Here is a 57,671-nt window from a genome sequence, read left to right on the forward strand (position 1 = left end):
CAATGAAGATTATTCTCAATAGACCAATGCTGCCTGATGGCAGACGCAATCTCCTCCGGTTTGGTATTATCAAGTGAAGTTACATAGTATCTGACCTCTTGAGTATATTCTCCTGTTGCTACTATTGTCCTCTCCGACTTTATCCCTACAATAGACTTCAACCCTACAAGTTTCTTCTTAAACATTTTCTCCATAATAGATCCATAACTGACTACAGTACAGGTTCTTGTCTCAATCCTTCCATGTCCGGTGTTTTCCGACACATGCCTGGTGACTCTATTGATTATTTCATCTTTATCCTGATAATCGTCAATGATTTGTTTAGCCAGTTGATAATTTTTTTTCTTATTCTCCTTTATAGCTATAATATAATTTGCATCATGCTCAATAATGGTCTGGGGTATATCTTTCTGGCACCCCATCGCGTCAATTGTAACAATACAGCCACTTAGTTCCAAAGAGTTAATTAACAATGGAATAGCTGTAATCTCATTGCTTTTATCATCTACTTTTACCTGACCTAAAGAAAGTCCATTAGCGGCAGACCAGGCGGAAACCATCCATAATTTGAATCCTTCTTTTCCCGTAGTATGTTCTCCATCACATTGGCTTGGACCACGCATGAGCTTGCCATCTATAGCTACAACGCCTTTCACCTCCTGGCAGACTTGTTTTACCCAATTACGAAAGATCAACTCAAAATACTCAGGCTTTATTATACTGAAGAATCTATTAAAAGTATCATGACTGGGGATGGACTCCAGGTCAGGTATGCGACTTTTGAAAAAAGTAATTTTCGCATTGCCAAATTCCTCAATCTCATTCCAGGATTGGGCGCCACAGATTACAGCAGCAATGGATATATAGATAATGGTTTCCATTTTATGTACTTTTTTACGGTTCATCCTAGGATCTTCTATTGGTTTACAAAGGTCAATTATGCCAATTTTCATGTTAGTTTATGTTTTAATATATCTTATAAAGATAAGAAAAACAATCGACATAAACAAATGGTAATATACTAATAAACAATAATATAACAAAGGAATAACAAAGGAGAATATAGTAAAAAATATAATGCGTCTGCCCTGTAGCACTCCGGTGAACAAGTCTGTTCACTGGAGTGGAAAGAACCGTTCACTAGAGTGCTACGATCTGTTCACTCTGGTGCAACAACGCAGATAGTAACAGGAAGGAATGGCTATGAGTAAGGGAAAACAATAAGATATAAGGTGAATGATACACAGGAAAGCTGTAAACAATAGGAAGTTAATTGATAATAGAAATGGGACAGAACTCACATCTTGCCAAAACCATCCTCATTACAACTACCTGTAGCGAGGGTGATTTTTAGTTTATAAAAGTTTTGACGCACTCCCACCTATTTTCAGACTCATCAAATCCGTTCAATATTTAGATAGAATATAGACCCTAAAGTAACTATTATTTGATCTTCAGTGCAAAACCACCTCCGGGTGCCAAATGAATCTTCAACTTACCGTCATTCTTTATCCGTATGGATTCACATTTATAATCACGCCCGATCCGGTGAGCATTTGCTCCGTCTTTAAACAATGTAGCGTCATACGTCCTATCACCCAGGAAAGAGCAATCCACTTCGACGTCACGTGCCGTCCAATTGGTGATTCCACCTACATACCAGACATTTCCACTTCGGCGTGCTGTTACGATATACTCTCCCATCTTACCATCAAGCACGATACTTTCATCCCACACTGTCGGAACATCAGCAATAAATTCTGTTGATTCCGGTTCGCGCATATAGTTGCTCGGCGTATCACACAACATATTGAAAGGAGATTCAAATACAACATACAGAGCAAGTTGACGGCTACGAGTTCCCTGACTCATCGGTTCTGAATTGCAAGGGTAATAGTTACCTTTCGAAGCATTGCGCATCGCCCCTTGAGTGTAGTCCATCGGACCGGATACTTGACGAGTGAAAGGAATCATCACGTCATACTTCACCTGATCCACCGAAGCCGGGCTCCATTTCATCTGTTCCAAACCATTGACACCTTCAAAGTTCAACACATTCGGATAGGTGCGATTCAAACCGGCCGGTTTGTGCGTTCCGTGCAAGTCGAGGATCAGTTTGTATTTAGCACACATCGCGGCAGCCCGATAATTGAACGCAGTCATAAGCTGATCGTCACGATCCATAAAATCGACCTTAAAACCTTTTACTCCCATGTCGGCATAATGACGGCAAACGTTCTCCATATCACGCTCGAAAGCATAATAACCGGCCCAAAGAATGATACCCACATTTTTGGAGGCTGCATAATCTACCAATTCTTTCAGATTAATCTCTTTCACCACTTGCATCAAATCCGCTTGCAGATTTACCGCCCAGCCTTCGTCAAGTATCACATATTCAATACCGTTTGCAGAAGCAAAATCAATGTAGGCTTTATAAGTCAGATTATTTACTCCGGTCACAAAATCAACGCCATCCAAATTCCAGGCATTCCACCAGTCCCATGCTACTTTGCCGGGTTTGATCCATGAAAGATCCGTCAGACGGGAAGGGGCAGCCAATAAATAGCTCAAGTTGCTTGCAGCCAAATCCTTATCGGAAGTGGTAACAATGCTCATACGCCACGGGAAATTCCGGGGTTTATCTACTTTGGCAATGTAAGCTTCATGTTCTTTCACCAACATTTGAAGTTGATTGTGTCCGCCCTGCACCATCTTTTTGGGATATGGAGCAAAACATCCTGTCAACCGCTTTTCTCCTTCAGCAGCAGACAAATAAAGGCCGGGATAATTCTCCAAATCGGATTCTGTGATACCAACCTTAACGCCTTCACCGGCATCCACGACTAATGGCAAAAACATCAAACGTTTTTTATTCAGCTTCGATAATGGATCGGTAGTATAAGTATTTTCGAATGAATTGAAATATTGAGAGTTATAATCACCGTCCTTTCCTGTTTTTACATAAGGTACAGAAGCTACCATATCGGATGGAAAATGATAATCTACCGTTTCATCTACCACGTTGAAAGGTTTCTTCGCACGGCTGACAAAGCGGTAAGCAATACCATCATTGTACGCACGGAACTCTACATTCCAGTCTTTTTTAAACCGAAGAGTCAGTTCATTATAGTGGTCTCTTAATTCACTGGCACGATAAAAAGGAGAAGGAATCATCTGATCTACTTTTTTCCTGGAAGTGCCGGACAACTTTGCTTTCTCTCCCCAGACTTCTCCGTTATCCAATGTCATCGAAATCGGAGAAGGAGCAAGGATCTGCCGTCCGTTACAGCGGATGTCATAAGTCAGCTTGTCACTTACAGTAATCGTTGTTTGAAGCTTTCCATTCGGAGAGTTCAAAGTAAATTGTTTTTGCGCCTGTACCGTAAGCGTACATACGACAACACACAAGAATAATAAAATCTTCAGTTTTTTCATGGTTTTAATTATAGTAGTTATCAAATTATAAGAAGAATGATGCAAAAATAAAATAAACAAATTATTTAATTAAAACTTGAATAACTCGTTTTAAAAGAGATGTATTTTGCAAGCTTTACATTATCTCTTTTGATTACTTCATCTTATAAACCAGCGTTCCTCCTTTTACAATATCTTCATGCGAAATCATTTTCTTTGTATATGGTTCGCCATTCAATGTAATACTATCTACATATTTATGTTCTTTCGACAAATTCTCCGCAATAATCGTGAAAGTCTTTCCATCGGCCAGATGCAAGGTCATCTTCGGCAACTGTGGGGCACCGAATACATATTCCGCACTTACCGGATCTACCGGATAGAATCCCATCGCACTAAGCATATACCAGGCAGACATCTGTCCGCAATCATCGTTTCCACAAAGTCCATCAGGTTTATTCTTGTATTGAGTATCGAATATTTCACGAACCAATTCTTGTGTACGTTCCGGACGACCTGCCAGTGCATATAAATAAGTTACATGATGACTAGGCTCATTACCATGAGCATACTGACCGATCAGTCCGGTTACATCTGACAGACTTTCGCCCTCCAACTTAACGGTAAACAATGAATCTAACTTATTCAGGAAAGGCACTTCACCACCAAACAAACTGATCAATCCCGGTACATCATGTTGTACATGCCAAGTATATTGCCATGCATTTCCTTCTGTATAATCTCCACCGATACTTTCAGAATGTCCTAACGCACTTGGATTAAATGGAGCCTTCCAGGTTCCGTCAGCCTTACGCGGACGCATGAACTTCGTCTGCGAATCGAACAGATTTTTATAATAATCAGCACGCTTTGCAAAATATGCCGCATCTTCCTCTTTACCCATACGATGTGCCATATCGGCAGCTGCATAATCATCATATACCGACTCTAAAGTAGAAGATACAGATTCAGCTTTTATCAGGTCTGTCGGGAAATAGCCATATTTTGTATAAACTTCCCAATTGGATTTCAACGGATGAGACACCGTCTGCGTCTTCTTTATTATATTAAAAGCACGTTCAGCATCAAAGCCACGGAATCCTTTACGATAGGCTTCGGCAATGACTGATACACCGTGATTACCAATCATACAGAAATTCTCTTTACCCCATAATCCCCAAATAGGCAAGAAACCCTGCACTTCACCTTGTTCGATCAACGAATTGACAAAACCATCTACACGTTCGGGGATCACTAATGTATAGAACGGATGGGCAGCACGATAGGTATCCCACAAAGAGAAGGTAGAATAGAAAGCACCCGTTCCCGCTTTTACTATTGAATCGGCGGCGTTGCGATACATACCGTCTACATCCGAAATCTGGTTAGGCTGAATCAATGCATGATAGAAACAGGTGTAGAAATTTGTCTTTTCATCATCCGTACCGTCTATGTCAATACGACTCAAATAATTATTCCATTCATCATGAGCGGCAGTTTTCACTCCCTCAAAATCCCAAGCGGGAATTTCCGTCTCCAAATTTTTTCTGGCACCTTCTATACCGGTAGTGGAAAGGGCTACTTTCATCATCAACTCATCTCCCGGTTGCATATCGAAAGTCGCAATGATGCGTTTTCCTTTTTCAGTCTTGCCCATCGGCAGGTAAAGCGAATCGACTACCGGACGATTAAATTTCATGATAAAGAAATAATCCTGATCCACCCATACTGTGTTATTGACGTGCCCGGTCAGTGTCTGCGCATCTTCCCAGTTTACTTCACAACTGTTGACCTGTGAATGATATTGTTCTTCCCTCCATGCAGGACCATGCTGCAAGTCTATCAGAACAGAAGCGGAATCGGCTTTATGATAAGTATAACGGTGAAGGGCTGCATGGATAGAAGCGGTCAGTTCCGCTTTCACTTGAGGATCGGAAAGTTCAACTGTATAATAACCCGGAGTAGCAGCTTCCTTATCTTTAGAGAAGCGGCTACGATAAGCATTCCATGCACGAGTACGTGTACCCGTTACCGGCATGACGAGAATGTCTCCCAAGTCCATACATCCGGTTCCATTCAGATGTGTCTGTGTAAATCCCCATGCCAGAGAATCTTCATAAACATATTCCGAACAGTACCGCCAACCGACTGCTCCCGTCACGGGGCTAGTCTGTATCATTCCGAAAGGGCAACAGGCTCCGGGGAAGGTATGCCCATTATCAGCGGCACCAATAAAAGTATTAACATACTGAGTATAATCCTTGACTTCCTGTTTTTCTGTTGGTGTACAAGAATACAAAAACAAGCTTGTTAAAGCTATAGCCATAAAGGGGGCTTTTCTTTTCATGGTAAATATGATATTAAAGTTGATGTCGCATTAAAAGTTACGTTGCAAAAATAAAGAATTCTTTCTATTTAGGAAGGCCGGACACAGACAAATATACTTAAATCTCAAACGATAAAAACCCAATTTATACAGATTCATTGTGATAAAACAAAAATTCGCACGACTTATTGAATAAATATCAACTCAATTATTTATCTTTGTTAGCTTAATAACTAGCTGATAAAAAATTATTAGTATAATGAAAGATTTCTTGAAATTTACACTTGCCACAGTGACAGGTATCATTTTGTCAAGTATTGTATTATTTATAATCGGCATGGTAACGCTGTTTGGTATCATGGCTGCTTCGGATACGGAAACGATAGTCAAAAAGAACTCCGTTATGATACTTGATCTGAACGGAACGTTGGTGGAACGCACGCAAGAAGATCCACTAGGCATTTTATCACAGTTGTTCAACGACGATTCCAACACGTATGGGCTGGACGACATTCTTTCGTCTATCAAGAAAGCTAAAGAAAATGAGGATATCAAAGGGATTTATCTGCAGGCAAATTCGTTGGGGACATCATACGCTTCTTTACAAGAGATTCGTAATGCACTGCTCGACTTCAAGGAAAGTGGCAAATTTGTCATCGCTTATGCCGACTCTTACACTCAAGGGCTTTATTATCTTTCCAGTGCAGCCGACAAGGTTCTGCTAAATCCTAAAGGAATGATTGAATGGCGGGGTATTGCCTCCACCCCTTTGTTCTACAAAGACTTATTGCAGAAAATTGGAGTAGAAATGCAAATATTCAAGGTAGGGACATACAAATCCGCCGTAGAGCCGTTCATCGCTACAGAGATGAGTCCGGCTAACCGTGAACAGGTCACGACATTTATCAGTTCTATCTGGAGCCAGGTTACCGAAGGCGTTTCCGCTTCCCGAAATATTCCCGTAGATTCATTAAAAGCCTATGCCGACCGTATGTTAATGTTCTATCCGGCAGAAGAGAGCGTCAGATGTGGATTGGCCGATACGTTGGTTTATCGCAATGATGTACGCGATTACCTTAAAAGGTTGGTAGATATAGACGAAGACGACAATCTTTCTTTGTTAGGATTGGGTGACATGATAAACGTAAGGAAAAATGTGCCGAAAGATAAAAGCGGGAATATTATAGCTGTTTATTATGCCAGTGGTGAAATTACAGATTATCCGGGCTCTGCAACTTCAGAAGAGGGTATTGTCGGCTCCAAAGTCATTCGCGACCTTCGCAAGCTGAAAGATAATGATGATGTGAAAGCCGTTGTTCTCCGCGTCAATTCACCGGGTGGCAGTGCTTTTGCCTCCGAGCAAATCTGGTATGCGGTGAAAGAACTGAAAACAAAGAAACCGGTAATTGTTTCCATGGGTGACTATGCCGCATCAGGAGGCTATTACATTTCTTGTGGTGCTGACACAATCGTAGCAGAGCCAACAACGCTGACCGGTTCCATCGGAATCTTCGGTATGGTTCCCAATGTAAAAGAATTGACCGATAAAATCGGTTTAAGCTATGATGTAGTAAAAACGAATAAATATGCGGATTTCGGCAATATCATGCGTCCGTTCAGTGAAGGTGAAAAAGCATTGCTCCAAATGATGGTAGCCGAAGGATACGACACTTTCATAACCCGGTGTGCCGAAGGACGCCATACAACCAAAGAGGCAATAGAAAAGATCGCCGAAGGTCGTGTATGGACAGGTGAGGCCGCCAAAGAACTGGGATTAGTAGATGAATTGGGGGGAATCGATAAAGCATTGGATATTGCTGTTGCCAAAGCCAGAGTCGGAGGATACACCATTGTGTCTTATCCGGAGAAAAAAGACGTATTGTCTTCTCTGCTTGATACGAAGCCGACTAATTACGTAGAATCACAATTACTGAAAAGTAAGTTAGGCGAATATTACCGGCAATTCGGTCTGCTAACGAACCTGAAAGAACAATCTATGATTCAGGCACGTGTTCCGTTTGAACTGAATATTAAATAAAACGCAAACATGGACGATCACTTTATCAAGATACACAAATGGCTTTATCCTGCCTCCTGGCTCTATGGAATGGCGGTAAGGGTGAGAAACAAGCTTTTTGACTGGAATTTTTTCCAATCAAAGAATTTCGATATACCTGTCATCAGTGTAGGTAATCTAGCCGTAGGAGGAACAGGAAAAACTCCCCACACCGAATATCTGATAAAGCTTCTTTGTAATCAATATAATGTAGCTGTATTGAGTCGGGGATATAAACGACACACGAAAGGTTATGTGCTTGCCATTCCGGAAAGTACAGCAGAAAGTATCGGTGATGAGCCTTACCAGATACATCAGAAGTTTCCATCCGTCACAGTAGCGGTCGATGAAAAACGTTGTCATGGCATAGAGGAGTTGCTTGCATTGGAAAAGCCTTCAATAGATATCATTCTGCTGGATGATGCTTTCCAGCACCGTTATGTCAAGCCGGGACTGAGCATTCTATTAACAGATTATCATCGCTTATTTTGTGATGACACATTACTTCCCGCAGGTAGGTTACGTGAGCCTGTCGGCGGCAAAAACCGGGCACAAATCGTCATTGTGACCAAATGTCCGCAGGATATCAAGCCCATTGATTACAATATTATCGCAAAACGTCTGAACCTTTATCCCTACCAGCAGTTATTCTTTTCTTCGTTCCTATATGCTAATTTGCAACCGGTATTTCCAGCCCAGTCATCGGATGCAGAGATGGCTTCGGTGAACAAAGAGATTCCATTATCCGCATTAACGGATACGAATGTATTACTGATGACCGGTATCGCTTCACCTATCTCTATCCTCGAAAAGCTGAAAGACAGTGCAAAGCAGATAGATTTATTGGAGTTCAATGATCATCACGATTTCAGTAGCCGGGATATGCAGCGTATCAAAGAACGGTTCAATGAGCTGAAAGGGGAGCATCGGTTGATTATCACTACCGAGAAGGATGCAACACGCCTGATTAATCATCCGGCTTTGGACGAAGCTTTAAAACCATATATCTATGCCTTGCCTATTGAAATAGAGATTTTACAGAATCAACAAGATAAATTTAACCAACATATTATCGATTATGTTAGAGAAAATACAAGAAACCGCAGCTTATCTGAAAGGTAAGATGCATACCAGTCCCGAAACCGCCATCATACTTGGCACCGGGCTTGGCAGTCTGGCCAATGAAATTACCGAGAAGTATGAAATCAGTTATTCGGATATCCCGAACTTTCCGGTATCTACGGTCGAAGGGCACAGCGGCAAACTGATCTTCGGCAAACTTGGCAATAAAGATATTATAGCCATGCAAGGTCGTTTCCACTATTATGAAGGTTATTCTATGAAGGAAGTAACTTTCCCTGTACGTGTAATGCGTGAATTGGGTATCAAAACCTTGTTTGTATCTAATGCGAGTGGTGGTACCAATGCAGATTTCGAAATCGGTGACTTGATGATTATTACTGACCATATCAATTATTTCCCCGAACATCCGCTTCGCGGAAAGAATATCCCTTATGGTCCCCGTTTCCCGGATATGAGTGAAGCATACAGTAAAGAGCTGATTCGTAAAGCGGACGAGATTGCCAAAGAAAAAGGAATCAAAGTTCAGCATGGAGTGTATATCGGTACACAAGGTCCCACTTTTGAGACTCCTGCCGAATATAAGCTATTCCACATTCTCGGTGCTGACGCTGTAGGCATGTCCACCGTTCCGGAAGTGATTGTAGCCAATCATTGTGGTATCAAAGTATTCGGTATTTCTGTCATTACCGATTTGGGAGTAGAAGGAAAAATCGTTGAAGTAACGCACGAAGAAGTTCAGAAAGCTGCCGACGCCGCTCAACCGAAAATGACTACAATCATGCGTGAACTTATTAACCGTGCCTAAACAACTATCCCGAATTATATGAGAACTGAAATAGCATCTCTCGGTGAGTTCGGTCTGATAGACCGTCTCACCGGAGGAATCGAACTGAAAAATGAATCTAGCAAATATGGAGTGGGCGACGATGCTGCCGTTCTCTCCTACCCTTCCGAAAAGCAGATGTTGATAACCACAGACCTGCTTCTGGAAGGCGTACATTTTGACTTGACATACGTCCCTTTGAAACATTTAGGATATAAGGCTGCCATAGTCAATTTTTCCGATATCTATGCCATGAATGGCACTCCCCGACAGATAACAGTATCACTCGGTCTCTCTAAACGTTTCAGCGTAGAAGATATGGATGAACTTTATTCGGGTATCCGACTTGCGTGTCAGCAATACAATGTCGACATTGTCGGAGGGGATACGACTTCTTCCCTCACCGGACTTACCATCAGCATAACCTGTATTGGTGATGCAGACAAAGATAAAGTTGTATACCGCAACGGGGCTAAAGAAACAGATTTGATTTGTGTCAGTGGAGATTTGGGAGCCGCCTACATGGGATTACAACTATTGGAACGGGAAAAAAATGTTTTGAAAGGTGAAAAGGACATACAACCTGATTTCTCCGGCAAAGAATATTTATTGGAGCGTCAGTTAAAACCGGAAGCCCGCAAAGACATCATTGAGAAACTTGCTTCTGCAAATATTGTCCCGACCTCCATGATGGACATCTCTGACGGTCTATCTTCGGAGCTTATGCATATATGCAAACAAAGTAATGTCGGCTGCCGTGTTTACGAAGAACACATCCCTATCGATTATCAAACAGCTGTGATGGCTGAAGAATTCAATATGAATCTGACTACATGTGCTATGAATGGAGGTGAAGATTATGAACTTCTCTTTACCGTACCTATCGCCGACCACGAGAAGGTTTCGCAAATGGAAGGTGTCCGTCTCATAGGTCATATCACCAAACCGGAACTAGGTTGTGCATTGATTACCCGCGATGGACAAGAATTTGAATTAAAAGCACAAGGATGGAATCCATTAAAGGAGGAGAAATAAGAAACCTCTGTATATAACAAAATTATTTTCATTCCATATAACACTGATAATAAGGTAACTAACTTTTTATCAGTGTTTTTTATTTCCAGAAGATTTGTGTATTCCAAAAGTTTCACTACCTTTGCAACCGCAAAAGAGAAATAACTGAATCAAGTTAACTATCTTGGTGTCATAGCTCAGTTGGTAGAGCAAAGGACTGAAAATCCTTGTGTCCCCGGTTCGATTCCTGGTGACACCACTTTTTAAAGAGTTCAAAGTTGATAAATCCCTGAAAATTAAACATTTCAGGGATTTTCTTTTTTCCTCAAGCTTCCACATTTTCAGCAAAACAGGAATCAAATATTAAGAAAAAATAAAGAGCAAGTTCCTCTTGCAAAGGAAAGCTTGCTCTCTTGTAGGTCACCCCCAAATGGTGTTTATCGAATATTCCTAATTACAAGTCGGGAAAGATAAAGTTTTACTGCTTTTCCAAGCAAATATTAACTGCATTCATCCCTTTCACCCCACGTTCCAAATCGAATGTCACAATATCATTTTCGGCAATACCTGGTGCAGCATTGTTCACGTGAAAAAAGTACTTATCAACTCCTGAAAGGTCCTTTATAAAGCCAAAGCCTCTCGATTCATTAAAGAATTCAACTCGACCTTTCAAAATTACCGGTTCTGTTTCCTCTTTCTTTGGAGTTGCTATGATTATTTCATCCGGATTAATCTCCTCCTTTTTAATATCATCAGTGGGCGGAATTGAAGTTATCATTCCATTCTCGTCTACATAAGCAATCATATCATCGAAACTACTGGTACCTGATAATTTTCTGCTTTCTTTCTTCTTGAGTTTTTCTTCCCGTTTAGCGAGTCTTTTCTTTTCATTTTCACGTTTACCAACTGTCATGGATTTTGCCATAGAATCTATATTTAATTTAATATTTATATTTTAAAGGATTATAATTCGCTGATTTCAAATAGCAAAATCAGCTTTATTCAGTTTCTTTCCTGTCAATTTTTGAATGTCATTAACCAATTTCCGTTCTTCCTGCGAGCAAAACGTAAGTGCTGTACCTTCATTTCCAGCTCTTCCCGTACGACCAATACGATGTACATAAGTTTCGGGAACATCAGGAAGATCATAATTAATAACCAACGGCAATTCATTAATATCAATTCCTCTGGAAGCAATATCGGTAGCCACCATTACTTTCGTCTTCCCCGATTTAAAGTTCCCCAATGCAGACTGTCTCGCTGCTTGGCTTTTGTTTCCGTGAATAGCCTGACTTCCAATCCCTGCCTTACCTAATATTCTAACAATTTTATCAGCATTATGCTTTGTTCGTGAAAAGATGAGCACTGACCGGTCTTCCGCCTTTTGCAGAATCGAAATTAATAGCTGGCTTTTTTCCTTCTTCTCCACAAAATAAATAATTTGCTTGATTGAATCTACTGTTGATGACTTCGGTGTTATATAAATCTTCACCGGATTTTTCAATAACGACTTTGTCAAAGCAATAATACTATCCGGCATTGTTGCTGAAAAAAACAGCGTTTGCTTTTCTTTCGGAAGTTTCGGCAATATTCGCTTGATATCATGTATAAAACCCATATCGAGCATACGATCTGCCTCATCAAGCACAAAATATTCTATATTAGTCAGATGGATATGCCCTTGATTTATCAAATCAAGCAAGCGGCCCGGAGTTGCCACTAAAATATCAATTCCTTTGCGCAACATATCAACCTGCGGACGTTGATTCACACCACCAAAAATAACTCCGTGACGCACACGGGTATATTTTGAATAATCATCAATGCACTCACTGATTTGCATAGCAAGCTCACGGGTAGGCGTTAATATCAGTGCTTTGATACCCTGACGTTTATCTGTCTCTTTATTTGCCTGCAAATGCTGAATAATAGGAATTGCAAACGAAGCGGTCTTTCCTGTTCCTGTTTGTGCACAACCTAATATATCTCTTTTCGCCAATGCGGCAGGAATTGCTTTTTCCTGAATAGATGTTGGAGCAATATATCCTTTTTCTTCAATTGCTTTTAAAATCGGTTCGATTATATTTAAATCTCTAAATGTCATAAATAGAATTTTTTAAAATTTGTAGTAAAGCCTAATAATTCTTCTTTAGACATGAAAAGATCAGGATTTAGGATATCCTTATTGCACTACACGGAGGAGTGAGAATTAGCAGAACTTAATTGTTAGATGATTTTCTTTTCCGGCTATCCGTTTTTATAAAAGCCTCCGCAGATAAATCATAAAGGCGGATACAAAGACTTTATAGAAAGCAGAAGAAATATAAATTCTTCCGCTTTCCTAAAGTCCGGATATTAATATCTTCTGGAGTTACTATAACCTCCATGGCTTCCACCGTATGACGGTTTTTCAGCGCGAGGACGTGCAACGCTTACCGAAATAACCTTTTGGTCGTATTCAACGCCGTTTAATTCGTCTATTGCTTTTTGCCCTTCTTCATCACTTGTCATTTCCACGAAAGCGAATCCTCTGGAGTTACCAGTTTCTCTATCCATAATAACTTTAGCTGAAGAAACTTCTCCAAACTCTGCAAATAAATTTGTCAAGTCCGCATCATTTGTGCGATAACTTAAACCTGCAATGTAAATGTTCATCTAAAAACTTTTATTAAAATAAATACTAAATTGGAGTGAGGAGGATAATTAAAGAAGAGGACTACTTACTAACATTATATTAAAAGAAGAACTATACGATAACAATTCGTAACTCAAACTCTGCGTACAAAGGTAATGCAATAAATTAAATAAGTACGTTTACATCCATTCTTTTTTATAAGAAAGACGTTTATTATCATTTATTAGCACGCAATTGGTGTCAAATGGAGAAATGCCATAACCTTATTCTTGATATTTTATCACAATATGCCTACCTTTGTCATTGTACAATTTTTCAGTGACCAATGAATGTCAAAATAGAAGAAAGTTGGAGACAACAATTACAGGAAGAATTCAACAAACCATACTTTGAAAAGCTGGTTGCATTCGTCAAAAGTGAATATGAACGGGCACATATCCTTCCTCTCGGACATCAAATATTCCATGTATTCAATTCCTGCCCTTTCGAGAAAGTCAAAGTCGTTATTCTTGGACAAGATCCATACCCCAATCCGGGACAATATTATGGAATCTGCTTTTCCGTTCCGGATGGAGTAACCATTCCCGGATCATTAGCCAATATTTTTAAAGAAATAAATCAAGACTTGGGAAAGCCAATCCCTACCTCCGGCAATTTGGACCGTTGGGTAACACAAGGGGTATTTCCCATGAATTCCGTTCTTACCGTACGTGCACACGAAACAGGTTCACACCGAAATATGGGATGGGAAATATTCACAGACGCAGTTATCAGAAAGTTAAGTGATAAACGAGAAAATCTAGTTTTCATGCTTTGGGGAAGTTACGCAAAAGAGAAACGATCCTTGATAGATACCAACAAGCATCTAGTATTGACAACTGTTCATCCATCTCCCCGTTCAGCGGAATATGGTTTCTTTGGCTGCAAACATTTTAGCAAAGCGAACGCTTTCTTACAGAGCAAGGGAATAAAGGAGATAAATTGGTAAATATATGATCCCCTAAACTACAATTTACAGAATGAAAAGTAAGATAATACTTAAAATATTGATAATTTTCTCTTTTACAGGATGCTATAACAGAGAGCAAAATTCCCTCCTTAATGAAGCGGAAGCTTTGTTGCAAAATAAGCCGGACAGTGCTTTGAGTATATTACAGCAATTTACACCGGGAAGCCAACAAGCGGAACAGGCCAAATACGCTTTACTTTATTCTGCCGCTTTGGATCAGAACCATATCAAAATAACAAGTGACTCCCTTATCCGAAAAGCTTGGAATTACTATAAGCATCATCCGAAAGATTTGCGTAACCAATGCACAACTCTCTATTATTGGGGACGTATCAAATTACGTGCAAATGATAAAGCTGGAGCACTACGCCTTTTTCTAGAGATTGAGAAAAAGTTGAAAGATACTAATGAGCCCTATTATAAAGGACTCTTATATAGCCAGATCGGTGAAGTATATTATGCACAGATGAACTATAACCGGGCTTATCATTATTTCCGGGAATCTCGGAATAACTTCCGTCAATCCGAAAATCTACGTGAAGAAACAGAAGCTACACTTGATATGGCTGCTGCTACTTACCACTCAAAGGATGTTGAGAAAGCAACACGACTCTACTCCTCCGCACTTGATTTGGCTGATGAGCAAAAAAGTGATAAACTGGCCAAATCCAGTCTGACCAACCTAGCTTCTCTCTATGTAATATCCGGAAAGAAACAAATACCTCATGACCTATTGCTACGAATTGAACTTTCCGCACGAAAAGATACATTATACGGTTATCATACACTGGTTGATGTGCAACTCCTAAAGAATCACATGGACAGTGCACGTCATTATCTAAAACTGGCAGAAACACATACAACCGACATTCGTGACATGGCAAATTTATACTATACTGCTTATCGGATCGAAGCTCAATCCAAAAACTTTGAAAAAGCAACAGAAAATATACACCGCTACATATATCTGACTGATTCCCTGACGCGCTCGAATATGCAATTTTCTGCCGGTATGGTCGAACGAGAGTATTTCCAGGAACAATCGGCTTTCGCGGAATATCGCATGAAAAATCGTACTATTCTAGAGATTTCATCCATAATTATAGTCATTCTGTTGTCAGGTATAGCTTGGTACATAATCCGACAACGTATGCGTCTACAACGTGAACGCACAGATCGCTATCTACTATTGGTAGAAGAAGCTAATTCCGAATATAAAGCTTTGACAGAACGCATGGAGGGACAGCGCAATACCGAAAATCACTTGAAAGGATTGATCGCCTCCCGTTTCAACATCATCGATAAACTAGGCAAGACCTACTATGAGCGGGAGAACACTTCGTCACAGCAAGCTGCCATGTTCCAAGAAGTAAAACAAATCATCACTGACTTTTCAGAAAACGGAGAAATGTTGCAAGAACTAGAACTAATTGTTAATACCTGCCATGATAATGCCATGCAAAAACTACGGAATGATTTTCCTGCAATGAAGGAAACAGACATACGGTTACTTTGTTACATCTTTGTCGGCTTCTCACCACAAGTTATCAGTCTGTTTATGAAAGATACAGTAGCCAATGTCTACGCCCGCAAATCACGTCTAAAGTCACGCATAAAATCTGCGGAAACAGCCAACAAAGACCTGTTTCTATCACTTTTTGAATAGTCGTTAGGCTAGTGTTAGAAAATTCAAGCATCCATTCCTACAAACGACTGAATATCAGAGTTTACCAATCAAGAGTGTTAGAAATGCGAGACTGCATTGTAACTCTGAAAAGGTAAAATCTCGCTACTTTTGCAAGCGGAAAACTTGTAAAAGAAAAAAATTATGAAAAAGATTGTTATGTTATTAAATCTCATGCTTTTTATGGTAGCATGCGGAAAAGAAAGTGATGAATATAAAAACAATTCACCATCCATTGGGCAATCATCCGATATATCGGAGGCTTTGCTCGAAAGTTTCTCAATAGAACAGCTTCCCGAAAAAACGATCTATACGCTAGGTGAAAAGATTGATTTAACCGGAATTAAAGTGATAGGCAATTACGATGACGGTCAACGACGACCTGTAAATGTAACTTTGGAACAAATCAGCGGCTTTTCCTCTTCAACTCCCGTTGAAAAACAAGAGGTTACAGTTACCATAGAGGGGAAGCAAAAGACATTTACTGTGCAAATAGCCCCTATACGTATAGAAAATGGTGTATTAACGGAAGTAGTGAACGGTTATGAAACAATCACGTTGCCCAATCATGTAAAATCAATTGCGAAAAAAGTGTTTTATGGTAGAAAAATAAGTAAAGTAATACTCAATGAAGGACTTGTGGCTATCGGAGAAGAAGCTTTCTTCAATTCAAGCATTCAAGAAATCGTTTTTCCTTCAACTTTAGAAAAACTTGAAGCAGACATATTTTACTATTGTAAGAACTTGAAGAGTGTAGACCTAAGTCAGACAAAGATCACCACACTTCCTGCCAGCACATTCTTTTTCTCTGGTATTGAAGAAATTAAACTGCCTCTAACACTAAAGGAAATCGGAGCACAAGCGTTTCTTGGAACTTCAAAGCTGAGAACAATTGAAATCCCTGAAAATGTAAAGATAATCGGGATAGAAGCTTTTCGTGAGAGTGGTATTACAATAGCAAAATTACCAAACGGAATTATAACTTTAGAAGGCAGAGCTTTCTACCATTGCCCGGAATTAACAGAAGTACTAACTTACGGATCTGTTGTCAGTGACACCCCTGACGCCATAATCAAAGCATGCTGTTTTGAAGGATGTCCACAATTAACTCGCTTTGAAATTCCACAAAGCATCCGGATATTAGGCCAAGGGCTACTCGGTGGCAACCAAAAAGTGACTCATCTGACCATTCCTTCGAATGTCATCCAAATCGATTTCTCAGCATTCGATAATACAGGTATTCAGGAAGTGAAAGTAGAAGCAACAACTCCACCACAAGTATTTGAAAAGGTATGGTACGGATTTCCTAAAAACATAGCAACCATTCGTGTTCCTTCCGGAACAGCGGAAAAATATAAATCGGCAAATGGATGGGAAGAATTTAAAGACAAAATAAGAACGTTCTAATATTTCTTTCTTCGATTATAACTGAAAGGTAAGTACCTAAACCCTTACTTTTTCTGTTATAATCGATTTTTACATTACCGACTGATTTATATTTCCCCATTTACTCCTAACCCAAACAATGCAAAATCCCCCAAACAAGGATCATCAGGAAATACCTCTGCCAAAGCAACAGTAATCTGACGGGCATTCTTCAAAGAGAAAGTTTCCGAATCCGTCAAATTTAAATAATGAGCTACCCGGCAAACATGTGTATCTAAAGGAACGATCAGATCTTTCTGGTCGAAACTATCCCAGATCCCAAAATCAACTTCCGAATCCCGACGAATCATCCAACGCAAAAACATATTCAGTTTTTTCTGTGGACTTTTTGCAGAAACCTCAAGAAAAGCACATAACTTTTCCATCGGTATTCCGGTATACACATTTAAAGCTTCCTCTAAACTGTCAAAGCAGGAGTAAGCTGTATACAAACGCTGAAAATATCCATAAAAATCATCATATGACAGCATTCGATAAAAACTATTCTTCGCTCCCGCAGGGAAATCGTCCTTCCAACGGCATGATAATACATATCGGTAAGGCGAATCTCCCATTAATCCATGTAACTCCTCTGCTTTCTTCCGTATCTGCTTACGATTACCAAAACTCATTATTGCCGTCAGCAGACCGCTAATTTCAATGTCCTGTTTCAGTGTGTAACGATGAGGGAACTGCACCGGATCACTTTCTATAAAACCGGCACAATGATAAATTTCCGCACACATCAATAGCTTGTTCTTTATATCTTCAGTCATTTCAAAAAAAGGTATCAATCATTAAAGATGCAAAAATACATATTCTAATTCTATTTTCACTCCAAATATAAAACTGACATATCTTTTAGATTATGGTATAATATTGGCATATTAACCATAGGAAGAAACAACTTTCCCAATAACGAGATCGTGATTAACAATCTTATTTTTAAATATTTGCAATATTCAAAGTAACTAAAAAGCTCAATAGAAGCTTTCTATTTTGAAAAAAGCATTCCATTTTGTAAAAAAGATTAGCAACCAATAAAATACCAGATAACGATGAAAGTTTGTAAATTTGAAAAAATAAAGAACGAGGAAGAGATAATACGGATTATTGATTGTATCCGAAACGAACATCCTCATGTAGTAGTAATTCCAACAGCAATACCTCTACAGAAATGGCTGCAAAAAATTTCTGCCAGCTGGTTTCACCATGAAGACGAAACTTCACATTCTATTATCAATACAATAGAAGAATATTACTATACATTAGCAGATCATCTTATCACAAGTAATAAACTTAACAAAGACATAAATGTACTTATCCAAAAATACTGTAATAATATCCACAACTTAGTGGAAGAAAAAGCCGATTTACTTATAGATAAAATAATAAAAGCTGAAATATACCGACTATTTAGCCATTTATTTACTTATTGCCTACGTGAGCAAGGTATAAATGCCAAGTTACTCGACACCAGCATATTTATGCAACTCAATCTTGAACGAAAGCCTGACATTCCCTATATCCAGGAAAATATCCGACCATATATAGAGCAAAATCAGGATACAGAAATATTCATAGCTCCTCTCTCCTTATGCCAGAACGTATATGGTGAAATAGATTTTGTTAACAAAAAATACAATGATTATTACACTATCATATTGGCTACGGTCTTTAATGCAAATGAAGTCCTCTTATCAACAGAAATCAATCATATCTGTGCAAATCTAAATAACCAGCGCGAACAACACTCTCTGACTTATGCAGAAGCCGAACAACTGATAAATAATGGTGCATATTTACTTTATGCAGATTGTATCACTCTTGCAGCACATTCAGATATAGCCATCCGCCTGATAGATACCAATGATACGGCAACCGAAAAGCTATATATTTCTTCCCATGATACGAAAAACAATATAAAAGCGATACTTGTACAAGATTCGGTCACCCTCGTTCGTTTTACCTCATTGAATGTGCTCCCCGACTATTTACTGATGGGTAAACTACTGGAAGTTATAGGCAAATATAAAATCAAAATTATTTCTATGGCCTCATCCAATGTATCCGTTTCCATGATCCTAGCCGCCAGCCGTGACACATTGCGCATCATTCAGAGAGAACTACACAAATATGTAAAAATGACCACCGATGAGAATATGTCCGTAATACATGTTATAGGCTCCCTTCATTGGAAACACAAACAGATAGAAAGCAGTATTATAGAAACAATCAAAGATATTCCCATATCCCTAATCGCTTATGGCAGTAATGACCACTGTTTGACTATATCAGTCCATACTACCGACAAAAACAAAGTCATCCGTTTATTATCACAACAATTTTTCAGGCAACTTTCCGCTTAGCAGGAAACAGGGTAAGCAACATATACCGTATTCCTACCGTAATCCATACGGAAAAAACAAACGGAGCAGTCAGTGTAGTAATTCCGACATCCATTCCCAAAAGTTGAAGAAAAACAGATAATAACACGGAGAATACGGCATATACTCCCCCGCTCCATGTCTTGTCTCCCAAAGCGATAGCGCATAACACACCATTATATCCCATTAGCCCTGCATTCAATACCGCAGATTCGACTCCTGCCAACAGAGCTACAGGAATAGGCAACAATGCTCCCAACACCGTATAGACAGCATTCACACGAGAATTAACCAAAATACCTAAAAGAAAAAACAGACCTGTCAATACAGCGCCACCTTGGAACATCACTTGTCCAATATTCAGGCTAAACGACTGTAAGAAAGCGAATGCTTGCGTTCCCGCAGTATTTTCGGATTTCAATAGTAAAGAAGGAAACCAGCAAGAACAGACAAACAGTAATATCCATACAGACAGAATAAAAGGAGCCGTAAATCCGGAGATAAAACGTTGCAAACTAAAAAGCCGTACAATCCACGTGGATAGGCAAGAAACAACAATCAATAATAGCAAGGAAGGCAAAGTTATCGACATAAATGCCCCTATCGCAATCCCCACCAGCGTCCCATTGAACCCATACAAACCATTTTCAATATCTTCGCGACTATAACCGAACAAGTAAGCTGTCAATGTACCTACTATATTACCTGCTACAGCTAATAAAGCCATCTGCCAGGAGTTTAGCAAAACACCAACTAACATCAATCCCCCCGACAGTGCATTATTCTGAAACATCACCTGCCCCACTCCCCGTCCCAATATAAGCAAAAATTTACCCATAAATTTCTTCTTAATCTATTAAGCAATTATAATTCGAAGGAAAAAGTATATATATTTTATCTATCACACATAATAAACAGACATTTTTATACATTCATTATACAAAGAGTTGCCCTATTATTGAGCAACTCTTTTAAATATAAAACTTCTTAAGTTCAAACTTAACTTGTGATACCTTATACGGACATATTCTTACTTATAAGTTAACGGAACTTCAAAAATATTCACTCACAAAACCTACTATTATCCAAAACTGAAGGGAAAAGTGCTTTCATCAGATAAAGCAATTAATCCATTTTTCCGTTGGATACAAATTTTGTTCTCTCGTGCCAACCAACCGGCAGCCAATGCTGTACTTTCTACGCTTAGGTTTAATCTTCTCGCCAATTCAGGTATTGAAATTTCACCAATTTCTTTCAGGGCATACCAGACCTTTCCGGCATTGTTCCCTACAATTGTTTTATCCATGGCTATTTTTATTAATAATTCGGTTACAATATAATCATTTTCAATAATAGTTTATAACAAAACCAGCTTTTTCATTTTAGTTTTTGACATTATTTAAAACAAGAAAATCAAATTCGCAATTAACGGTTAAAAATTTGGCCATGGTTCACACCATAACACCACTGTAAGGTACATTATATATCAAAATAAATTCTCAAAACAGGTATAGGGCAACCATAGAAAGAAAATAGAAAGTTGACATTTCCGCAATATCGGACAAGTCATTTCGTTTTTTTACCAATACCTTTGCGAAGTGAAATACCCAAATTAGTTATGCAACAGAAAAAAACAACGAAAGAGGAATATCAAAAGTGCGTAAATGTTGTAGTGGAATACATCATCCAACATTTAGGAGAAGATATTGATTTAAAATCTCTGGCCAGAATTTCAAACTTTTCTCCTTTTTACTTTCACCGGATCATGAAAGCTTTTCTCGGTGAACCGATTGGTACGTTTATTGTCCGGACGCGGACAGAAGCTGCCGCACGCCTACTCCGCTACTCGGATATTCCGATTGCTGACATCGCCTACCGGATTGGTTACGCATCCCCTTCTTCATTATCGAAAGTGTTCAAGCAATTTTTATGGCATTTCACCTTTAGAATATAGAAACAATAAAAACTTTGTAATTATGAAACCAGCGATTATCAGGCCAGACCTGGAACTAAAAAAAGAGATCAGAAATGTCTCCGAACGGAATGTGATTTATATCCGCCTTACAGGCGACTACAAACTGAATGATTACGGTGGCACTTGGGGCCGTTTATTCCAATTCATCAAAGAACAAAAACTGCCGATGGGAGATTTCAGCCCGCTTTGCATCTACCACGATGATCCGAAAGTGACGCCAGCCGAGAAACTGCGTACAGACGTATGCATGGTAATGCCTGTAAAGGTTGCCCCCAAAAGTGATGTGGGATTCAAGGTTATCCCAGCCGGACGTTATGCTATTTTCCTTTATAAAGGCCCGTATGACAATCTGCAAGCTGTGTACGATACGATTTACGGAAAGTATCTGCCCGAAATGGAATGTACGATACGTGATGAAGCCAGTGCTGAACGCTATCTGAACAATCCATGTGACACTCCCCCCGAAGAGTTGTTGACGGAGATCTATATTCCGGTAGAATAATCCGGATAAGGGGACGAAGGAACAGCAGTCACTTCCAGACAGGCTGTTTCCGACAAATGAGAAATGTTGATTTGCGGCCGGAGGTTTATTTCATGAAAGACAGCAGACATCCGCTTGAGATTATACTCAGGAAGAGTGTATAAACGACGAAGAAAAAACTGTTCTATCAACCGAATACAAACTGCATTATCAGAAGTATCCGTGACCTGTTTCACTAAATCCGACAGTTCTACATCTTCCATCGCATCGGTATCTACAGTCTGCCCACGGAACAAATGACTGGGTATATGAAACAATGCTTTTACCGCATAAGGTTGAAAAACAACAGTAATCATCTCTATCCTGCCTGTAGACATCACATCCGAGAAACCGACCGATTGTCCGGAAATAAAGGATTGGGGTTGCAGCTCCGACTCGCCCAACAAAAGAAGTTGTTTCCCTTTATGGAATACCAGTTGCATGCAGCCAATAGGCAGAGTCCGTTCGGAGACAGGAGCTATTGAGTCGTCTTGCAATATCCAGTAATGCCGTATATAGGGAGCCAGTGCAAAACAGGGTTTTATCAGTTGAAATGATTGCATATAACAAAGATATTATTTCTTAATCCAAATGCAAAAGTAAAACTCCTGTTTAAAAGGGGATAGTAAAAAAAGGACTTCTTTGCTTAATTAAAAAAGCATCCCCTGCTTGAAGAAACATGATTGCAACTCATTCAAACAGAGGAAGAATTCTTTAGATAACGGAAAGTCCATATTCGTAGGCTTCCGACATCGCATTGTAATCTGCATCGGAATATGCGCCTTTATCTCTTGCTTTCTGCATATCTTTCATAAACGATTCCACAGAAGACAGGAAGCTATAATAATTCTTTTGCTCTTCATCATAGCCTGTGACAGTAGGAAGTTTCTTTGCAGCTTCGAGTTCTTTCTTCAATTCTGCCATCTTCACATCAATGCGAGCACCCTCCAGTACATGTTTGCGGGAATAAAGATTCATTATGCTTTGCACAGTGCCGGACATCTTACGCATAGCCATGATTTGATCTTTCAACGGTTCGTCGGCAAGAAGTTCTTTTTCAGCCTGTTCCGTGAGAGGGCTTAGAATATCAAAAATCACTTGTTTATATTCGGACATTTCTACACTTAGCCGATAGTTTTCATCCAAGAGCTTGCCAGCCTTGGCTGTCTCTTTGGCCTGCTTGTAAGAGAGAAACTTATTAAAATTATCATAGAATTGCGCCCGTGCACTGAAAAGTCCTCTATAACTCTGCTTCAGATTCTGACGGACTTGTATATTAAAGTAATCTCCCGGATCCATCAATTCCGCAGTGTCTCTGGCAGATACTTCAGGCGGTGCTATCGGAGATACTTCAGGAACTTTTCCTGTCTGTTCCATATATCCCAAGACCGCATTTACGTCTTTTGCATTAGCTACATGCCTCAACACGATGAGCGATGTATGATAATAGTTTATCACTTTACTGGCATTATCCAATTCCTCCGGAGTGACGGAGGACGCAGCCTGTTTCTTGTTTCCTCCCGAACAGGAAACCAATAAGAAAGCACCTATCAGTGCTCCAAACAATAAGATATTCTTCTTCATAATAATGGTTAGTTTATTGAGTCTTTCGTACTATAACAATAAAAATCGTTTTTTGTTATAGACAAACAATGCATATTCGAAAAGTGTAGTGGAGAGAGTTAAGATGCTGTTGACTATGATTAAGGAATAAACAATCATAGTGTATAAAAACAAAAAATGGCTACTCATCACGAGCAACCAATCTTTTGTTAACCTTAAATCTAATACTTATGAAAAAAACACTGTACAAAGGTACCATATTTCAGGTAAATAGCAAATTTTAGAGCCTAAACAGCCCATATTATAACAGGGTTTAATAATCCGGGAAGCGTATTAACATTTCAGACTTTGCACGTTAACATTTAACATATTCATTCACACAAGTTACTTCTTGGGTAAGTAAGAATAATCCGAAGATGATATCGTAAAGGAACGGGAGGTGAAAAGCCTGCGGGATAACCAATATTCGTTGTTTTGATGAATCAATCCGAAACTCTGGTTGTTTTCTGTTTGTTTCTTTTTCGTACTAGGTTTTGAATTAAACAATGATAGCCTTCCTATTCCTATTGATTTCTATGGGCATTCTTTTATAATCGATTCACTATTTAGACTCATTTCATTCGTTACTTTTACTTCGTATAACTATAGTGTACTTTGCGTATGACTATAGTTATACGCAAGGGAGACTATAGTTATTCTTGCGGAATACTATAGTCATACGCAAAAAGAATAAGTAACGCGGCTAATCTGATTAGGCAGAAAAAGAAATAAAAATAGTATTTGGCTCCTTCCCACACCGTATAGAGCTCAAACCGATTTTTCGGACTGATCCATTTAATCTCTTCGGTCTGCAGTTGACTTACAGGCATAAAAAAAGGCTATCTTCCCAGACAGCCAATCTTTTGTTAACCTTAAATCTAATACTATGAAAAACACAGTACAAAGATACGGACTTTCCGGTTATCTCCAAATTTTGAGGCCAAAGCAGCGTACCTTATAACATGGTTTAATAGAATCAGAGCTGTATTAACAAATGAGAGTCCAGGCATTAACATTTAACAGTTTTCTTAAATAATCAGAGCGTAAAACTGGAAAAGATGCAAAAGTTTTCGAATCGAACACCTTATCTTATTAAAGAGAGTTTATGAGGGCTAACAAATTTCTCTGCCAGCTGTTTCTAATAGAAGGTAATCATCAAATTCCCATTATATGAACAGATTCGAAAATAAAGTAGTTGTCATCACCGGTGCCGCCGGTGGTATCGGCGAAACAACCACACGCCGCATTGTCTCCGAAGGAGGCAAAGTAGTCATCGCTGACCATTCCGAGAAAAGAGCGGAGCAGCTTGCCAACGAACTCACGCACGCAGGGGCTGACGTGCGTCATGTCTATTTCTCCGCCACCGAACTCCAGAGTTGCAAAGATTTGATTGATTTTTCCATGAATGAATATCAAAGAATAGACGTACTGATTAATAATGTAGGAGGAACTGATCCCAAACGTGACCTTAGCATCGAAAAGCTGGACATCAACTACTTTGACGAAGCATTCCACCTGAATCTCTGCTGCACGATGTATCTTTCCCAACAGGTCATTCCTATCATGACTGCCAATGGCGGCGGAAACATTGTCAACGTAGCTTCCATAAGCGGACTTACGGCTGATGCCAACGGTACTTTATACGGCGCCAGCAAAGCGGGTGTCATCAACCTGACGAAATATATCGCTACTCAAATGGGAAAGAAAAACATCCGTTGCAACGCCGTAGCTCCGGGACTGATACTTACTCCCACTGCATTGGACAACCTGAATGAGGATGTACGTAATATCTTCCTCGGTCAATGTGCCACTCCTTATCTGGGAGAACCGGAGGATGTTGCAGCTACCATCGCTTTTCTGGCTTCGAACGATGCCAGATACATCACTGGACAAACGATTGTGGTGGATGGAGGACTGACCGTTCATAATCCGACAGTGGCGTTATCATAAAACGACCGGATAACGTATTATCGGTAAAGATGACAGATTATTAACCGGTAACCATTACAAAAAATAATCTCTTTTTCCTTGATGTTACCGATAGGAAACATATCTTTGTGACCAACTAAAACGTATGGAAATTAGAATAAAGAACGAATGTCATGATTGTTAAGACACTATTAGATACAGATCTTTATAAGTTTACCACATCGTATGCTTATATCAAACTGTTTCCCTATGCAATGGGCACGTTTAGTTTCAACGACCGGAATGAAACTCAATATACCAAAGATTTCCTGAAGGCACTCAAGGCAGAGATCAAGAACCTTAGTCAATTGAGGTTCACGGAAGAGGAATTGGAATACATGACGAAAAACTGCAGATTCCTTCCGAAAGTCTACTGGGAGTGGTTGTCTTCTTTTCGTTTCGATCCGAATAAGATTGACATTCATCTGGATGAAGCTTGTCATCTCCACATCGAAGTGACCGACTTGCTTTATAAAGTGACTTTATACGAAGTGCCTTTGCTCGCTATTGTCTCCGAAATCAAAAACCGTTTCTTTGGCAATGTAGCAGACATGAACGAGATTCTTTGCAAGCTGTCGGAGAAAATAGAATTGTCGAATCAACATCAGCTTCGCTTTTCAGAGTTCGGCACACGGAGAAGATTCTCCATTGATGTGCAGGAAACGGTTATCAAGAAGCTGAACGAAACAGCGCAATATTGCACCGGAACTTCCAACTGTAACTTTGCAATGAAATATGGAATGAAAATGATGGGAACTCATCCACATGAATGGTTTATGTTTCATGGAGCACAGTTCGGATATAAACATGCCAACTATATGGCACTCGAAAACTGGGTGAATGTTTATGACGGTGATTTAGGTATCGCACTTTCCGATACATATACTTCTGGCATCTTCCTTAGCAACCTTAGCCGTAAACAAGCCAAACTTTTCGATGGAGTGCGGTGTGATTCCGGCAATGAATTTGAGTTTATCGATAAGCTGGTTGCCCGCTACAAAGAGTTGGGAATCGACGCGACAACCAAAACCATCGTATTCAGCAATGCCCTAGACTTTACAAAAGCATTGGATATTCAAGAATACTGCAAAAACAAAATCCGCTGCTCTTTCGGGATCGGTACCAATCTCACCAATGATACCGGGTTCGAACCTTCGAACATCGTGATGAAACTGACACAATGTAAGATGAATGTCAATCAGGAATGGAGGGAATGTATCAAACTGTCTGATGATGAAGGAAAACATACCGGCAGCCTTGAAGAGGTACAGGCTTGCCTGTATGAGTTACGACTCAACAGAAAGCAATAAAAATAAAGAAAAGCAGGAAGTACCTCACCGGAGAATACTTTCTGCTTTTCTTTATGCATATTAGAAGTATGCCAGACAAAGACATACCAGCATAGAATCAGCTACGCATATCATTGTAACAAACTATGCTATAATCGTCAGGATTTGAATCCTTTCACTGCTCTTTCCAATCTTTCCAAAGGTAATTCGCCGGATTGTCTCCAGAGCTGTTGTCCTTTTCTAAAAAGAATAAAGGTAGGAGTCGACTCAACTGTATAGAAATCTGTAAGGGCTGGTTCCTGATCGATGTCTACCAATACCACTTCCAATGTTCCTTCCATCAGTTTCTTAAATTCTTCAACAACCGGTTTCATACGTTGGCAATGAGGACACCACGTTGCATAAAACTCTGCCATTACCCAATCACCGTTAGCCAGTTTCTCCTGATTTCTTTCTTCACGAGCTATTTTCTTTTCTTTCATACGAATATCTCCTTTTAATTAATTACTATCAACCTAACAATATCAGGAGAAATATAGTTTAGAAAAGTAGCAAGGTTATACACTAATTAAAGAATCCTTATTTAAAGATAAGCATTGCACAAAAATGAAACTTTCGTGCAAAAAAGGAACATCTTATTTAATATTTATTTATCTTTGCCCCCCGAAATGGTTCAGAATCCGTATCCAACGGACGACGATTAATAGGGAATCGGGTGTAAGTCCCGGACAGTCCCGCTGCTGTGAAGCTCTGTTCAATGTCTTATAATTGAACTAATTTAACGCCACTGATGTTAATCGGGAAGGCAAATAAGACAAGAGTCAGTCAGAAGACCTGCCATTTTGTGTAAGACGCTCCCCTCCTCGTGGGTTAGGAGAAAGAGCATCACTTGTTAAGCCCCAAATCAAAAAAATACTGTTTTTCGTCGGGTGGAGTATGTCCATTAGATGGGAAGACATTAATAAGTATGTACTTAATTGAAAAAAGTATGATAAAAAAAATCTTAGTAGCCAATCGCGGTGAAATTGCCGTAAGGGTGATGCGCTCCTGCCGGGAGATGGAGATAACGAGTATCGCTATCTTCTCCGAAGCAGATCGGACCGCGAAGCATGTGCTTTATGCAGACGAAGCTTATTGCGTAGGGCCGGCAGCATCCAAAGAGAGTTATCTGAATATAGAAAAAATCATCGAAGTGGCGAAAGCAGCTCATGCGGACGCCATCCATCCGGGTTACGGCTTCTTGTCCGAGAATGCTACCTTCGCCCGTCGATGTCAGGAAGAAGGAATCATCTTTATCGGACCTAATCCGGAAACAATGGAAGCCATGGGGGATAAAATTGCTGCCCGTATCAAAATGATCGAGGCGGGAGTACCCGTAGTTCCCGGCACACAAGACAACCTGAAAAGCGTGGAAGAAGCCATAGAGCTTTGCAATAAAATCGGCTATCCGGTGATGCTGAAAGCTTCTATGGGCGGTGGCGGAAAGGGTATGCGCCTCATCCACAATGCCGAAGAAGTAGAAGAAGCTTATACCACTGCCAAGAGCGAATCGTTGTCTTCCTTTGGTGACGACACGGTTTATCTGGAGAAGTTCGTTGAAGAGCCTCATCACATCGAGTTCCAGATTCTTGGTGACAAGCATGGAAATGTCATTCATCTATGCGAACGCGAATGTTCCGTGCAACGCCGTAACCAGAAAATCGTAGAAGAGACTCCTTCGGTTTTCGTCACTCCCGAACTACGGAAAGATATGGGTGAAAAGGCGGTAGCTGCGGCTAAAGCGGTGAACTACATCGGTGCGGGTACTATCGAATTTCTTGTTGACAAACACCGCAACTATTATTTCCTTGAGATGAACACCCGTTTACAGGTGGAGCATCCGATTACGGAAGAAGTAGTAGGTGTAGACCTTGTGAAAGAACAGATCAAAGTGGCGGACAACCAAGTACTCCAGCTGAAACAGGAAGATATCAAACAACGCGGACACGCCATCGAATGCCGTATTTGTGCCGAAGACACTGAAATGAACTTCATGCCAAGTCCCGGAATTATCAAACAGATTACGGAGCCGAACGGTATCGGTGTGCGCATTGACAGCTACGTGTACGAAGGATACGAGATACCCATCTATTACGACCCGATGATCGGCAAACTGATCGTATGGGCCACCAACCGCGATTATGCCATCGAACGCATGCGCCGCGTGCTCCACGAATACAAGCTCACCGGAGTGAAGAACAACATCAGTTATCTGCGTGCCATCATGGACACTCCCGATTTTGTGAAAGGGCACTACGACACAGGATTCATTGCCAAGAATGGCGAACACTTGAAACAATGTATCATGCGCACCAGCGAACGTGCTGAAAACATTGCCATGATTGCCGCATACATAGATTACCTGATGAATCTCGAAGAGAACAAAGGTGATGCAACGGATAACCGTCCTATCAGTAAATGGAAGGAATTCGGGTTACACAAAGGTGTATTAAGAATCTAAATTATAACGCAGAGAATTCGATTATGGAAATTCATATAGGAGACCGTGTGGCCGAAATAGAATTGGTCAGCAAAGAAGATAACAAAGTGGTACTCACCATTGACGGGAAGCCTTTCGAGGCTGATGTTGTGATGGCGGAAAATGGAACCTGCAACATTCTGATGGATGGCCGCAGTGCAAATGCCCAATTAATTCGACGTGAAAACGGGAAAAGCTATAAAGTAAACACTCATTATAGCAGTTTTAATGTCGAAATCGTAGACAGTCAAGCGAAATACCTGCGCATGCGCAAGAAAGGGGAAGCAGAACAAAACGACAGTATTACTTCCCCAATGCCGGGCAAAGTAGTAAAAATCCCCGTGACAGTAGGTCAGGAAATGAAAGCCGGAGATACGGTTATCGTTATCGAAGCCATGAAGATGCAGAGCAACTACAAGGTAACTTCCGACTGCCGCATCAAAGAAATACTGGTCCGGGAAGGAGATAACATCACCGGTGACCAGACATTAATAACTCTTGAAACAATTGATTAAAAAATGGAAGAAAAAAATAAAGCATATGCCACGTTTGAAGAACGTGACCGCATCGCTTCACTCGGTGGAGGCACTGCCAAAATAGAGAAACAACACGAAAGCGGGAAGATGACTGCCCGCGAACGTATCGATATGCTGTTGGACAAAGGTACATTTGTGGAACTGGACAAACTGATGGTTCACCGTTGCACTAACTACGGCATGGACAAGAATAAAATTCCGGGAGACGGTATCGTGTCAGGTTATGGAAAGATAGACGGACGTCAGGTGTTCGTTTATGCCTATGACTTCACCGTTTACGGTGGTTCTCTATCGGCTTCCAACGCAAAAAAAATTGTAAAAGTCCAACAACTTGCCTTGAAGAACGGCGCTCCGATTATCGCCCTGAACGATTCAGGCGGCGCACGCATCCAGGAAGGCATCGAGAGCCTTTCCGGCTATGCGGACATCTTCTATCAGAACACAATGGCGAGCGGTGTGATTCCGCAGATTTCAGCTATTCTCGGCCCTTGTGCCGGAGGCGCCTGCTACTCTCCTGCTCTTACCGACTTTATATTTATGGTAAAAGAACAAAGCCATATGTTCGTGACTGGTCCCGATGTTGTGAAAACCGTCATTCATGAGGAAGTGAGCAAAGAAGAACTAGGTGGTGCTATGGCACATAGCAGTAAGAGCGGTGTTACTCATTTCATATGCAACACGGAAGAAGAGCTACTGATGAGCATACGTGAGCTGCTTTCGTTCTTGCCTCAGAACAATATGGACGAGACCAAAAAACAGAACTGTACAGATGAAATAAATCGTGAAGACACCACTTTGGATACCATTGTCCCCACAGATCCGAATGTTCCGTATGATATGAAAGATATTATCGAGCGAGTGGTAGACAACGGTTATTTCTTTGAAGTCATGCCGAACTTCGCCAAAAATATCATTATCGGTTTTGCTCGTCTGGCAGGACGTTCGGTAGGCATTGTCGCCAACCAACCCGCCTACCTTGCCGGAGTACTTGATATTGACGCCAGTGACAAAGCAAGTCGCTTCATCCGTTTCTGCGATTGTTTCAATATCCCATTAATTACCTTTGAAGATGTTCCGGGATTCCTTCCGGGATATACACAGGAAAATAACGGCATTATCCGTCACGGAGCAAAAATCGTTTATGCATTTGCGGAAGCTACCGTTCCCAAACTCACCGTCATTACCCGCAAAGCCTACGGTGGCGCTTACATCGTCATGAACTCTAAACAAACAGGAGCCGATGTAAACTTCGCTTATCCAAGTGCCGAAATCGCAGTGATGGGAGCAGACGGTGCTATCAATATCTTGTTCCGTAAGGCTGACGAGGCAACGAAAGCTAAAGAGCTGGAAGCTTACAAAGAAAAATTCGCAACTCCTTATCAAGCTGCCGAATTGGGATATATTGACGAAATCATTTATCCGAGACAGACTCGTAAACGTCTGATTCAGGCACTGGAGATGACAGAAAATAAGATGCAGACAAATCCGCCTAAGAAACACGGTAATATGCCCTTATAACAACTAGATAAGGTGCTGCAAAGCAGCACCAGCCCAACGGACTTACGGAATATCTGACTATCATATCAGGACTTTCGTAAGTCCGTTTTTTTATTCCCGAAAGGTTCTTTCCGACCAATACCCAAAAACGGCACCTCGATTCACATCGCAGCACCGTCACAACACAAACACAAAATAAAACACGACAAAACTACTATGCAATCTTCCTGTTATGCCGGGGAGGCATATCTTGCTTGACTTATCTATATTCACATACCCATAAGAAGCTTTATCAGGTGATTCGCATTATTATAACAAACAGTTATATGTTTTGTTCATGAGAAATCAAAAAAATGAGGGAACACAACCGGACATTACTAAAAAACGGTACTCCGATTCACATCGCAGCACCGTCACAACACAAACACAAAATAAAACACGACAAAACTACTATGCAATCTTCCTGTTATGCCGGGGAGGCATATCTTGCTTGACTTATCTATATTCGCATACCCATAAGAAGCTTTATCAGGTGATTTGCATTATTAAAACAAACAGTTATATGTTTTGTTCATAAAAAACAGACTCTTCTACTTATTTTTTCTCTTTATAATCCTTTAAAAAGCCCTCCATCAGCCATTTAGCCAATGCCTGTCGGTTAGAATTTATCACTAATCGGCGTTGATCGAAAGTATTTTGAATATTGCCCAACTCCACAAATACAGAAACGGGAGTGGTACGGGAGAGCACATACAGATTACGGCCACTCACAGTGCCGGAAAAGCCCCGGTTGGGCTGATGCTTATCATATTTCGATTCAAATGTATCTTTCATATTATTCGCCAACCGTTTGCTATGCGCTTTCTTGTTCGAATGATAGAAAAAGACATCAGTTTGCTTTCCCTTGCTTCGACTATCCACATGGATAAAGATAGCCCTGCAATAGGCATAATTTTTACGGTCTTTCTGATATAAAGCGTTGATCTTATTGCAACGCTGCTGAAGACGTTGTACCTGATTCAATGGAATCGGATCCCCCATACAAGTTTCGCGCTTACTGTTGGACAGATACGATTCATCACGAATTCCATCCTTAGCGTCCTGAATGATAATACGCACATCAGCACCTTCCTGCATCAGAACACGCGCCAGACGAAGAGCAATATCATATGCATATTCGTCTTCGTGAAGCTCATGCCTTCCTGCCCGTCCGATAGCTCCGGGATCGGGACCGCCATGTCCGCTGACCACATAGAAACAAGCACCGGCAAGACGATTGGAAGTAACCTTGACATTTGCCAATTCCTTACCAAACAAAGGCTCGTTAATAGTAGTTCCCAAATTTGTGTTTTTTGATTTCTCTTTGGGAGGAATAATATAACTCACCCCTACTTTAAGTACATTCTTTTTCCCCAGTTTCTTTTTATTCAGCTCTATAAAATCATCCATATATTTTCGGGGAGAACGATTATGTCTCAATAGAAAAGCAGAGATACCCTCACCCGCCTTCGGGGTCGCTTTCTGCTGCGCCCAAAGTGCTGTTCCTGAGAAAAGAAAAGCTAAGAATAAAAGAATATAGAGTTTATTTTTCATATCTGCACAATTATCTCCTTCATGTGACTATCATTTCACTCATAAACAGGGCAAAAATACAATTATTTTCCCTACTTTTGCGTCATTAAAACATTTTTTGGAATAAATCACTAAAACCCGATAACATTATGGCAAAACAATTCAAGCCCGAAACCCTGTGCGTACAGGCAGGGTGGACGCCTAAAAAGGGCGAACCACGCGTATTGCCCATCTATCAAAGTACAACTTTCAAATATGATACTAGCGAACAAATGGCCCGCCTTTTCGATTTGGAAGATAGCGGTTACTTTTATACACGACTGCAAAATCCGACAAATGACGCTGTTGCCGCCAAGATTGCCGCTCTCGAAGGTGGTGTAGCCGCCATGTTGACTTCCAGTGGTCAGGCAGCCAACTTTTATGCTATTTTCAATATTTGCCAGGCCGGAGATCATTTTGTTTGTTCTTCCGCTATTTACGGCGGTACTTTCAACCTGTTCGGCGTGACAATGAAAAAACTAGGCATAGACGTTACTTTCGTCAATCCGGACGCCAGCGAAGAAGAAATTTCCGCAGCCTTCCAGCCAAATACAAAAGCATTGTTCGGTGAAACTATTTCCAATCCTTCTCTCGAAGTGCTGGATATTGAGAAATTCGCCCGTATCGCTCACAATCACGGAGTACCTTTGATTGTGGATAATACTTTCCCTACCCCCATCAACTGTCGCCCGTTCGAGTGGGGTGCCGACATCGTTGTTCACTCCACAACCAAATATATGGACGGACACGCTACCAGCGTAGGCGGTTGTGTAATTGACAGCGGTAACTTCGACTGGGACGCTCATGCAGATAAATTTCCGGGCCTTTGTACCCCTGACGAATCCTACCACGGACTGACTTACACCAAAGCATTTGGCAAAGGCGCTTATATAACCAAAGCTACCGCACAACTGATGCGTGACTTGGGCAGCATCCAAAGCCCGCAAAATTCATTCTTATTGAATCTGGGACTCGAAACACTACACCTCCGTATGCCACAGCATTGCCGCAATGCACAGAAAGTAGCCGAATACCTTTCCAAGAACGAGAAAGTGGCTTGGGTCAATTACTGTGGCCTGCCGGATAACAAATATTACGCTTTGGCACAAAAATATATGCCGAACGGTTCTTGTGGAGTAATCTCCTTCGGCCTGAAAGGGGGACGCGATGTTTCCATCAAGTTTATGGATTCACTGGAATTCATTGCTATCGTCACTCACGTTGCCGATGCACGTAGTTGCGTGCTTCATCCTGCAAGCCACACACATCGTCAGTTGTCGGACGAGCAGTTGATGGAAGCAGGTGTACGGCCTGACCTAATTCGTCTGTCCGTAGGAATCGAAAACGCAGATGATATCATCGCGGATATTGAACAGGCATTGAACGCATAAGCATACCTAACAACCTAAAAATGAGTGAGTGTCAGAATTAAAACCAGCAATTGCCGACTTTAATTATTCTGACACCTGCTTTTTTTTGTTACATCTGTCGTAGTATCTGTTACATATTTGTTCCTCCATACCCCTCTTCTTTTTTACTTTTGTCACCAGTCAACTAATAAATAACACTTTGAATCAAGACATGAGAAACATTGTAAAGAAAACCACTCTGGTAAGTAGTTTAGTCCTCACACTATCAGCAAACTCCATGTATGCCCAATCTCTCGAATGGATCAGCAGTACGGAAGGTAACACCTGACAAAAATCGAAAGCCAAGCTACAAACGAATGCCGCACAAACTCCCATATTGGATGTCAGCGGTTCGGAAGAAGGGACTGTTTTCAAAGCTTGGGTAACTTGCTTCAACGAATTAGGATGGGATGCACTCAATATGCTTCCCCGTAAGGAACATCACAAACTTTTCTCTCCCGAAGGAGAGCTGAGGTTCACAATGGGGCGCTTTTCCATGAATGCCAACGACTATGCACGGCAGAAGGTATCATCCGTTTCAACACAGAATATCTCGCTCCTACCCTAAAGAAGCAACATTCGGAAATTAAATTATACTTAGGAACAATCAACACCAACCGCTACGATGTTATCGATCAGGTCCTTTCTGATCCACGTATGCCGGAAACGATACAAGGCGTCGGTTTCCAATGGGAAGGCGGACAGATCTTACCGAAACTCCGTGCCAAATATCCGCAATATAAATATGTACAAACAGAAAGTGAATGCGGATGGGGCTCTTTCGATTGGAAAGCAGCCGAGCATACCTTCGGATTGATGAATCACTATCTGGGTAATGGTTGCGAAGAATATACTTTTTGGAACGCTATATTGTATGATGGTGGTTTCAGCGGATGGGGATGGAAACAAAACGCGTTAATCCATGTAGATTCAAAAGCAGGAACGGCAACCTATGCTCCTGAGTATTATGCAGTACAACATTACAACCATTACATAACGCCCGGTTCAAAAATCTTAGCTTATAAAACCGGCAAAGAAGACAAAACTCCGGTACTTGTCGTTATGACTCCTCAAAAGAAACAAGTGGCTATAGCCGGAAACTTCAACGAAAAAGCGAAAGATATAACCGTTAATTTAGGGACCGCTATTTAAATATCACTTTACAACCTCATTCACTGAATACTTTCGTAGAAAAATAGGAAAAGAGAATAAAAAAATATTCACTGCAATGAGATTCCCTCTCATCACAGTGAATATACTTAAGAATTTAGAATAACAACCTCCTTACATCCGGCCTCCTCCCAACGCCTGATATAAAGTAATCATACCCTGGATTTCGGTAAAGCGATTGGCAACTTGAGACAATTGTGCATTAAGCAACGTTTGTTGTGCAGTCAATACCTCCAGATAAGTGGTGTTGCCATGCTTCATCAAAAGACTTATACTCTTGGAGGCCGTCTGTAAGGAAGCTACTTGCTTATCATAGAAAGCAGCCTTCTCACGAGCCGTCTGATACTGTACCAATGCTTCGTTCACCTCCACGCCCGCATTCAGCAAAGTCTGTTCAAAACTAAGGCGTGCTTCTTCCTGTTGCGCTTTCGCAATCTTGAGTTGTGCGATATTCAGTCCTTTATTAAACAAAGGCTGAGTCAGGGATGCTAAAGCAGAAGCAAGGAATTGTCCCGGATTGATAATCATGCTACCGGCACTGTTTGTCCACCCGGCACTACCACTCAAAGTGATAGAGGGATAGAAAGCAGCACGAGCTGCATTCGTTGTGTAGAAAGCCTGAGCCAGTGAAAATTCCGCACTACGAACATCGGGGCGATTGGCAAGCATTTGCAAAGGAACACCTACTGAGAAGTTCTCCGGCAACTGCTGATTTCCCAGTTTTCCACGCTGAATCTCGTGAGGAGTTTCCGCCAATAACAACGCCAACGAGTTCTCTGCCTGATTGATCTGCTCCTTCAGATCAAGCACAGTCGTACATATATTATAATAGGTAGCCTCTGTCTGCGCCAACCCGGCTTCAGTCACCATACCGGCATTTTTCATGGCACGGGTAGTCCTCACACTTTCCTTCCAAGCCGCTTCGGTAGCAACAGCAATCTCATATTGCGAATCAAGCATTAGCAATGTATAATAGGCATTTGCCATAGCAGCCACCAATTGTGTTTTCACAGCCTGTTCATACTCCTTACTCTGTTCGTAGGCAGCTTTCGCACGACGTTTGGCTGTCGTTACCTTTCCAAAGATATCCAACTCCCACGAAGCCGTGACAGGCAGAGAATAGGTCTGTGTGGCTTTCGCACGGCCTAAACTGCTGACAGCCCCTTCGGGCGCCAAAAACAGGGTAGGCAGATAAGACAATTTGGACGTCAAGAGTGAAGCTTCCGCTTCTTTCACACGCAGGTGAGCCGTCTGCATATCTGTATTCCGCACCAAAGCCGAATCGATCAAAGTCTGCAAATATGGGTCGGTAAAAACCTCCCTCCACGAGAGGTTACCGAAGTTTGCCGTATCGACGGCAGCGACTGGCTCACTACCATAAAGTCCCTCCGGAACTTCCGACACCGGTTTGTATTTATTGTAAATACCGCAACTGCTCAGTACCAGTGTTGCTGCGGATAATATGATAATTTTTCTCATACTTTACTTTTCTATTTGAGTTATTTATCTTCGTTAAACACACTGCGTTCCGCCAAGCTTCTTTCCTTCTCCAATTCTACTTGTTGGTCCGCCTCCTCATACATCGGCTTACGGATTTTCTCCTGCAAGAACTCAAATGCAATGTAAAATACCGGGACTACAAACAATAATGCCAATGTACCCACAGCCATACCTCCTACGACACCTGTACCCAATGATGAGTTACCGTTAGCGCCTGCACCGGAGGAGAACATCAACGGCAACATACCGAAAATCATCGTAAGAACTGTCATCAAGATAGGGCGCAAACGAGCTTGCGCCGCACTGTAGGCCGACTCGATAATTCCCATCCCTTTACGACGCCGTTCGATTGCGTACTCTGTAATCAGAATAGCCGTCTTCGCTAACAAACCGATCAACATAATCACACCCGTCTGGAGATAAATATTGTTCTCCAAACCGAAAATCTTGGCAAAGAGGAAAGATCCCATCAAGCCGAACGGTACGGAAAAGATAACGGCAAACGGTATCAGGAAGCTTTCATACAAACAAGCTAGAATAAGGAAGATCAAAACAATGCAAATACCATACACAAAAAGCGTTTTTGCACCGCCACTGCTGGCCTCTTCACGCGCCATTCCTCCATACTCGTATCCGTATCCCATAGGCAAGGTCTGTTCGGCAACCTCATTAATGGCTTTCTGGACCTCACCGGATGAGTATCCGGCAGCCGGATTCACGTTGGCTGTAATACTGCTATACAGGTTGAAGCGATTGGCAACTTCCGCTCCCATTACTTTCTTGATCGTCACAAACTGGCTGACAGGAGCCATTTCGGTACCATTACGGACATACATATTCTTGAGTGCGTGCTCATCCAAGCGATACTCCGGTGAAGCCTGCATCATAACACGATATACCTTACCGAACTGGTTATAGTTGGATATGTAAGCACCACCACAGTAACTACCCAGTGCATCCAATATCGTAGAGGGCGAAATACCTGCCCGTTTACACTTCGCCGGATCTACTTCTACCGACAGTTGGGGAAAGTTCATTGCGTAGGAAGTATATGCCATTGCCACTTCCGGACGCTGATTCAACGCACCGAGGAACTTCATCGCATTGTTATAGAATGTAGTCATATCCCCACCAGTCTTATCCTGAAGGTTCAGTTCGATAGAGTTACCCATACCGTAGCCCGGAATCATACCCGGCTGGAAGCAGAAAATCTGTGCTTCTTTAATCATATAGAATTGTCCGTTCAGGCGTGTCATCACCGCATCAGCCGTGTGTTCGCTACCCTTACGTTCGCTCCAGTCCTTCAGACGGATAATAACCGTACCGTACGAAACACCCTGTCCGGCAATCAGTCCGTAACCGGCGACAGTAGTATATTGTTTTACCTCCGGAGTGCTCTTTATCACAGCTTCTACTTTATCGATTACTTTGTTGGTCTCTTCCAGCGTACTACCCGGTGCCACACTGACATTCACCATCATAACTCCCTGATCTTCCTGAGGAACCAGACCGGTTTTGGTTGTCGACATCAGATAAACGAGCAAAGCTATACAGCAAACCAAAGAAGTCCACACCATCCAACGGTGGTGGATAAAGAACATCACTCCTTTCTTATATTTACCCAGCATAGCATTGTAAGAAGCATTATAAGCGGCACGCACACGTCCGTTGATACTTTTCGCGCTCTTAGTGCCCGAAGCCGGACGCATCATCATAGCGCACAATGCCGGACAAAGAGTCAAGGCGCAAATACAGGACAAGCCAACGGAAGTTGCCATAGTGATACCGAACTGCGTATAGAAAATACCGGAAGTACCGCCCATAAAAGTAACAGGGATAAATACCGCCATAAATACACACGTACAAGAGATTACCGCCATCGTCACATCACTTAACGCATCTTTGGTGGCAAGATAAGGAGATGTGTAGCCGGAATCAAACTTTGCCTGCACTGCCTCTACCACTACAATAGCGTCATCAACTACCGTACCGATGGCAAGCACCAAAGCGAAAAGCGTAAGAATGTTGATACTGAATCCGGCTGCCGTCAGACAGGCGAACGTACCGACCAAAGAGACAATGATGGAAATAGACGGTATCAGTGTGCTTTTGAAATCCTGCAAGAAGAAGTAAACCACAAGGATAACCAAGATGATAGCGATGACCAATGTCTCCACCACATTGTGAATAGAAGCGAACAGGAAGTCGTTAGAACTCATCATCGAAAGAAATTCCGTACCCGCAGGCAGGTCTTTCGACATTTCATTCAGTTTGTCCGTTATGGCTTCGTTCACCGAAGTAGCGTTTGCTCCAGCCACCTGGAAGGCCATAAACGTCACGCCCGGATGTCCGTTTGTCTTACCATGAAAGCTGTAAGACAACGCTCCCAATTCCACCTTGGCCACATCTTTCAAGCGAAGTGTAGAGCCATCATCCTCTGCACGCAACACAGTGTTCTGAAATTCTTCCACACTCTTCAGACGACCGCGATATTTCATAGTGAACTGGAAAACATTTTTAGAATCCGCACCTAAAGAACCGGTAGGAGCCTCAAGGTTCTGCTCACCCAGTATTGCCGTCACATCCGACGGAACCAATCCGTATTGTGCCATCAATTCCGGTTTCAGCCAGATACGCATACTATAAGTATCTCCCAACTCCATCACGTCACCGACTCCCTCTATACGTTTAATTTCCGGAATAACGTTAATATCCAGATAATTGGCAAGGAAAGTTTCATCGTAACGGTCGTCCGTACTTACCAATGAATTAATCTGCAGGAAGCTGGTCTGCCGTTTACTCGTCGTTACACCGATCTTGGTAACTTCAGCAGGCAACAGCCCTTGAGCCTTCGATACACGGTTTTGCACGTTGACCGCAGCCATATCCGGATCTGTTCCCTGCTTGAAATAGACTTGGATAGTGGCAGTACCGGAATTGGTCGCATTAGAAGTGATATACATCATATTTTCAACACCATTGATACTCTCCTCCAATGGCATAATCACACTATTCATCACCGCATCAGCGTCTGCCCCCGTATAAGTGGCGGACACCATCACCGTAGGCGGTGCTATATCGGGATATTGCTCCACCGGCAAGGTGAAAAGCGAAATAAATCCGACAATCATAATCAACACGGAAATGGACATAGCCATCACCGGTCGCTTTATAAATACATTTCCTTTCATTTTTTGTATCTTACAGCTTTATTTTACTTGCGTTCCCTCTCTAAGCAGTCCGGCGCCTTGTGACACAATCTCGTCCCCGACTTTCAACCCGTCCAGAACGATATACTCGCGTCCGTCATTGATGGCAGCTACAGTAATCAACGTTGAAGTCGCTTTTCCATCCACAACTTTATATACGGAAATCTTATCCTGCATTGCCACCGTAGCTTCCTGAGGAATAACAATAACACCTTTGTAGGAATTGGGAACTAGGACACTGCCCGAAGCGCCACTGTGTAAAATACCCGAAGCATTAGGGAACACCGCACGAACACCTACCGTTCCTGTCTGACGGTTGATCACACCGCTGATAGACTCCACACGTCCTTTCTCGCCATACACTGAACCGTCAATCAGTTTTAATTCTACTTCCGGCATATTCTTCAATGCTTCGTCCATGTTTTTATACTGGTTAATCAAAGAAAGCAATTCATTTTCGGTCAGAGAAAAGTAAACGTACATATCCGAATTGTCGGAAACCGTAGTCAAAGCCTGTGGAATGCTCGGTCCTACCAATGCTCCGACACGGTAAGGCAACATAGCTATCACACCGTCGCTGGGACTCTTCACTACCGTATATGAAAGGTTATTGCGGGCGTTTACTTCCTGTGCTTTCGCCTGTGCCAGCTGTGCTTTGGCCGACAGAAGAGAATTCTTTGCCGTGCTCAGATCGAATGCGGAAACCACATTCTCCTTATGCAGTTCCTCTTTGCTTTCATAAGTAAGCTGTGCCGTAGCAAGAGCAGCTTCAGCAGACTTCACATTTGCCACCGCCGTCTGCAATGCGGCCTCGTAGGGCACCTGGTCGATAATGAACAATGTCTGTCCGTTTTTTACACGTTGTCCTTCCGTCACACATACTTTTGTCAGCGTTCCGCTCACCTGCGGATAAATATCAATATCCTGGCGTCCGCGAATTGTCGCCGAATATGTGCTCAGAATCATACGGTCCGCCGGAGCGACGGTCATAACTTCATATCCTGTTTCCATTTGTGCAGGTGGAGCTTGCTTACATCCCGTAGCAGCAACCAGACAGCAGAGCAATAACAGCCCTTGCTTAACTTTACTAATCTTTCTACTCATTATGTTACCTATTAAATTTTTGAACGCGGCAAAGATAGGCTCTTTTTAGTATAGAAAACTGGTCATACTGTTTTGAGTTTTGTTCATTTTCGGAATATAAAAGCTAATATTTAGTAAAAAAGTCCTATTTTTGTCCGCGAAAAGAGAAATGTGTATGAAAGAAACTCCAGCCTTTGCTATACTCCGCGAACCTTTTATTGCCGGAACCGACGAAAATCTGTCTCCGGTCATGCATCATTTATGGAAGTTGGAAGGAGGTGCCATTTACTTTTGCCGTAAGGGATGGGCACACGCCACAATCGATTTGAAGGATTATGAAATTGTAAAAAACACACAGGTAGTACTTCTTCCCGGTACCATTATCTGCATCAATGGTTGTAGCAGCGACTTCACCGCTTCGTTTTTCGAATTTCCAAAAGAGATGTTCATGGAAGCCTGCATGCGGTTTGAGCCTATATTTTTCCGGTTCATCAAAGAACAGCCTTGCTACGTTCTCCCCCAAGAAAATACCGGAGCCATCAACGGATTGATACGAGCCACAACAGCGATATATAACGACCGTGAAAACCGTTTCCGGAACCAGATAGCCAGAAACCATCTCCAGTCTTTCATGTTCGACATTTATGATAAATGCTACCGCTATTTCGGTAAGCATAAAATAGAAGGTGGTACCCGACAGGATGAAATCTTCAAAAGTTTCGTATCGCTTGTACACGAGCATTGTGCCTCTCAACGGGAAGTCAGCTTCTATGCCGACAAACTGTGCATTTCTACCAAATATCTGACTGGTATCTGCAAAGCTGTCACTGGTGATTCTGCTAAAAAGATCATTGACGACTTTGCTATTCTGAAGATTAAAGTGTTGCTTCAATCAACCGAACTGACAGTGCAGGAAATTGCCGACCGACTCCATTTTCCCGATCAGTCGTATTTAGGAAGGTACTTCAAACGGCACGAGGGGATGTCGCCGAAAGAGTATCAGAGTAAGTATTCTATCTAATCAAGTAAAATAATCTTTTATTATTAGATTATTAGGCACGGATTACGCGGTTCTTTTATTAACTAAAACCGTGTAATCCGTGCCTCCATTTATTTTATTAATTTGTATTTATCGCACAACACAGATTGTTAACAGATCTGTAATACTATCTTAATCTGCCTTGCATTCCTTTGCACCGTGAAACAAAAACACGGGTGTGAATAACTTTATTGCATTTAATAAATTAAAAGAAGCAAGGTAAAAGATTATGAAAAGAAACAAATGGCTGCTTTCTCTGTCAATTGGGCTCTTGTGCTGTGGCTCTGCATACGCACAGACAACAGTGAAAGGAAAAATAACGAGTGAAGGTGGGGAACCGTTAATCGGGGCTACCGTAGCTGTGAAAAACTCGACAGACGGCACGGTGACCGACATCGACGGAAACTACTCCCTGAAGACTAAGAAAACATTGACTCAAAAGGATTTGCTTGTATTCAGTTATGTGGGATATAAAACGCTACAGAAGAACTATGCAGGCAATACGATGAACGTAAAACTGGCGGAAGAGTCGCAACAACTGAATGATGTGGTGGTGACTGCCCTGGGGATCAAACGTGAAGAAAAAGGATTGGGATATGCCACGGAAACCGTGAAAGGGGATATGATTACGAGTGCCCTGCCCACCAACTGGTCGACGGCACTGAACGGCAAGGTAGCCGGATTGAGTGTTATCTCTTCCGGTGGTCCGCTTAATTCGAGCCGTATCTCGCTGCGGGGGGACGTCTCGCTGAACCAGAACGGAAACGACGCATTGGTGGTAGTGGACGGTGTACCGATGAGTAGTCCGATGACCAATCCGGGTGTTGCCTACGGTGCAGGTTCAAACAGCGAACTTTCCGTGGACTATGGTAACGGATTCTCCGACATCAATCCGGATGATATCGAAAGCATCCAAGTATTAAAAGGGGCCAGTGCGACAGCCTTGTACGGTACGCGTGCAGCCAATGGCGTGATTATGGTGACTACCAAATCGGGAGCGGGTGCACCCAAAGGTATCGGTGTGTCTTACAGCGGTAACTTCAGTATTGACGATGTGATGAGATGGCCCGATTACCAGTATGAATTCGGACAGGGATTGCCGAGCAATATCGGTCCGGCAGGTTCTATCTACGAAGGCCAGCCCTATTACTCTTACGGGAAAGCGGAAGACGGCAGTTACGCAAGCACTAGCGGAACCAGTAGCGCTTACGGAGCACGTTTCGACGCCAACAGGTTGTTCTACCAATATGACCCCGTAACGCAGGGACGCGCTTCTGTTGCCACCCCTTGGGTAGCGTACAAAAACAACCGCAAAGATTTGTTCCAGACAGGATACACCCTGACCAACTCGGTAGCCTTGACCGGAAAATCCGACCGGGGCAGCGTACGGGCGTCCATCACCCACACTAAGAACGAATGGATTCTCCCCAATACAGGTTTCCAGCGTATCACCGCCATGGTTTCCGCCCAACAGCAGATTTCGAGGGCACTGCGCATTAATTTCAAGTCGAGTTATACGTACCGCAAGCTCAACAACACGCCTGCACTGGGATATAACAGTAACTCTATCTCCTACTTCCTTATCTTCCAGAATCCGAATGTCAACCTCGACTGGTTGCGTCCGATGTGGCGTACCGGACAGGAAAATGTGAAACAGCTCCAACCGTACAGTTCCTTTATCGGAAACCCGTATGTCATTCTGTACGAATCTGAAAATCCTTCGGAGAAACACAGTAATGTATCATCCATTTCTGCCAATCTGCGCATCAACAGTAAATTCGATTTCATGATCCGGTCCGGTATCCAGTTGTCAGCAGACCAACGCGAACAGCATCGTCCTATCAGTGACGTGGTTTTCGGAAACGGTTTTTTCAAGAAGCAGAATGTGTTCGATTATGAATTAAACAGCGATGCTTTATTTACTTACCATGATTCATTCGCCAACGGATTGCGTGTCAACGCTTCGGCAGGTGGAAACATGATGCAACAAAGCTACGATATGTTGGCTGCCTCGGTGGTAGGATTGATTACGCCGGGAGTATACAAACTGGCAAACGGTGTTTCCAACCCGAACGTGCAGACGGTTATCAAAAAGAAAGCGTTGAACAGTCTTTATTTCACGGCCAATTTCTCGTATAAGGATAAACTGTTTCTCGATGTCACCGGGCGCAATGACTGGTCGTCTACCCTGCCGAAAAGCAACCGTTCTTTCTTCTATCCGTCGGTCAGCGTCAGTGCAGTGATGAACGAGTGGTTCACGTTGCCGGAACAGATCAGTCTGTTGAAAGTGAGAGGTTCGCTGGCACAGGTCGGCAACGACACAGACCCTTACAAGACATCGCCCTATTATGGCACAAGCGATTTCCCCGGCTCGGCCATCGTATCTTCTACGCTCTATAATCAGGATTTCAAACCGGAGATTTCGACCAATTACGAAACGGGATTCGACTTCCGTATGTTTCACAACCGCATCGGACTCGATTTCACATTCTATTATAACCGCACCAAAAACCAGATTCTGGATGCTCCGATGGACCCGACCACAGGTTACAGCAAAGCTACCATCAATTCGGGATGCGTCCGCAACCGCGGTTACGAAATCCAGTTGGACGTTACTCCGGTAGTCAGCAGGGATTTCCGATGGAATGCTACTTTCACCTGGTCTAAGAACGAGAACCGGATTCTCTCACTGGCGGAAGGGGCGGATGAGAACCAGTTAATCAGCAGTATCGGTAGTGTGTCTATCATCGGACGTGTGGGTGGAACTACGGGCGATCTCTGGGGATATAAACTGGTACGCGACCCGGAAGGAAATGTGGTCATCAACGACAATGGATTGCCCGAACGTTCGGGAGAGATCGAATACGTCGGCACGGCCTATCCGAAATGGAAAGCCGGACTGTATAACGAATTTTCTTATAAGAACTTCACGCTTAGCGTCCTGCTCGACGGACAGATGGGAGGTAAAATGTACTCGCACTCGCACCACAAAATGACGGAACAGGGAAAACTGCAACATACGCTGAACGGACGTCTGCCGGGAACGGAATTTTATATGTCGAAAGACGACCCGCGCATCGCTGCCGCCGGACTTTCACCACAAGACGGGATGTACATGATTGCTCCGGGAACGGTGAAAAACGATGACGGAACTTACTCGCCAAACACCAAAGTGGTGACCGTGGAAAGTTATTATAAGGAATATTACCGGATGGCCAATGTGGAAACTAACACATTCGACACTTCATTCCTCAAGTTGCGCGAAATGAGACTGGAGTACAAGTTGCCGAACAGCACACTGAAGAAAACACCGTTCAGCAAAGCATCGGTGGCACTCTACGCACGCAACCTGTTCTGTATCACCGACTATCCTCTGTTCGACCCCGAATCTGCCGCCCTCAACGGAAGTTCGATGGTGACCGGTGTGGAGACGGGCTCACTGCCTACGGCACGTACTTTCGGACTGAATATTAACGTATCTTTTTAAACACTGACTTATGAAAACCAATAAACTTTTCAAAAATATAGTATGGGGAATGACTTTGTGCGGAGCTCTCTGCACGACTTCCTGCACCAGCTTCGACGAACTCAATACAGACCCCACCCGCATGGATGAGGTGAATCCCGGCACGCTGCTCAACCCGATTTTATACGAAACATCGGTCTACAACTGGAAACGCTACAACAGCTATACCTACGACCTGATGCAATGTGCCGTATCTACCAGCAGCACCAACGGTGTGGGATGGTGGTATATGACGGACAGCGAAGGAGACGGCACATGGACTACTTATTATAAATGGATCAACAACGCCAAAGAGATGATGCGCCTCACCGGAAAATTGCCGGAAGCCTCCAAACAACCCAACTACGATGCTATATCGCTGACTTTGCAATGTTGGCTATACCAGATTCTGACGGATGCCTTCGGTGATATTCCGATGAGCGAAGCCTGCTCCGCCGACGAGGGAATACTTGCACCGAAGTTCGACACCCAGCAGCAGGTGTACCAACAGATTATCGACAATCTGAAAACAGCTAACGAGTTGTTCGACAAAGCTAACGGGTTGATCTACAACCAATCGGGCGAAATGTTGTACAAGACGTCCAAAGGGGATGCAACCGGTATTTTGAAATGGAAGAAGTTCTGCAACTCGCTCCGTCTGCGTGCACTGCTCCGGGTGATCGACGTGCCGGAATTCAACGCGAAACAGGAGCTGCGTACCATGCTGACCGATCCCGCCACTTATCCGGTATTCGAATCGAACGATGATGCTGCCCTGCTTGCCATCAGCGGAACTTATCCGGAGGAAGCTCCGCTCACCCGTCCACAGGATTTCACTTCTTATGTTCAGATTTCAGAGTTCTTTGTTAATCTGCTGAAAGGTTGGAACGATCCCCGTCTGCAGGTGTATGCAACACAGGTCACTCTCCCCGACCAGACTAAAGATTATGTGGGTTTGCCCAGCGGTTATCAGACGTTGCCTTCAATCACTGCTTCGGGACTGAATCAGGAAATGGCGAAGGCACCTATGAAACTTGCCATGATGCCTTATGCCGAAGTGGAATTCATCAAAGCGGAATTACTGAAAAAAGGAGTGATCGACGGAGGAAGTAGCGCTGCCAAAGAGGCTTATCAGAAGGGAGTGCAGGCGGCTATCGAACAGTGGGGACAGAAAATGCCTGACCATTATTTTGAAAATCCGGAAGCTGCTTATGATGATACGCTGGAACGAATCATGAACCAGAAGTTTGTCGCACTGTTCTTCTGCGATTATCAGCAGTGGTTTGAATATAACCGTACCGGTTTTCCTGTGTTACCTGTGGGGCCCGGCATCGCAAATGCTAATAACAAAATGCCGAAACGCTTTAAATATCCATCTGCTCTGCAGCGTACTAATCTGAAAAATTATCAGGCGGCTAAAGCGAACATGGGAGGCGATGACTTCCATATCCGACTGATGTGGCAGCAATAAATGAATGTGTCGGTCACCAAGATTGCGGCAATAATTATCATTTCAATCAATCTTTAAAATTCAATGAATATGAAAAGAATAATCAGTATGGCTGTTGTGTTAGTTATAACGATGGCAGCAACGGCGCAAAAAGGAGAGCTCGCCATGAACGAGAATATCTCCGGAAAAGACCATATTTCCAAAAACGAAAAAGAAGCTACTCCCGTAGGCAAAAAGTCGAAAGCGGCATTTATATTCGACGTGTATGGAGAAATCCCGACTACCAAACCAGTGTTTGAAGCGGAACATTATCTGGGGAGTGACATTACCGGAAAATGGAATACTTTCATCCAGAATTATACGCATGAGTATGATGTAACAATCGGATTTACGGATTCCTCGGTCGAAATTTTGAAGCCTTCTATTTACAAGGCGGTCAATAAGGTGAATAAATATTATAAGAAGGCATTGAAGAAAGAAGAGGTGAGCCGGGAAGTTGCTACATTCAACATGGGTCATATTCTGGATTGCGCCAATGTGATGTGTTTCGATGATAACAGCAAGTCTTTTGAGGAGGCTCTCAAGTCGGCAGATGAACCGGAAGAAATTATCGCATTATTCAATCAGGTTACTTTAAGAAAGTTATAAGCAATGAAAAAGATCAATTTTAGAAAAACGCTGTTTGCAGCGGTTTTGCTTTTCCAGCTGAACGCTATTGCCGCCTTTGGTCAGACGGTGGTGAAAGGTAGTGTGAAAGATAATACAGGTAAACCCATCAGCGGTGTAGTGGTGACAGACGGGGCACATTTCAATACGACTGATGCAGAAGGAAATTATGTTCTGAACACTGATCCGGCACGTTATCCAATGGTTTACATCTCTACTCCGGCAACGTATGAGCTTCCTTCCAAAGAGGGGATAGCCGATGGTTTCTATCAATATCTGGATGCCGGGAAAAGCGAAAACCAATGTGACTTCGTATTGACTAAACGGCAGAAGCCGGTGGATGAATTTGTCTACATCGTCCTTTCCGACCCGCAAGTGAGAAACGAAAAGCAACTGGACCGCTTCCGCACGGAAACAGTGCCCGACCTGAAACAGACTGCCGACTCACTAAAGAACTTCGAAATCGTCGGCATGGGACTGGGGGATCTGGTGTGGGATGCCATGAACCTGTACGCTCCTTACCGGCAAGCGGTGTCCAACTTAGGAATGACGATGTTCCAACTGATGGGAAACCACGACTTCAACCTGCTCTACAAATCTATAACGCAGACGGATCATCCGGCGGATGGTTATGGGGAACAGAATTATTATCAGTCATTCGGCCCGGCTAACTATTCATTCAATATCGGTAAAGTGCATGTGATAGCAATGAAGGATATTGATTACGACGGCAACAAGAAATACACGGAACGCTTCACGCCGGAAGATTTGGACTGGTTGAGAAAAGATTTAAGTTATGTGCCTAAAGGAAATATCGTGTTCCTGAACGTTCACGCTCCAGTAGCTAATAACACGGTAGCTGCGGGGGGAAATGCGCGCAACGCCAATGCGCTTTTCCAACTGTTGAGGCCTTACCAAGTACATATTTTCTCCGGACACACGCACTTTTATGAAAATCAGTTGCCCGCCCCTACCATTTACGAACATAATATCGGAGCGGCCTGCGGCGCATGGTGGGCAGGACACGTGAATCGTTGCGGAGCACCAAACGGTTATCTGGTGGTACAAGTGAAAGGTGATGATGTGAAATGGCGTTACAAGGCAACAGGGTGTTCGCCGGACTATCAGTTCCGGCTTTACCAACCGGGAGAGTTTGAAAGCCAGAAAGACTATGTGGTAGCCAATATCTGGGATTGGGACTGGACGTATACGGTAAACTGGTACGAGGATGGAGTGTTGAAAGGTGCTATGCAGGCTTTTGACGATGAGGATCAGGATTATATCAATATGGTAAAGGGAAAGAAAACGGGTTATCGCACACGTCATCTTTTCCGTGCACAGCCTTCTAAAGATGCAAAATCTGTCAAGGTGGTGGTTAAGAATCGTTTCGGGGAGATATTCACGGAAGAGATAAAACTGTAGTTTTATTTCGGTCTGTTTATACTGGTAGTAAATTATAAAAGTCATGAGGGAGTTTAAGCTTTAACTTCCTCATGACTTTTATTTTTGAAACAATCTCACTTTAACGGAAAATCCGGCACATTGCTACTTTCATCGGTACTTTCCTCATCGCCCATAGTGCACAAAGCAGGGAACAGATGGCGCAGACCACAAATGTAACTCCGGTAGATACAAGGATATTTCCCAAGCCGACCAACGGAGAAACAATACCTCCGGAAGCAAAACAGAGTGCTCCCAGCAGGGCGGAAGCTGCTCCGGCGTAACGGCGTTCGCTATCCATCGCCAAGGTGGTGGAGGAAGTAAAGGTCAGTCCCATTGTGAAAAGTAATGCGAACATCAGCAGTTCATAGGTCCAGAAGCCGCATCCGTTATACAAGGCAATCATCACACAGACGGACAGGCACAACATACCGATGCATCCGGTCAGCGTCCCAGTTTCAAGTTGGCGGAATTTCACGGAGATAGTTGCTGCCACCCCGATAGCTACCGCATTCACCGCGAAGCAGATACTAAATGCAAAGGGGGAAAATCCGTAATGTTGTTGCACAATAAAAGGTGAGGAAGCTATAAGGTATTTATTGAAATTTCAATAAATTAATATTATAGCACCTAAAAAAATAGGATATAAATACATATCAGATTATAACTTCAGCCATTTTGCTATAAAATTAATAGAAATTACCAACAAGAGACTACAATATATAACTTTTATTCCTACATTTGCAGCCAAATGATAACTTATTAATAAAAAATACAGATACCATGGCTAAAATAACCAAAGAAGCCGCTTTGCTCTATCACTCACAGGGCAAACCCGGTAAGATCGAGGTAGTCCCTACCAAACCGTATAGTACACAAACAGATTTAGCACTCGCATACTCTCCCGGTGTGGCAGAACCTTGCCTCGAAATTGAGAAGAATCCACAAGACGCATACAAATATACTGCGAAAGGTAACCTTGTTGCTGTTATTTCCAACGGTACAGCCGTACTCGGACTAGGTGACATAGGCGCATTGAGTGGCAAACCGGTAATGGAAGGTAAAGGGCTGCTCTTCAAAATCTATGCCGGCATTGACGTATTCGATATCGAAGTCAATGAAAAAGACCCGGAAAAATTCATTGCAGCCGTAAAGGCTATCGCTCCCACCTTCGGCGGTATCAACCTCGAAGACATCAAAGCTCCAGAATGCTTTGAAATCGAACGCCGTCTGAAAGAAGAACTGGATATTCCTGTGATGCACGACGACCAGCATGGTACCGCTATCATCTCCAGTGCCGGATTGGTAAACGCCCTGCAAGTAGCCGGAAAGAAAATCGAAGATGTAAAAATCGTTGTGAACGGTGCCGGTGCATCTGCCGTGTCTTGCACTAAACTGTATGTGTCACTGGGTGCACGTCTCGAAAATATTGTCATGCTGGACAGTAAAGGTGTTATCAGCAAAACACGTACTGACCTGAACGAACAGAAGAAATATTTCGCAACTGACCGCATGGACATACATACACTGGCAGAAGCCATTAAAGGTGCAGACGTATTTCTCGGCCTGTCAAAAGGAAACGTGTTGAGTCAAGATATGGTACGTAGCATGGCCCCCATGCCTATCGTATTTGCGCTGGCCAACCCGACTCCGGAAATTTCCTACGAAGACGCTATGGCAGCCCGCCCCGATGTATTGATGGCAACCGGACGTTCCGACTATCCGAACCAGATAAATAATGTAATCGGCTTTCCGTATATCTTCCGTGGTGCATTGGACACTCATGCCAAAGCCATCAATGAAGAAATGAAAATTGCGGCCGTACACGCTATCGCCAATCTGGCAAAACAGCCGGTACCCGATGTTGTTAACGCGGCCTACCATGTAAACAACCTTTCCTTCGGTCCGGAATACTTCATCCCGAAACCGGTAGACCCACGCCTCATCACAGAGGTGTCTTGCGCTGTAGCAAAAGCTGCGATGGAAAGTGGAGTAGCCCGTACGGAAATCAAGGACTGGGACGCATACTGTGTACATCTGCGCGAATTAATGGGTTACGAATCCAAACTGACCCGCCAACTGTATGATACTGCCCGCCGCAACCCGCAACGTGTTGTATTTGCAGAAGGGATCCACCCCAATATGCTGAAAGCTGCCGTTGAAGCAAAATCGGAAGGTATCTGTCATCCTATCTTATTAGGAAACGATGAGGCTATCGGTAAATTAGCAGAGGAGCTGGACCTAAGCTTGGAAGGTATCGAGATTGTAAATCTCCGCCATCCGGACGAGTCGGAACGCCGCGAACGTTATGCCCGTATTTTAGCCGAAAAACGTGCACGCGAAGGCTTTACTTATGAAGAAGCCAACGATAAAATGTTCGAGCGCAACTACTTCGGTATGATGATGGTAGAAACCGGAGACGCTGATGCGTTCATCACCGGACTTTATACAAGATACAGCAACACAATCAAGGTTGCCAAAGAAGTGATCGGCATCCAACCGGGATTCAAACATTTCGGAACCATGCACATACTGAACTCCAAGAAGGGTACCTACTTCCTGGCAGATACATTAATTAACCGCCACCCCGATACCGACACATTGATTGATATAGCCAAGCTGTCCGACAAAACAGTCCGTTTCTTCAACCATACTCCGGTAATGGCCATGCTATCCTACTCTAATTTCGGTGCTGATACAACAGGAAGCCCTGTAAAAGTGCATGAAGCCGTAAATTATATGCAGAAAGAGTATCCGGAATTGGCTATCGACGGTGAAATGCAGGTAAACTTCGCCATGAACCGCGAATTGCGTGATACCAAGTATCCGTTCACCCGTCTGAAAGGAAAAGATGTAAATACATTGATTTTCCCGAACCTGAGTTCAGCGAATGCCGGTTACAAACTGCTGCAAGCAATGGATCCGGATACGGAATTTATCGGCCCTATCCAAATGGGATTGAACAAACCGATCCATTTCACCGATTTCGAAAGCTCTGTACGTGACATCGTTAATATTACAGCTGTAGCGGTAATTGACGCTATCGTAGACAAGAAGAAAAAAGAAGGCTAATGAGAAGACCGTTATCCAAATCACAAATAGTTTGCATTAGCCTGCTTTGGTTGGCGCTTTGCTATTTAGTTCTCACAAAAGCCGAACGGATCGATGGGATGACAGTAGTAATGCTTGTCATTTCGGCAGCATTAGTATTCATTCCTGTTTATAAGTCGATAAAAAGGAATAAATAAATATCTTTTTTCCTATTTTTAATGCGATAAAATATCAAATTTGATATTTTATCGCATTTTTCTTTATAAAATGTTTGCTAGTTTAATTTTTATCTTTACTTTTGCAACCGCATAAGAGAAATAGATAATCGAATTTTAAACAACCAATAAAAGAAAAAAAGATTATGAATGCAGCAAAGGTATTAGACGATCTGAAAAGAAGATTTCCCAATGAACCGGAGTATCATCAAGCAGTAGAAGAAGTACTTTCGACTATTGAGGAAGAATACAACAAACACCCTGAGTTCGATAAAGTAAACTTGATCGAACGTTTGTGTATCCCTGATAGAGTATATCAGTTCCGCGTGACTTGGATGGATGATAAAGGTAACATTCAGACTAACATGGGTTACCGTGTTCAACATAACAACGCGATTGGCCCGTACAAAGGCGGTATCCGTTTCCACTCATCCGTGAATCTTTCTATCTTGAAGTTCCTTGCCTTTGAACAGACATTCAAAAACTCACTGACCACATTGCCTATGGGTGGCGGTAAAGGTGGTTCCGACTTCTCTCCCCGTGGTAAATCAAACGCAGAAGTAATGCGCTTCGTGCAAGCTTTCATGTTGGAATTGTGGCGTCACATCGGTCCTGAGACGGACGTTCCTGCCGGTGATATCGGTGTAGGTGGCCGCGAGGTAGGTTTCATGTTCGGTATGTACAAGAAACTGACTCACGAATTCACTGGAACATTCACAGGTAAAGGCCGCGAATTCGGAGGTTCACTGATTCGTCCGGAAGCAACAGGTTACGGTAACATTTACTTCCTGATGGAAATGCTGAAAACCAAAGGTACTGACTTGAAAGGTAAGACTTGCTTGATTTCCGGTTCCGGTAACGTTGCTCAATACACTGCAGAAAAGGTTCTTGAACTTGGCGGTAAGGTTCTGACTATGTCTGACTCTGACGGTTACGTTTATGATCCGGACGGTATCGACCGTGAGAAACTGGATTACATCATGGAATTGAAGAATCTGTATCGTGGCCGTATCCGTGAATACGCAGAAAAATATGGCTGCAAATATGTAGAAGGTGCTCGTCCTTGGGGTGAGAAAGCAGATATCGCTCTGCCTTCTGCAACTCAGAATGAATTGAACGGTGATGATGCTAAGAAATTGGTTGCTAACGGTGTGATAGCTGTATCCGAAGGTGCTAACATGCCTTCTACTCCGGAAGCTATCCGCGTATTCCAAGAAGCCAAAATCCTTTATGCTCCGGGTAAAGCTGCCAATGCAGGTGGTGTATCAGTATCCGGTCTTGAAATGACTCAGAACTCTATCAAACTGAGCTGGAGCTCTGAAGAAGTAGACGAGAAGTTGAAGAGCATTATGAAGAATATCCATGCAGCTTGCGTTCAATACGGTACTGAAGCTGACGGATACGTAAACTATGTGAAAGGTGCTAACGTAGCCGGATTCATGAAGGTTGCCAAAGCAATGATGGCACAAGGTATCGTATAATCAGCCACAGATATAAATAAGCTATAGTTAAAAACTCCCGCCTTCCGAAAGGAAGAACGGGAGTTTTTTATGCACAAACAATTTGTACGACACCCGGGTGTCGTGCATACTGAGACCCGGGTGTCAGCATACATGAGACCCGGGTGTTGGTATGCCTGAGACCCGGGTGTCGTCACAACTATCTTTGCATGCTCTTTTAATAGTATTCATCTCTTTGGAAAAAATAAAAATCTAATCATTATAATCATATTCCAAAGTAAAGTCATCTACCCACATCACACTTTGATCACTACCGAAAAAGTAGTCTCCATATTTACTGGACGAACATACTACCAATATATAGTTAGGAACCCGATTGGTGTCACGATATTCCAATTCAACCTCAAAAGGTTCAAAGTTATTAATTGTTTTTCCCTGAGTAAATTCTCCGTAGGCAATGACGTGAGGATCATTCTGATCGAACATTTTACGTTTACTGGAAGTCTTAGCAGTGATAATATCTATCGGAGCATCCCAATCTCCCAAAGCAACCCAAATGATGCAAGTATCATCTTTATCCTTTAATAAAGGATATAGTTCATCATACTTATCCGAATCTTTATCCATTTGATTAACCGGGCCAGTAGTATATTTATAATATCCCGTCAACCTCGTGGGACGCTCGGTAAACGGACGACCAAATTTTAAATGTCCATCTGTAAAACTACCTTCAGCAAAATCGTACCAATAACCGGCAAACAGATTTCCGGCAGCAAATTTGATAACAGCATACATAGATTCCATCTTTACGGAAGTTCCCGTCTGTCCATTCCAAGTATTCGTTCCGTCTGGTGTCGTTATACTCCGGAGAATGGAAGCTCCCTTGTTACCACTTCCCCAAAACTCCTCACCACCTTCTGCCCAAAAATTATAAACTTTGCCTTTCAAATGCCATTCATCAAACTTAGCATTCGGCAATTGTTTGGCTATTCCAGTAGTAAAAGGCAACTCCTCACTATAATCCTCACCTGAATACGCACGACAAACATAAGTCGTTTGTTCCTTCAAATGCGGTATGCGAGCGGAAAAGGCTGCACCATCCGCTGTAATATATGAATTATCAACTTTCCTCCACTCTTCGGTTGTGGTTTCTCGAATCTCAAATCCATTATCAGAACCTTCTATACCCTCCGCATACAGCCATGCCACGTTTACCCAACCGTCTGCGCGCTTCATTTCCACATCTTTATCTTTCCGATAAACACGAAGCTCCCAATTTTCTTCAAAGAAATCCTGATATTGCACCTTTACCTGTGCAGAGGCATAATTGGAATAGAGTGTCCATTTTAGTTCCGGCACTTCCGTTTTTCCATTATATGTTGTACCCTTCGGCCCTAATTTCAGCTCCAAGAGGTCTAGTTCTTTCCATTTAGTATTTTTCCTCACATTGGCAATAGCAACTTTCGTATCCGGATTTATCTCAGACAGTCCTACTTGGTTTGCCATTTTAAATATACGTACAATATCTTGCTGAGCAATAACTTTCCATCGATATTCCTGATAAAGAGATAATATCACCTCATAAGGATTAGTTAAATCTATTATATCTTGTGGAGCAAGTGTACTCTTAGCTCCCTCTGTCACCGAAAGCTTAGTCACATGAACTTTTCGCAGATTGACATTCTCTTCCAATTTCAAAGTCACAGTGCGGTCTTTCTCCGAGATTACCGCATTTTCTTTTTGTCCCTCTACTTGCATTCCGGTTATGGACAAAGCTATTTGTGGATAATCGATATCATTTTTGATACACCCCTGTAATAAAGTAATCACAGCAGCACCTAGCAATAAATTATATATAGCCCGCATTTTCATTACATACAAAAGGTTAAACCTATATTTATATTAAAAAGATTTATCTTAAAATTGGCGCCGCTGTCTCTACGTTTACCCTCTTCACCCAGATTATTCTTTTGTTTCTCTGTACGATATTTAAATCCGACAACGCCAAAGGATAATTCAGCACAAACATTTTGCGTAATAAATACCGCCAATCCGGGATTAATGCCCAAGTGCAACTCATTTATCGTTGTGTCAGTGCGTTTAAATTCTTCACCTTCTCCACGTGAGAAACTAGAAGAACCTCGTTTGTAAGTCAGCGTAGTCTCATTAAACAAGCCGAAAAGTTTACCACGGTCAAGCCCTACATATGAGCGATGAAATATGCCGATCGATCGTAAATTTTCCGTATAACGGATATTGTCTAATGAGAAATTCAAATCATCATCAATATTCAACGACACATTACCCAAATCAGCAATCGTATGACTATAACCTAGTTTCATACCGACAATCAAATTATCCGCCAACGCATATCCGACGAACGGATTAACAGAGAACGTTTTGAAATTACAATCAAAATCTTTCAATATTGAGAATAACAGTCTACTGTCATCACTGTCAAAATTAACATAAGAGAAAGTCAAACCGCCCATCCATTTTTTCTTCGGAATAAAACGATAGCTGATGATACCACGGTCGTAACGTCCGATCGGTTTGATTCGAATCAGTCCGGTATTGTCTTCCACAATATCCTTTTCCGCATGCACCTGCTCCAACTCCGCCTTATCCACATATACGGTATCATGTATTACAATGGTATCCCGCTGCTGTGCCCGGATCTCCTGTATGCCAACCAACAGAATGACAGCACATATATAGATTAATCTACTACTCATTTTCTCCTTTTTTTATAAATAGAATGCAATACCTAAACCAATGGAAAACAGGTTAATCTTGAAATTTGCCGAACTGGAGGAACGTTCACCGACATACACTTGGTCTGTTGTTTGTTTCACCTTGCTGAAGTCAAGTCCAAGAACTCCGACACTGACTTCCACAGCAGTATAATTATTAATAAAAGCAACAATTCCAGGTGCAACTCCTAATCCGAAATCAGCAGTAGTCGAATAAGTACCGCTCAATTTTCCACCATTCTTCGTTACTACTTTCGACTGGCTTCCTCCCATCTCAAGACGTGTCTCTGCAAAAAGAGCAAATCGCTTACTAGTACCTATATTTATATAGTTCCTCAGAATACTA

39 protein-coding genes, 1 tRNA gene, 4 pseudogenes and 1 riboswitch (1 of these 45 running past the window's edge) are annotated in these 57,671 nt (G+C 42.3%); of the genes and pseudogenes, 24 read left to right on the plus strand and 20 right to left on the minus strand.

The genetic code is table 11. From position 1 onward, the window contains the following. The 3 genes from BACFIN_RS13225 to BACFIN_RS13215 form a co-directional block, all read right to left on the minus strand. The coding region (locus BACFIN_RS13225; RefSeq protein ID WP_007751261.1) for an ISAs1 family transposase at positions 1–953 on the minus strand (953 nt) is incomplete at its 3' end. A 490-nt stretch (positions 954–1,443) separates the two neighbouring features. Beyond that, positions 1,444–3,438, minus strand: coding sequence for a glycoside hydrolase family 97 protein (locus tag BACFIN_RS13220; protein ID WP_007751269.1), 1,995 nt, complete (start codon positions 3,436–3,438; stop codon positions 1,444–1,446). 133 nt (positions 3,439–3,571) lie between these two features. Beyond that, positions 3,572–5,743 carry a GH92 family glycosyl hydrolase gene (locus BACFIN_RS13215; RefSeq protein ID WP_374728453.1) on the minus strand — a complete coding sequence of 724 codons (2,172 nt, stop codon included), beginning with the start codon at positions 5,741–5,743 and terminating at the stop codon, positions 3,572–3,574. A gap of 259 nt (positions 5,744–6,002) precedes the next feature. On the opposite strand from BACFIN_RS13215, the gene sppA reads away from it, so the two are divergent. From sppA to BACFIN_RS13190, 5 genes are all read left to right on the plus strand, one after another. After that, positions 6,003–7,781: a signal peptide peptidase SppA gene (sppA, locus tag BACFIN_RS13210; RefSeq protein WP_007751271.1), complete on the plus strand. Its 1,779-nt coding sequence runs from the start codon at positions 6,003–6,005 to the stop codon at positions 7,779–7,781. A 9-nt stretch (positions 7,782–7,790) separates the two neighbouring features. Next, positions 7,791–8,921, plus strand: a complete 1,131-nt coding sequence (lpxK, locus tag BACFIN_RS13205; RefSeq protein WP_007751272.1) for a tetraacyldisaccharide 4'-kinase — start codon at positions 7,791–7,793, stop codon at positions 8,919–8,921. Then, positions 8,878–9,687, plus strand: a complete 810-nt coding sequence (locus BACFIN_RS13200; protein WP_007751274.1) for a purine-nucleoside phosphorylase — start codon at positions 8,878–8,880, stop codon at positions 9,685–9,687. Before lpxK ends, BACFIN_RS13200 begins: the two co-directional genes overlap by 44 nt. An 18-nt stretch (positions 9,688–9,705) precedes the next feature. Further along, a complete protein-coding gene (thiL, locus tag BACFIN_RS13195; RefSeq protein ID WP_007751276.1) occupies positions 9,706–10,740 on the plus strand; it encodes a thiamine-phosphate kinase in 1,035 nt (344 codons plus the stop codon). Positions 10,741–10,905: 165 nt separating this feature from the next. After that, positions 10,906–10,978: transfer RNA gene (locus tag BACFIN_RS13190), tRNA-Phe, on the plus strand. Positions 10,979–11,197: 219 nt separating this feature from the next. On the opposite strand, the gene BACFIN_RS13185 is transcribed toward BACFIN_RS13190, so the two are convergent. The 3 genes from BACFIN_RS13185 to BACFIN_RS13175 all read right to left on the minus strand — a co-directional run bounded on the left by BACFIN_RS13185 (position 11,198) and on the right by BACFIN_RS13175 (position 13,374). Continuing rightward, the gene (locus BACFIN_RS13185; protein WP_007751279.1) at positions 11,198–11,644 is read right to left on the minus strand and encodes a cold-shock protein; all 447 of its coding nucleotides are present in this window, start codon (positions 11,642–11,644) and stop codon (positions 11,198–11,200) included. Positions 11,645–11,698: 54 nt separating this feature from the next. Continuing rightward, positions 11,699–12,823, minus strand: a complete 1,125-nt coding sequence (locus BACFIN_RS13180) for a DEAD/DEAH box helicase (RefSeq protein WP_007751282.1) — start codon at positions 12,821–12,823, stop codon at positions 11,699–11,701. Between the two features lie 251 nt (positions 12,824–13,074). Further along, the gene (locus BACFIN_RS13175; RefSeq protein ID WP_007751284.1) at positions 13,075–13,374 is read right to left on the minus strand and encodes an RNA recognition motif domain-containing protein; all 300 of its coding nucleotides are present in this window, start codon (positions 13,372–13,374) and stop codon (positions 13,075–13,077) included. 305 nt (positions 13,375–13,679) lie between these two features. On the opposite strand from BACFIN_RS13175, the gene ung reads away from it, so the two are divergent. The 3 genes from ung (at position 13,680) to BACFIN_RS13160 (ending at position 17,454) form a co-directional block, all read left to right on the plus strand. Then, positions 13,680–14,342: a uracil-DNA glycosylase gene (gene ung, locus BACFIN_RS13170; protein ID WP_007751285.1), complete on the plus strand. Its 663-nt coding sequence runs from the start codon at positions 13,680–13,682 to the stop codon at positions 14,340–14,342. 31 nt (positions 14,343–14,373) lie between these two features. Next, positions 14,374–16,029: a hypothetical protein gene (locus tag BACFIN_RS13165; protein ID WP_007751286.1), complete on the plus strand. Its 1,656-nt coding sequence runs from the start codon at positions 14,374–14,376 to the stop codon at positions 16,027–16,029. 162 nt (positions 16,030–16,191) lie between these two features. After that, entirely contained in the window at positions 16,192–17,454 is a 1,263-nt protein-coding gene (locus BACFIN_RS13160) for a leucine-rich repeat protein (protein WP_007751287.1), read from the plus strand. 86 nt (positions 17,455–17,540) lie between these two features. Here BACFIN_RS13160 and BACFIN_RS13155 read toward each other — a convergent pair whose 3' ends face one another. Further along, entirely contained in the window at positions 17,541–18,248 is a 708-nt protein-coding gene (locus BACFIN_RS13155) for a TIGR02757 family protein (RefSeq protein ID WP_007751291.1), read from the minus strand. A gap of 282 nt (positions 18,249–18,530) precedes the next feature. Here BACFIN_RS13155 and BACFIN_RS13150 point away from each other — a divergent pair, with 282 nt between their 5' ends. Next, positions 18,531–19,841 carry an amino acid kinase family protein gene (locus tag BACFIN_RS13150; RefSeq protein ID WP_007751296.1) on the plus strand — a complete coding sequence of 437 codons (1,311 nt, stop codon included), beginning with the start codon at positions 18,531–18,533 and terminating at the stop codon, positions 19,839–19,841. Here the strand turns inward: BACFIN_RS13150 and BACFIN_RS13145 are convergent. Then, a complete protein-coding gene (locus BACFIN_RS13145) occupies positions 19,822–20,697 on the minus strand; it encodes an urea transporter (RefSeq protein WP_007751298.1) in 876 nt (291 codons plus the stop codon). The two genes, BACFIN_RS13150 and BACFIN_RS13145, sit on opposite strands and share 20 nt — an antisense overlap. A 243-nt stretch (positions 20,698–20,940) precedes the next feature. After that, a complete protein-coding gene (locus tag BACFIN_RS13140; protein ID WP_007751301.1) occupies positions 20,941–21,165 on the minus strand; it encodes a winged helix-turn-helix domain-containing protein in 225 nt (74 codons plus the stop codon). A gap of 312 nt (positions 21,166–21,477) precedes the next feature. Between BACFIN_RS13140 and BACFIN_RS20665 the strand changes: the two are divergent. Next, a pseudogene (locus tag BACFIN_RS20665) lies at positions 21,478–22,336 on the plus strand (AraC family transcriptional regulator). Between the two features lie 35 nt (positions 22,337–22,371). Here the strand turns inward: BACFIN_RS20665 and BACFIN_RS13135 are convergent. Both BACFIN_RS13135 and BACFIN_RS13130 read right to left on the minus strand, forming a co-directional pair. Then, positions 22,372–22,917 (minus strand): annotated as a pseudogene (locus tag BACFIN_RS13135) (DUF6597 domain-containing transcriptional factor); the annotation flags it as partial. Between the two features lie 151 nt (positions 22,918–23,068). Next, entirely contained in the window at positions 23,069–23,938 is an 870-nt protein-coding gene (locus BACFIN_RS13130) for a DUF6845 domain-containing protein (protein WP_007751317.1), read from the minus strand. A 1,188-nt stretch (positions 23,939–25,126) separates the two neighbouring features. Between BACFIN_RS13130 and hdhA the strand changes: the two genes are divergently transcribed. Next, the gene (gene hdhA, locus BACFIN_RS13120) at positions 25,127–25,906 is read left to right on the plus strand and encodes a 7alpha-hydroxysteroid dehydrogenase (protein WP_007751324.1); all 780 of its coding nucleotides are present in this window, start codon (positions 25,127–25,129) and stop codon (positions 25,904–25,906) included. Positions 25,907–26,058: 152 nt separating this feature from the next. Continuing rightward, positions 26,059–27,234, plus strand: a complete 1,176-nt coding sequence (gene pncB / locus BACFIN_RS13115) for a nicotinate phosphoribosyltransferase (RefSeq protein WP_007751327.1) — start codon at positions 26,059–26,061, stop codon at positions 27,232–27,234. 137 nt (positions 27,235–27,371) lie between these two features. Here the strand turns inward: pncB and BACFIN_RS13110 are convergent, their stop codons facing one another. After that, positions 27,372–27,695: a thioredoxin family protein gene (locus tag BACFIN_RS13110; protein ID WP_004296832.1), complete on the minus strand. Its 324-nt coding sequence runs from the start codon at positions 27,693–27,695 to the stop codon at positions 27,372–27,374. Between the two features lie 170 nt (positions 27,696–27,865). Beyond that, positions 27,866–28,069, plus strand: a riboswitch (cobalamin riboswitch). Between the two features lie 132 nt (positions 28,070–28,201). Between BACFIN_RS13110 and accC the strand changes: the two genes are divergently transcribed. From accC to BACFIN_RS13095, 3 genes are read left to right on the plus strand one after another with little or no spacing between them, the layout of a single operon-like run. Beyond that, a complete protein-coding gene (gene accC / locus BACFIN_RS13105) occupies positions 28,202–29,713 on the plus strand; it encodes an acetyl-CoA carboxylase biotin carboxylase subunit (protein ID WP_032839448.1) in 1,512 nt (503 codons plus the stop codon). A gap of 23 nt (positions 29,714–29,736) precedes the next feature. Next, positions 29,737–30,246 (plus strand): acetyl-CoA carboxylase biotin carboxyl carrier protein subunit, encoded by a 510-nt coding sequence (locus BACFIN_RS13100; RefSeq protein WP_007751336.1) that lies wholly within the window; start codon positions 29,737–29,739, stop codon positions 30,244–30,246. Between the two features lie 3 nt (positions 30,247–30,249). Then, positions 30,250–31,785, plus strand: a complete 1,536-nt coding sequence (locus BACFIN_RS13095; RefSeq protein WP_007751338.1) for an acyl-CoA carboxylase subunit beta — start codon at positions 30,250–30,252, stop codon at positions 31,783–31,785. Between the two features lie 573 nt (positions 31,786–32,358). Here the strand turns inward: BACFIN_RS13095 and BACFIN_RS13090 are convergent. Further along, positions 32,359–33,357: an N-acetylmuramoyl-L-alanine amidase family protein gene (locus tag BACFIN_RS13090; protein WP_007751345.1), complete on the minus strand. Its 999-nt coding sequence runs from the start codon at positions 33,355–33,357 to the stop codon at positions 32,359–32,361. 128 nt (positions 33,358–33,485) lie between these two features. On the opposite strand from BACFIN_RS13090, the gene BACFIN_RS13085 reads away from it, so the two are divergent. Next, positions 33,486–34,766, plus strand: a complete 1,281-nt coding sequence (locus BACFIN_RS13085; RefSeq protein WP_007751348.1) for an O-acetylhomoserine aminocarboxypropyltransferase/cysteine synthase family protein — start codon at positions 33,486–33,488, stop codon at positions 34,764–34,766. 190 nt (positions 34,767–34,956) lie between these two features. Further along, positions 34,957–35,983 (plus strand): annotated as a pseudogene (locus BACFIN_RS20670) (hypothetical protein). Between the two features lie 85 nt (positions 35,984–36,068). On the opposite strand, the gene BACFIN_RS13080 reads toward BACFIN_RS20670, so the two are convergent. From BACFIN_RS13080 to BACFIN_RS13070, 3 genes are read right to left on the minus strand one after another with little or no spacing between them, the layout of a single operon-like run. After that, positions 36,069–37,433 (minus strand): TolC family protein, encoded by a 1,365-nt coding sequence (locus BACFIN_RS13080; RefSeq protein WP_007751357.1) that lies wholly within the window; start codon positions 37,431–37,433, stop codon positions 36,069–36,071. A 20-nt stretch (positions 37,434–37,453) separates the two neighbouring features. After that, complete coding sequence (locus BACFIN_RS13075; RefSeq protein ID WP_007751360.1) at positions 37,454–40,645, minus strand: efflux RND transporter permease subunit; 3,192 nt, start codon at positions 40,643–40,645, stop codon at positions 37,454–37,456. A gap of 18 nt (positions 40,646–40,663) precedes the next feature. Continuing rightward, complete coding sequence (locus BACFIN_RS13070; RefSeq protein WP_007751362.1) at positions 40,664–41,767, minus strand: efflux RND transporter periplasmic adaptor subunit; 1,104 nt, start codon at positions 41,765–41,767, stop codon at positions 40,664–40,666. A 154-nt stretch (positions 41,768–41,921) separates the two neighbouring features. Here BACFIN_RS13070 and BACFIN_RS13065 point away from each other — a divergent pair, with 154 nt between their 5' ends. The 5 genes from BACFIN_RS13065 to BACFIN_RS13045 all read left to right on the plus strand — a co-directional run bounded on the left by BACFIN_RS13065 (position 41,922) and on the right by BACFIN_RS13045 (position 49,828). Further along, entirely contained in the window at positions 41,922–42,767 is an 846-nt protein-coding gene (locus tag BACFIN_RS13065; RefSeq protein ID WP_007751365.1) for a helix-turn-helix domain-containing protein, read from the plus strand. A 247-nt stretch (positions 42,768–43,014) separates the two neighbouring features. Beyond that, a complete protein-coding gene (locus BACFIN_RS13060) occupies positions 43,015–46,272 on the plus strand; it encodes a SusC/RagA family TonB-linked outer membrane protein (RefSeq protein WP_007751371.1) in 3,258 nt (1,085 codons plus the stop codon). A gap of 10 nt (positions 46,273–46,282) precedes the next feature. Further along, positions 46,283–47,761, plus strand: coding sequence for a SusD/RagB family nutrient-binding outer membrane lipoprotein (locus BACFIN_RS13055; protein ID WP_004296736.1), 1,479 nt, complete (start codon positions 46,283–46,285; stop codon positions 47,759–47,761). 69 nt (positions 47,762–47,830) lie between these two features. After that, complete coding sequence (locus BACFIN_RS13050; RefSeq protein ID WP_192909825.1) at positions 47,831–48,388, plus strand: hypothetical protein; 558 nt, start codon at positions 47,831–47,833, stop codon at positions 48,386–48,388. Positions 48,389–48,391: 3 nt separating this feature from the next. Then, positions 48,392–49,828, plus strand: a complete 1,437-nt coding sequence (locus BACFIN_RS13045) for a calcineurin-like phosphoesterase C-terminal domain-containing protein (protein WP_007751376.1) — start codon at positions 48,392–48,394, stop codon at positions 49,826–49,828. Positions 49,829–49,928: 100 nt separating this feature from the next. Here the strand turns inward: BACFIN_RS13045 and BACFIN_RS13040 are convergent. Beyond that, a pseudogene (locus tag BACFIN_RS13040) lies at positions 49,929–50,435 on the minus strand (Bcr/CflA family drug resistance efflux transporter); the annotation flags it as partial. Between the two features lie 194 nt (positions 50,436–50,629). Between BACFIN_RS13040 and BACFIN_RS13035 the strand changes: the two are divergent. Both BACFIN_RS13035 and BACFIN_RS13030 read left to right on the plus strand, forming a co-directional pair. Further along, positions 50,630–52,918, plus strand: a complete 2,289-nt coding sequence (locus BACFIN_RS13035; protein WP_007751381.1) for an NADP-dependent malic enzyme — start codon at positions 50,630–50,632, stop codon at positions 52,916–52,918. Positions 52,919–53,258: 340 nt separating this feature from the next. Next, positions 53,259–54,593 carry an NADP-specific glutamate dehydrogenase gene (locus tag BACFIN_RS13030; RefSeq protein WP_007751388.1) on the plus strand — a complete coding sequence of 445 codons (1,335 nt, stop codon included), beginning with the start codon at positions 53,259–53,261 and terminating at the stop codon, positions 54,591–54,593. Between the two features lie 231 nt (positions 54,594–54,824). Here BACFIN_RS13030 and BACFIN_RS13025 read toward each other — a convergent pair whose 3' ends face one another. The 3 genes in view from BACFIN_RS13025 to BACFIN_RS13015 are tightly spaced (at most 12 nt apart) and all read right to left on the minus strand, a layout consistent with a single transcriptional unit that may run on beyond the window. After that, entirely contained in the window at positions 54,825–56,438 is a 1,614-nt protein-coding gene (locus BACFIN_RS13025) for a PCMD domain-containing protein (RefSeq protein WP_229091192.1), read from the minus strand. 5 nt (positions 56,439–56,443) lie between these two features. Beyond that, entirely contained in the window at positions 56,444–57,307 is an 864-nt protein-coding gene (locus BACFIN_RS13020) for a hypothetical protein (RefSeq protein ID WP_007751392.1), read from the minus strand. A gap of 12 nt (positions 57,308–57,319) precedes the next feature. After that, positions 57,320–57,671, minus strand: partial view of a hypothetical protein gene (locus BACFIN_RS13015; RefSeq protein WP_007751395.1) — the final stretch only. The gene runs 371 nt beyond the window's last position; only the last 352 of its 723 coding nucleotides appear in the window; its start codon lies beyond the right edge, outside the window; its stop codon occupies positions 57,320–57,322.

The sequence above is a fragment of the Bacteroides finegoldii DSM 17565 genome, from assembly GCF_000156195.1.
GTDB lineage: Bacteria > Bacteroidota > Bacteroidia > Bacteroidales > Bacteroidaceae > Bacteroides > Bacteroides finegoldii.

Excerpts from the sequence above, each read along its gene's own strand:
- BACFIN_RS13220 (WP_007751269.1), bottom strand. The coding sequence starts at position 3,438 with ATGAAAAAACTGAAGATTTTATTATTCTTGTGTGTTGTCGTATGTACG.
- BACFIN_RS13215 (WP_374728453.1), bottom strand. The coding sequence starts at position 5,743 with ATGGCTATAGCTTTAACAAGCTTGTTTTTGTATTCTTGTACACCAACA.
- sppA (WP_007751271.1), top strand. The coding sequence starts at position 6,003 with ATGAAAGATTTCTTGAAATTTACACTTGCCACAGTGACAGGTATCATT.
- lpxK (WP_007751272.1), top strand. The coding sequence starts at position 7,791 with ATGGACGATCACTTTATCAAGATACACAAATGGCTTTATCCTGCCTCC.
- BACFIN_RS13200 (WP_007751274.1), top strand. The coding sequence starts at position 8,878 with ATGTTAGAGAAAATACAAGAAACCGCAGCTTATCTGAAAGGTAAGATG.
- thiL (WP_007751276.1), top strand. The coding sequence starts at position 9,706 with ATGAGAACTGAAATAGCATCTCTCGGTGAGTTCGGTCTGATAGACCGT.
- BACFIN_RS13185 (WP_007751279.1), bottom strand. The coding sequence starts at position 11,644 with ATGGCAAAATCCATGACAGTTGGTAAACGTGAAAATGAAAAGAAAAGA.
- BACFIN_RS13180 (WP_007751282.1), bottom strand. The coding sequence starts at position 12,823 with ATGACATTTAGAGATTTAAATATAATCGAACCGATTTTAAAAGCAATT.
- BACFIN_RS13175 (WP_007751284.1), bottom strand. The coding sequence starts at position 13,374 with ATGAACATTTACATTGCAGGTTTAAGTTATCGCACAAATGATGCGGAC.
- ung (WP_007751285.1), top strand. The coding sequence starts at position 13,680 with ATGAATGTCAAAATAGAAGAAAGTTGGAGACAACAATTACAGGAAGAA.
- BACFIN_RS13165 (WP_007751286.1), top strand. The coding sequence starts at position 14,374 with ATGAAAAGTAAGATAATACTTAAAATATTGATAATTTTCTCTTTTACA.
- BACFIN_RS13160 (WP_007751287.1), top strand. The coding sequence starts at position 16,192 with ATGAAAAAGATTGTTATGTTATTAAATCTCATGCTTTTTATGGTAGCA.
- BACFIN_RS13155 (WP_007751291.1), bottom strand. The coding sequence starts at position 18,248 with ATGACTGAAGATATAAAGAACAAGCTATTGATGTGTGCGGAAATTTAT.
- BACFIN_RS13150 (WP_007751296.1), top strand. The coding sequence starts at position 18,531 with ATGAAAGTTTGTAAATTTGAAAAAATAAAGAACGAGGAAGAGATAATA.
- BACFIN_RS13145 (WP_007751298.1), bottom strand. The coding sequence starts at position 20,697 with ATGGGTAAATTTTTGCTTATATTGGGACGGGGAGTGGGGCAGGTGATG.
- BACFIN_RS13140 (WP_007751301.1), bottom strand. The coding sequence starts at position 21,165 with ATGGATAAAACAATTGTAGGGAACAATGCCGGAAAGGTCTGGTATGCC.
- BACFIN_RS13130 (WP_007751317.1), bottom strand. The coding sequence starts at position 23,938 with ATGAAGAAGAATATCTTATTGTTTGGAGCACTGATAGGTGCTTTCTTA.
- hdhA (WP_007751324.1), top strand. The coding sequence starts at position 25,127 with ATGAACAGATTCGAAAATAAAGTAGTTGTCATCACCGGTGCCGCCGGT.
- pncB (WP_007751327.1), top strand. The coding sequence starts at position 26,059 with ATGATTGTTAAGACACTATTAGATACAGATCTTTATAAGTTTACCACA.
- BACFIN_RS13110 (WP_004296832.1), bottom strand. The coding sequence starts at position 27,695 with ATGAAAGAAAAGAAAATAGCTCGTGAAGAAAGAAATCAGGAGAAACTG.
- accC (WP_032839448.1), top strand. The coding sequence starts at position 28,202 with ATGATAAAAAAAATCTTAGTAGCCAATCGCGGTGAAATTGCCGTAAGG.
- BACFIN_RS13100 (WP_007751336.1), top strand. The coding sequence starts at position 29,737 with ATGGAAATTCATATAGGAGACCGTGTGGCCGAAATAGAATTGGTCAGC.
- BACFIN_RS13095 (WP_007751338.1), top strand. The coding sequence starts at position 30,250 with ATGGAAGAAAAAAATAAAGCATATGCCACGTTTGAAGAACGTGACCGC.
- BACFIN_RS13090 (WP_007751345.1), bottom strand. The coding sequence starts at position 33,357 with ATGAAAAATAAACTCTATATTCTTTTATTCTTAGCTTTTCTTTTCTCA.
- BACFIN_RS13085 (WP_007751348.1), top strand. The coding sequence starts at position 33,486 with ATGGCAAAACAATTCAAGCCCGAAACCCTGTGCGTACAGGCAGGGTGG.
- BACFIN_RS13080 (WP_007751357.1), bottom strand. The coding sequence starts at position 37,433 with ATGAGAAAAATTATCATATTATCCGCAGCAACACTGGTACTGAGCAGT.
- BACFIN_RS13075 (WP_007751360.1), bottom strand. The coding sequence starts at position 40,645 with ATGAAAGGAAATGTATTTATAAAGCGACCGGTGATGGCTATGTCCATT.
- BACFIN_RS13070 (WP_007751362.1), bottom strand. The coding sequence starts at position 41,767 with ATGAGTAGAAAGATTAGTAAAGTTAAGCAAGGGCTGTTATTGCTCTGC.
- BACFIN_RS13065 (WP_007751365.1), top strand. The coding sequence starts at position 41,922 with ATGAAAGAAACTCCAGCCTTTGCTATACTCCGCGAACCTTTTATTGCC.
- BACFIN_RS13060 (WP_007751371.1), top strand. The coding sequence starts at position 43,015 with ATGAAAAGAAACAAATGGCTGCTTTCTCTGTCAATTGGGCTCTTGTGC.
- BACFIN_RS13055 (WP_004296736.1), top strand. The coding sequence starts at position 46,283 with ATGAAAACCAATAAACTTTTCAAAAATATAGTATGGGGAATGACTTTG.
- BACFIN_RS13050 (WP_192909825.1), top strand. The coding sequence starts at position 47,831 with ATGAAAAGAATAATCAGTATGGCTGTTGTGTTAGTTATAACGATGGCA.
- BACFIN_RS13045 (WP_007751376.1), top strand. The coding sequence starts at position 48,392 with ATGAAAAAGATCAATTTTAGAAAAACGCTGTTTGCAGCGGTTTTGCTT.
- BACFIN_RS13035 (WP_007751381.1), top strand. The coding sequence starts at position 50,630 with ATGGCTAAAATAACCAAAGAAGCCGCTTTGCTCTATCACTCACAGGGC.
- BACFIN_RS13030 (WP_007751388.1), top strand. The coding sequence starts at position 53,259 with ATGAATGCAGCAAAGGTATTAGACGATCTGAAAAGAAGATTTCCCAAT.
- BACFIN_RS13025 (WP_229091192.1), bottom strand. The coding sequence starts at position 56,438 with ATGCGGGCTATATATAATTTATTGCTAGGTGCTGCTGTGATTACTTTA.
- BACFIN_RS13020 (WP_007751392.1), bottom strand. The coding sequence starts at position 57,307 with ATGAGTAGTAGATTAATCTATATATGTGCTGTCATTCTGTTGGTTGGC.